This window comes from Nocardia sp. NPDC004415, from assembly GCF_053602435.1.
The window spans coordinates 56864-113197 of record NZ_JBSGDP010000013.1 but is presented as its reverse complement, the minus strand read 5'-3'; the positions used below and the strand labels follow the sequence as shown (position 1 = coordinate 113197).

Annotated in this window: 54 protein-coding genes and 3 tRNA genes (2 of these 57 only partly in view); 29 read left to right on the top strand and 28 right to left on the bottom strand. The window is 69.6% G+C overall.

What is annotated here, in order from left to right; all coding sequences use genetic code 11:
• The 5 genes from ACWEMY_RS09330 to ACWEMY_RS09310 form a co-directional block, all read right to left on the bottom strand.
• Positions 1-2215 carry part of the coding region annotated (locus ACWEMY_RS09330) for an NAD-glutamate dehydrogenase domain-containing protein (protein WP_452389588.1) on the bottom strand (this coding region is incomplete at its 3' end). Its footprint begins 603 nt before the window's first position, so 2215 of the 2818 annotated nt are shown.
• 302 nt (positions 2216-2517) lie between these two features.
• Positions 2518-4194: an energy-dependent translational throttle protein EttA gene (ettA, locus tag ACWEMY_RS09325; RefSeq protein ID WP_375936801.1), complete on the bottom strand. Its 1677-nt coding sequence runs from the start codon at positions 4192-4194 to the stop codon at positions 2518-2520.
• A 69-nt stretch (positions 4195-4263) separates the two neighbouring features.
• Positions 4264-4824, bottom strand: coding sequence for a single-stranded DNA-binding protein (locus tag ACWEMY_RS09320; protein WP_452389587.1), 561 nt, complete (start codon positions 4822-4824; stop codon positions 4264-4266).
• 119 nt (positions 4825-4943) lie between these two features.
• Positions 4944-5921: a serine/threonine dehydratase gene (locus ACWEMY_RS09315; RefSeq protein WP_452389586.1), complete on the bottom strand. Its 978-nt coding sequence runs from the start codon at positions 5919-5921 to the stop codon at positions 4944-4946.
• Positions 5918-7987, bottom strand: coding sequence for a cytochrome c oxidase assembly protein (locus ACWEMY_RS09310; protein ID WP_452389585.1), 2070 nt, complete (start codon positions 7985-7987; stop codon positions 5918-5920). The genes ACWEMY_RS09315 and ACWEMY_RS09310 overlap by 4 nt, the downstream gene beginning before the upstream one ends.
• 139 nt (positions 7988-8126) lie before the next feature.
• Between ACWEMY_RS09310 and ACWEMY_RS09305 the strand changes: the two genes are divergently transcribed.
• Both ACWEMY_RS09305 and ACWEMY_RS09300 read left to right on the top strand, forming a co-directional pair.
• A tRNA-Arg gene (locus ACWEMY_RS09305) sits at positions 8127-8200 on the top strand.
• 140 nt (positions 8201-8340) lie between these two features.
• Positions 8341-8685 (top strand): hypothetical protein, encoded by a 345-nt coding sequence (locus ACWEMY_RS09300; protein WP_452389584.1) that lies wholly within the window; start codon positions 8341-8343, stop codon positions 8683-8685.
• A 51-nt stretch (positions 8686-8736) separates the two neighbouring features.
• Here ACWEMY_RS09300 and ACWEMY_RS09295 read toward each other — a convergent pair whose 3' ends face one another.
• Positions 8737-9627 carry a hypothetical protein gene (locus ACWEMY_RS09295; protein ID WP_452389583.1) on the bottom strand — a complete coding sequence of 297 codons (891 nt, stop codon included), beginning with the start codon at positions 9625-9627 and terminating at the stop codon, positions 8737-8739.
• A 133-nt stretch (positions 9628-9760) separates the two neighbouring features.
• Between ACWEMY_RS09295 and ACWEMY_RS09290 the strand changes: the two genes are divergently transcribed.
• Entirely contained in the window at positions 9761-10396 is a 636-nt protein-coding gene (locus ACWEMY_RS09290; RefSeq protein WP_452389582.1) for a hypothetical protein, read from the top strand.
• A gap of 11 nt (positions 10397-10407) precedes the next feature.
• On the opposite strand, the gene ACWEMY_RS09285 is transcribed toward ACWEMY_RS09290, so the two are convergent.
• The 3 genes from ACWEMY_RS09285 to ACWEMY_RS09275 form a co-directional block, all read right to left on the bottom strand.
• Positions 10408-11160 carry an LppU/SCO3897 family protein gene (locus ACWEMY_RS09285; protein ID WP_452389581.1) on the bottom strand — a complete coding sequence of 251 codons (753 nt, stop codon included), beginning with the start codon at positions 11158-11160 and terminating at the stop codon, positions 10408-10410.
• Positions 11161-11305: 145 nt separating this feature from the next.
• Positions 11306-12103 carry an SGNH/GDSL hydrolase family protein gene (locus tag ACWEMY_RS09280; protein ID WP_452389580.1) on the bottom strand — a complete coding sequence of 266 codons (798 nt, stop codon included), beginning with the start codon at positions 12101-12103 and terminating at the stop codon, positions 11306-11308.
• Positions 12100-12516, bottom strand: a complete 417-nt coding sequence (locus ACWEMY_RS09275; protein ID WP_452389579.1) for a nuclear transport factor 2 family protein — start codon at positions 12514-12516, stop codon at positions 12100-12102. The genes ACWEMY_RS09280 and ACWEMY_RS09275 overlap by 4 nt, the downstream gene beginning before the upstream one ends.
• Before the next feature lie 120 nt (positions 12517-12636).
• On the opposite strand from ACWEMY_RS09275, the gene ACWEMY_RS09270 reads away from it, so the two are divergent.
• A complete protein-coding gene (locus ACWEMY_RS09270; protein ID WP_452389578.1) occupies positions 12637-13206 on the top strand; it encodes a PadR family transcriptional regulator in 570 nt (189 codons plus the stop codon).
• Here the strand turns inward: ACWEMY_RS09270 and ACWEMY_RS09265 are convergent, their stop codons facing one another.
• Both ACWEMY_RS09265 and ACWEMY_RS09260 read right to left on the bottom strand, forming a co-directional pair.
• Positions 13207-13827: a TetR/AcrR family transcriptional regulator gene (locus ACWEMY_RS09265; RefSeq protein ID WP_452389577.1), complete on the bottom strand. Its 621-nt coding sequence runs from the start codon at positions 13825-13827 to the stop codon at positions 13207-13209. It lies immediately after the preceding gene.
• Positions 13828-13897: 70 nt separating this feature from the next.
• Positions 13898-14791 (bottom strand): twin-arginine translocation signal domain-containing protein, encoded by an 894-nt coding sequence (locus ACWEMY_RS09260; RefSeq protein WP_452389576.1) that lies wholly within the window; start codon positions 14789-14791, stop codon positions 13898-13900.
• Between the two features lie 316 nt (positions 14792-15107).
• Between ACWEMY_RS09260 and ACWEMY_RS09255 the strand changes: the two genes are divergently transcribed.
• From ACWEMY_RS09255 to ACWEMY_RS09240, 4 genes are all read left to right on the top strand, one after another.
• A complete protein-coding gene (locus tag ACWEMY_RS09255) occupies positions 15108-16478 on the top strand; it encodes an ATP-binding protein (RefSeq protein ID WP_452389575.1) in 1371 nt (456 codons plus the stop codon).
• A gap of 63 nt (positions 16479-16541) precedes the next feature.
• Positions 16542-17417 (top strand): ABC transporter permease, encoded by an 876-nt coding sequence (locus ACWEMY_RS09250; protein WP_452389574.1) that lies wholly within the window; start codon positions 16542-16544, stop codon positions 17415-17417.
• On the top strand, positions 17410-18243 hold the full coding sequence (locus ACWEMY_RS09245) for an ABC transporter permease (protein WP_375936847.1): 834 nt from the start codon (positions 17410-17412) through the stop codon (positions 18241-18243). Before ACWEMY_RS09250 ends, ACWEMY_RS09245 begins: the two co-directional genes overlap by 8 nt.
• A 2-nt stretch (positions 18244-18245) precedes the next feature.
• Positions 18246-19238, top strand: coding sequence for an ABC transporter ATP-binding protein (locus ACWEMY_RS09240; RefSeq protein ID WP_452389573.1), 993 nt, complete (start codon positions 18246-18248; stop codon positions 19236-19238).
• Positions 19239-19244: 6 nt separating this feature from the next.
• Here the strand turns inward: ACWEMY_RS09240 and ACWEMY_RS09235 are convergent, their stop codons facing one another.
• The gene (locus tag ACWEMY_RS09235) at positions 19245-19565 is read right to left on the bottom strand and encodes a hypothetical protein (RefSeq protein WP_278262960.1); all 321 of its coding nucleotides are present in this window, start codon (positions 19563-19565) and stop codon (positions 19245-19247) included.
• A 356-nt stretch (positions 19566-19921) separates the two neighbouring features.
• Between ACWEMY_RS09235 and ACWEMY_RS09230 the strand changes: the two genes are divergently transcribed.
• Complete coding sequence (locus ACWEMY_RS09230; protein WP_452389572.1) at positions 19922-20416, top strand: DUF4254 domain-containing protein; 495 nt, start codon at positions 19922-19924, stop codon at positions 20414-20416.
• On the opposite strand, the gene ACWEMY_RS09225 is transcribed toward ACWEMY_RS09230, so the two are convergent.
• The 3 genes from ACWEMY_RS09225 to ACWEMY_RS09215 are packed head-to-tail and all read right to left on the bottom strand — an operon-like array spanning position 20417 to position 23037.
• Positions 20417-20752, bottom strand: coding sequence for a hypothetical protein (locus tag ACWEMY_RS09225; protein ID WP_375936856.1), 336 nt, complete (start codon positions 20750-20752; stop codon positions 20417-20419).
• Positions 20753-21901: a fatty acid desaturase family protein gene (locus tag ACWEMY_RS09220; protein WP_452389571.1), complete on the bottom strand. Its 1149-nt coding sequence runs from the start codon at positions 21899-21901 to the stop codon at positions 20753-20755.
• A gap of 44 nt (positions 21902-21945) precedes the next feature.
• A complete protein-coding gene (locus ACWEMY_RS09215; RefSeq protein WP_452389570.1) occupies positions 21946-23037 on the bottom strand; it encodes a ferredoxin reductase in 1092 nt (363 codons plus the stop codon).
• A 143-nt stretch (positions 23038-23180) separates the two neighbouring features.
• On the opposite strand from ACWEMY_RS09215, the gene ACWEMY_RS09210 reads away from it, so the two are divergent.
• Positions 23181-23828 carry a TetR family transcriptional regulator gene (locus ACWEMY_RS09210; protein WP_452389569.1) on the top strand — a complete coding sequence of 216 codons (648 nt, stop codon included), beginning with the start codon at positions 23181-23183 and terminating at the stop codon, positions 23826-23828.
• 46 nt (positions 23829-23874) lie between these two features.
• On the opposite strand, the gene ACWEMY_RS09205 is transcribed toward ACWEMY_RS09210, so the two are convergent.
• The gene (locus ACWEMY_RS09205; protein ID WP_452389568.1) at positions 23875-25200 is read right to left on the bottom strand and encodes an MFS transporter; all 1326 of its coding nucleotides are present in this window, start codon (positions 25198-25200) and stop codon (positions 23875-23877) included.
• 114 nt (positions 25201-25314) lie between these two features.
• On the opposite strand from ACWEMY_RS09205, the gene ACWEMY_RS09200 reads away from it, so the two are divergent.
• Positions 25315-25869, top strand: a complete 555-nt coding sequence (locus tag ACWEMY_RS09200) for a PadR family transcriptional regulator (RefSeq protein WP_375936871.1) — start codon at positions 25315-25317, stop codon at positions 25867-25869.
• The gene (locus tag ACWEMY_RS09195; RefSeq protein WP_452389567.1) at positions 25866-27893 is read left to right on the top strand and encodes an FAD-dependent oxidoreductase; all 2028 of its coding nucleotides are present in this window, start codon (positions 25866-25868) and stop codon (positions 27891-27893) included. Before ACWEMY_RS09200 ends, ACWEMY_RS09195 begins: the two co-directional genes overlap by 4 nt.
• 87 nt (positions 27894-27980) lie before the next feature.
• Here ACWEMY_RS09195 and ACWEMY_RS09190 read toward each other — a convergent pair whose 3' ends face one another.
• A complete protein-coding gene (locus ACWEMY_RS09190; protein WP_452389566.1) occupies positions 27981-29120 on the bottom strand; it encodes a phosphotransferase enzyme family protein in 1140 nt (379 codons plus the stop codon).
• A gap of 67 nt (positions 29121-29187) precedes the next feature.
• On the opposite strand from ACWEMY_RS09190, the gene cmrA reads away from it, so the two are divergent.
• Complete coding sequence (cmrA, locus tag ACWEMY_RS09185) at positions 29188-29991, top strand: mycolate reductase (protein ID WP_452389565.1); 804 nt, start codon at positions 29188-29190, stop codon at positions 29989-29991.
• Here cmrA and ACWEMY_RS09180 read toward each other — a convergent pair whose 3' ends face one another.
• Positions 29992-31650 carry a helicase HerA-like domain-containing protein gene (locus ACWEMY_RS09180; protein ID WP_452389564.1) on the bottom strand — a complete coding sequence of 553 codons (1659 nt, stop codon included), beginning with the start codon at positions 31648-31650 and terminating at the stop codon, positions 29992-29994. It lies immediately after the preceding gene.
• Between the two features lie 170 nt (positions 31651-31820).
• Between ACWEMY_RS09180 and orn the strand changes: the two genes are divergently transcribed.
• Together orn and ACWEMY_RS09170 are read left to right on the top strand one after the other, a co-directional pair.
• Entirely contained in the window at positions 31821-32459 is a 639-nt protein-coding gene (orn, locus tag ACWEMY_RS09175) for an oligoribonuclease (RefSeq protein ID WP_375936886.1), read from the top strand.
• A gap of 55 nt (positions 32460-32514) precedes the next feature.
• Positions 32515-32587: transfer RNA gene (locus ACWEMY_RS09170), tRNA-His, on the top strand.
• Between the two features lie 43 nt (positions 32588-32630).
• On the opposite strand, the gene ACWEMY_RS09165 is transcribed toward ACWEMY_RS09170, so the two are convergent.
• Entirely contained in the window at positions 32631-33158 is a 528-nt protein-coding gene (locus ACWEMY_RS09165; protein ID WP_452389563.1) for a CGNR zinc finger domain-containing protein, read from the bottom strand.
• Positions 33159-33183: 25 nt separating this feature from the next.
• Here ACWEMY_RS09165 and ACWEMY_RS09160 point away from each other — a divergent pair, with 25 nt between their 5' ends.
• Entirely contained in the window at positions 33184-33351 is a 168-nt protein-coding gene (locus ACWEMY_RS09160) for a hypothetical protein (RefSeq protein ID WP_452389562.1), read from the top strand.
• 110 nt (positions 33352-33461) lie between these two features.
• Positions 33462-33812: a hypothetical protein gene (locus ACWEMY_RS09155; protein WP_452389561.1), complete on the top strand. Its 351-nt coding sequence runs from the start codon at positions 33462-33464 to the stop codon at positions 33810-33812.
• Between the two features lie 68 nt (positions 33813-33880).
• Here the strand turns inward: ACWEMY_RS09155 and ACWEMY_RS09150 are convergent, their stop codons facing one another.
• Positions 33881-35089, bottom strand: a complete 1209-nt coding sequence (locus ACWEMY_RS09150) for a L,D-transpeptidase (protein ID WP_375936896.1) — start codon at positions 35087-35089, stop codon at positions 33881-33883.
• A 338-nt stretch (positions 35090-35427) separates the two neighbouring features.
• On the opposite strand from ACWEMY_RS09150, the gene ACWEMY_RS09145 reads away from it, so the two are divergent.
• From ACWEMY_RS09145 to ACWEMY_RS09135, 3 genes are all read left to right on the top strand, one after another.
• Positions 35428-35500: transfer RNA gene (locus ACWEMY_RS09145), tRNA-Lys, on the top strand.
• A gap of 618 nt (positions 35501-36118) precedes the next feature.
• Positions 36119-36733 (top strand): transglycosylase SLT domain-containing protein, encoded by a 615-nt coding sequence (locus tag ACWEMY_RS09140; protein WP_375936899.1) that lies wholly within the window; start codon positions 36119-36121, stop codon positions 36731-36733.
• 77 nt (positions 36734-36810) lie between these two features.
• Entirely contained in the window at positions 36811-37155 is a 345-nt protein-coding gene (locus ACWEMY_RS09135) for a hypothetical protein (RefSeq protein WP_452389560.1), read from the top strand.
• Here ACWEMY_RS09135 and ACWEMY_RS09130 read toward each other — a convergent pair.
• Complete coding sequence (locus tag ACWEMY_RS09130; protein WP_452389559.1) at positions 37152-37949, bottom strand: alpha/beta fold hydrolase; 798 nt, start codon at positions 37947-37949, stop codon at positions 37152-37154. The two genes, ACWEMY_RS09135 and ACWEMY_RS09130, sit on opposite strands and share 4 nt — an antisense overlap.
• A 102-nt stretch (positions 37950-38051) precedes the next feature.
• Between ACWEMY_RS09130 and ACWEMY_RS09125 the strand changes: the two genes are divergently transcribed.
• The 3 genes from ACWEMY_RS09125 (at position 38052) to ACWEMY_RS09115 (ending at position 41919) form a co-directional block, all read left to right on the top strand.
• Positions 38052-38366, top strand: a complete 315-nt coding sequence (locus ACWEMY_RS09125) for an ArsR/SmtB family transcription factor (RefSeq protein WP_375937327.1) — start codon at positions 38052-38054, stop codon at positions 38364-38366.
• 89 nt (positions 38367-38455) lie between these two features.
• Complete coding sequence (locus ACWEMY_RS09120) at positions 38456-40279, top strand: phosphoenolpyruvate carboxykinase (GTP) (RefSeq protein WP_452389558.1); 1824 nt, start codon at positions 38456-38458, stop codon at positions 40277-40279.
• 2 nt (positions 40280-40281) lie between these two features.
• Positions 40282-41919, top strand: coding sequence for a SulP family inorganic anion transporter (locus ACWEMY_RS09115; RefSeq protein WP_452389557.1), 1638 nt, complete (start codon positions 40282-40284; stop codon positions 41917-41919).
• A 209-nt stretch (positions 41920-42128) separates the two neighbouring features.
• Here ACWEMY_RS09115 and ACWEMY_RS09110 read toward each other — a convergent pair whose 3' ends face one another.
• Both ACWEMY_RS09110 and ACWEMY_RS09105 read right to left on the bottom strand, forming a co-directional pair.
• The gene (locus tag ACWEMY_RS09110) at positions 42129-42992 is read right to left on the bottom strand and encodes a hypothetical protein (protein WP_452389556.1); all 864 of its coding nucleotides are present in this window, start codon (positions 42990-42992) and stop codon (positions 42129-42131) included.
• 64 nt (positions 42993-43056) lie between these two features.
• Entirely contained in the window at positions 43057-43518 is a 462-nt protein-coding gene (locus ACWEMY_RS09105) for a MarR family winged helix-turn-helix transcriptional regulator (RefSeq protein ID WP_452389555.1), read from the bottom strand.
• A 73-nt stretch (positions 43519-43591) separates the two neighbouring features.
• On the opposite strand from ACWEMY_RS09105, the gene ACWEMY_RS09100 reads away from it, so the two are divergent.
• Together ACWEMY_RS09100 and ACWEMY_RS09095 are read left to right on the top strand one after the other, a co-directional pair.
• Positions 43592-44569 carry a pirin family protein gene (locus ACWEMY_RS09100; RefSeq protein ID WP_452389554.1) on the top strand — a complete coding sequence of 326 codons (978 nt, stop codon included), beginning with the start codon at positions 43592-43594 and terminating at the stop codon, positions 44567-44569.
• Positions 44570-44704: 135 nt separating this feature from the next.
• Positions 44705-45001, top strand: coding sequence for an excalibur calcium-binding domain-containing protein (locus ACWEMY_RS09095; RefSeq protein WP_452389553.1), 297 nt, complete (start codon positions 44705-44707; stop codon positions 44999-45001).
• 65 nt (positions 45002-45066) lie between these two features.
• Here ACWEMY_RS09095 and ACWEMY_RS09090 read toward each other — a convergent pair whose 3' ends face one another.
• Positions 45067-45300: a DUF3618 domain-containing protein gene (locus tag ACWEMY_RS09090; protein ID WP_375936923.1), complete on the bottom strand. Its 234-nt coding sequence runs from the start codon at positions 45298-45300 to the stop codon at positions 45067-45069.
• A gap of 75 nt (positions 45301-45375) precedes the next feature.
• Between ACWEMY_RS09090 and bcp the strand changes: the two genes are divergently transcribed.
• The gene (bcp, locus tag ACWEMY_RS09085; protein ID WP_452389552.1) at positions 45376-45849 is read left to right on the top strand and encodes a thioredoxin-dependent thiol peroxidase; all 474 of its coding nucleotides are present in this window, start codon (positions 45376-45378) and stop codon (positions 45847-45849) included.
• Here the strand turns inward: bcp and ACWEMY_RS09080 are convergent, their stop codons facing one another.
• Positions 45850-46578, bottom strand: a complete 729-nt coding sequence (locus tag ACWEMY_RS09080) for a TetR/AcrR family transcriptional regulator (RefSeq protein WP_452389551.1) — start codon at positions 46576-46578, stop codon at positions 45850-45852.
• A 116-nt stretch (positions 46579-46694) separates the two neighbouring features.
• Between ACWEMY_RS09080 and ACWEMY_RS09075 the strand changes: the two genes are divergently transcribed.
• Both ACWEMY_RS09075 and ACWEMY_RS09070 read left to right on the top strand, forming a co-directional pair.
• Positions 46695-47645 carry an ATP-binding cassette domain-containing protein gene (locus ACWEMY_RS09075; RefSeq protein WP_452389550.1) on the top strand — a complete coding sequence of 317 codons (951 nt, stop codon included), beginning with the start codon at positions 46695-46697 and terminating at the stop codon, positions 47643-47645.
• A 23-nt stretch (positions 47646-47668) separates the two neighbouring features.
• Positions 47669-48400, top strand: coding sequence for an ABC transporter permease (locus tag ACWEMY_RS09070; protein ID WP_452389591.1), 732 nt, complete (start codon positions 47669-47671; stop codon positions 48398-48400).
• Between the two features lie 42 nt (positions 48401-48442).
• Here ACWEMY_RS09070 and ACWEMY_RS09065 read toward each other — a convergent pair whose 3' ends face one another.
• On the bottom strand, positions 48443-49645 hold the full coding sequence (locus ACWEMY_RS09065; protein WP_452389549.1) for a hypothetical protein: 1203 nt from the start codon (positions 49643-49645) through the stop codon (positions 48443-48445).
• A gap of 285 nt (positions 49646-49930) precedes the next feature.
• Between ACWEMY_RS09065 and ACWEMY_RS09060 the strand changes: the two genes are divergently transcribed.
• Complete coding sequence (locus ACWEMY_RS09060; protein WP_375937330.1) at positions 49931-50548, top strand: TetR family transcriptional regulator; 618 nt, start codon at positions 49931-49933, stop codon at positions 50546-50548.
• A 13-nt stretch (positions 50549-50561) separates the two neighbouring features.
• Here ACWEMY_RS09060 and acpS read toward each other — a convergent pair whose 3' ends face one another.
• Both acpS and ACWEMY_RS09050 read right to left on the bottom strand, forming a co-directional pair.
• Positions 50562-50999, bottom strand: coding sequence for a holo-ACP synthase AcpS (gene acpS, locus ACWEMY_RS09055; protein ID WP_110039378.1), 438 nt, complete (start codon positions 50997-50999; stop codon positions 50562-50564).
• Between the two features lie 11 nt (positions 51000-51010).
• On the bottom strand, positions 51011-56334 hold the 3' portion of the coding sequence (locus ACWEMY_RS09050) for a fatty acid synthase subunit beta domain-containing protein (RefSeq protein WP_452389548.1). It continues 4030 nt past the right edge of the window; 5324 of the gene's 9354 nt are visible here — the last part of the coding sequence; the start codon falls outside the window, past its right edge — the gene reads right to left on this strand; the stop codon is at positions 51011-51013.

Sequence of the window (56334 nt, the reverse complement as noted above, 5' to 3'; positions counted from 1 at the left end):
CCATGCTGACCACCTCGTCGATACCCGCGCGCACCCTGGTCTCCAGTTCCGCGGCGGTCTCGGCCGAGACGGTGTCGGGGTCGAAACGCGCGGCGAACAGCGCCACGAACTGGCGTGCCACCTCCGGATGGGCCAGCAGCACGCGCGCGATATTGGCCTGGCTGTACGGGAAACCGGCCTGCTGCAGGTATTTCGCGTAGGCGCGCAGGATGGTGACCTCGCGCCAGCCGAGCCCGGCGCGCAGCACCAGCTCGTTGAGACCGTCGGCCTCGGCCCGGTCGTACCAGACCGCCTCGACGGCGTCGGTGACCCGCGACCGCAGGGCGTCGGCCTCGGTGCTCGGGGTGAGCAGGCCCGCGTCGAGTTCGGCGACGAGCGGGTTGCGCAGCAGATCGGGGCGGGCCTGCAGCCCGAAGTCGTAGATCCAGCGCTCGGCGGCGTGCTCGAGCCGGTAGGGCCGCTCGTCGACGACCTCGACACCCAGGCTCTGCAACACCGGCAGCACCTGGCTCAGCGACACCCCGCTGCCTGCGATGTAGAGGCTGAACCGCCAGGTGCCCGGCGCGGAATCGGCGGTGCGGTAGAGGAGCTGGCCGATGCCGCCCTCGGGCAGCCGGGCCAGCCTGCCCAGATCGTCGAGACCGCGGGCGGGGGTGAAGTCCTCCTTGTAGCCCTCGGGGAAGGTCTCGGCGGCACGGGCGACGGCGGCCGGGTCGTGTTCGGCCGAGGTGGCGGCCTCGCCCTCGATGCGGTCGTCCCAGCTGTGACTGGCCGCGTCGAGCAGCGCCTGGATCCGCAGCCGGTTCTCCTCGGAGGTGTCCGGGATCGGCGCGTGTGGCTCGGTGGACAGCATGACCGTGAAATAGACACTGGCCAGCTCGCTTTCGCTGACCCGCGCCGAATAGTCGATATCGGTGCCGCCGAGCTCGCGGACCAGGATGTCCTGCATCTCCAGACGCACCGCGGTGGTGTAGCGATCCCGCGGCAGGTACACCATGCACGCGACGAACCGGCCGTAGGAATCCGAGCGCAGGAACAGCCGCACCTGCCTGCGCAGGCCGACGCCGAGCACCGCGACCGCGGTGCGCCGCAGCGTCTCGGTGTCGGCGGAGAACAGTTCGGTACGCGGGAACGACTCGATCACCTCGAGCATGGCCTGCCCGGAGAAGGACTCCAGGTCGAAGCCCGCCGCCTCGATCGCGCTGCGCACCCGCCGGTTGATCACCGGGATGTCGAGCACGTTCTCGTGCACGGCGCTCACGGTGAACACCCCGATGAACAGGTGCACCCCGGCCACGACACCCGCTTCGTCCACATCGGCGACACCGATGAAGTACGGGTAGACCGAGCGATGCACGGTGGCCCGCACCAACCCCTGGGTCAGCAGCAGCAGCGGCCGGTCGCCCCCGTTGATCGGGACCTGGAAATCGGTGCCGATACCCGGGCGCAGCACGCCCAGCGAGCTGGCGTCCACCGCGCTGGAGACGGTGTGCCCGCTCACGGTGTCGCGCCGGTAGCGCGCGTAACCGAGCAGGGTGAAATTGCCGTCGGCCAGCCAGCGCAGCAGATCGGCGCACGCGCCGAGGTCGGCGGCGGGGAACGGTGCCGGTGACCGGCCCGCGGCCCGGTCCAGCCGGTCGGCCAGGCCGGACTGCACGCGGACCATGTCCTCGGTGTCGTCGATGACCTGGCGCACGTCGGCGATCACCTTGGGCAGCGTGGCGGTGAGCTCGTCGAGCGCCGCCCGGCTGGTGGAGGGGTGCAGTTGCAGGTGCATCCACGATTCGGCCAGCCCGACCGCGCCGTTGCCGTCCACCTCGTGTGGGGCGGCCGAGACCAGTTTGCCCTCGGCGTCCCGGATGACCTCGAAGATCGGGTGGATGACCTCGGTGACGCTGACCTGCGCGCGATTGAGCGCCGCGGTGATCGACTCGACCAGCAGCGGCATGTCGTCGGTGACGAGCTGCACCGCGACCCCCACGCCCGCGCCGTCGTCGGGATGATGGACCCGCATCAGCGCCTTGCCGCGGGGACGTTCGGTGGCCAGCTCGAGGTGACGGCGGAAGATCTGGGTGATGCCGGTGATCGTGCAGTCGACGTCGCCGGCGTCGACGTGTCGGAAGTACGCCTCCTCCAAGGTGGCGAGCTCCCCACGCAGAGGCTGGGGCAGACCCGCTGCCCACGCTGCGCTGGACAATTCCGACGAGACCGTCATTTTCCGTCCACTCCCAAGGATTCGGTTCCGCTTCGGTTCCGCATACAGGTGACGCCGAATCGAGACTAGCCCGAGGTCAGGGGCCGCGCCGAGAGACAATCCGATTACCCCACGGGTAACTTCGCCGATGACGCGACAGCGATGCCGAACCCGCCGTGCCGCAACGGATTCCGCTCGCAGCGAACACCCCCCATCTCCCCGGATCCGCGCCCGCGACGGGCCGGTCGGACCGCCGCCGGAGACACCACGGGCAGGGTGCGACACTCGCTACCCTGCCCGTGGTCCGGCTCGGTGTGATCCGCTCAGTCGCGGGTCAGCTTCCGGTGGGTGACCCGGTGCGGCCGGGCCGCCTCGGCACCCAGCCGGTCGATCTTGTTCGCCTCGTAGGCCTCGAAGTTGCCCTCGAACCAGAACCACTTGGCCTCGTTGTCGCTGTCGCCCTCCCACGCGAGGATGTGGGTGCAGGTGCGGTCCAGGAACCAGCGGTCGTGGGAGATCACGACGGCGCAGCCCGGGAACTGCTCGAGTGCGTTCTCCAGCGAGCTCAGGGTCTCCACGTCGAGGTCGTTGGTCGGCTCGTCGAGCAGGATCAGGTTGCCGCCCTGCTTGAGCGTCAGCGCCAGGTTCAGGCGGTTGCGCTCACCACCGGAGAGCACCCCGGCCGGCTTCTGCTGGTCCGGGCCCTTGAAGCCGAACGCGCTGACATAGGCACGCGAGGGCATCTCCTGGTTGCCGACCTCGATGAAGTCCAGCCCGTCGGAGACGACCTGCCAGACGTTCTTGTTCGGGTCGATGCCGGCGCGGTTCTGGTCGACGTAGCTGAGCTTGACCGTCTCGCCGACCTTGACCTCGCCGCTGTCGGGCTCCTCCAGACCGACGATGGTCTTGAACAGCGTGGTCTTACCGACACCGTTGGGGCCGATCACGCCGACGATGCCGTTGCGCGGCAGCGTGAAGGACAGGTCCTTGATCAGCTGCCGGTCGCCGAAGCCCTTGTCCAGGTTCGACACGTTGACCACGATGTCGCCCAGGCGCGGACCCGCGGGAATCTGGATCTCCTCGAAGTCCAGCTTGCGGTGCTTCTCGGCCTCCGCGGCCATCTCCTCGTAGCGGCCGAGGCGGGCCTTGTTCTTGGCCTGCCGGGCCTTGGCACCCGAGCGCACCCAGGCCAGCTCCTCCTTGAGGCGCTTCTGCAGCTTCTGGTCCTTCTTGCCCTGGACCTCGAGCCGCTGGGCCTTCTTCTCCAGGTAGGTGGAGTAGTTGCCCTCGTAGGGGTACGCGCGGCCGCGGTCGAGTTCGAGGATCCACTCGGCGACGTTGTCGAGGAAGTACCGGTCGTGGGTGACGGCCAGCACAGCGCCCGGGTAGGAGGCCAGGTGCTGTTCGAGCCACAGCACCGACTCGGCGTCGAGGTGGTTGGTTGGCTCGTCGAGCAGCAGCAGATCCGGCTTGCTCAGCAGCAGCTTGCACAGCGCGACACGGCGGCGCTCACCACCGGAGAGCTTGGTGACCGGCTCGTCCGGCGGCGGGCAGCGCAGCGCGTCCATGGCCTGTTCGAGCTGGGAGTCGACATCCCACGCGTCGGCGTGGTCGAGGAACTCCTGCAGCTTGCCCATCTCGTCCATGAGCTCGTCGGAGTACTCGGTGGCCATCAGCTCGGCGATCTCGTTGAAGCGGTCCAGCTTCACCTTGACCTCGCCGAGGCCCTCCTCCACGTTGCCGCGGACGGTCTTCTCCTCGTTGAGCGGCGGCTCCTGCTGCAGGATCCCCACCGTCGCGCCGGGCGCGAGGAACGCCTCACCGTTGTTCGGCCGGTCCAGCCCCGCCATGATCTTCAGCACGCTGGACTTACCCGCGCCGTTGGGTCCGACGACACCGATCTTGGCGCCGGGCAGGAAGTTCAGCGTCACGTCGTCGAGAATGACCTTGTCGCCGTGCGCCTTGCGAACCTTGATCATCTGATAAATGAACTCAGCCATATATGGAAGCCTATCGGTGCGGGTAACGGGGATGAGATGCGGAGCGGGCCGGGTGCCGCGGACAGCGCCTCAGGCGTCGACCTGCTCGGGGATGCCCGCCGGGGGCACCGCGTCCGGCGATCGCGCCGGGAGGGAATCCGCCGCGGTCGTAGAGGCTACGGCAGTGGGGGCGGTGGGCGCATACTCGGCCACGTCCTCGGCGCCCGGGAGTACAGCGCCGGTGTGACCGGAGATATTCCGCGCCGGATGCGACATCGCGCGCGCTGCGTCCGACCGGCGCACCACCGAGGCACCGCACCGGCCCAGATCCGGCCCCACTGCGGCCGCGCGCATCTCCAGATCACGCCGCTCGGTGCCGTCTTTTGCCCGGTACTCGTGTGAGCGCAACTGCCCGCAGGCGATCACCGGATCACCCCGGTGCAGCGACCGCCCCACCCCGATCGCCAGCCTGCGCCAGCACGAGACCGTGAGGTAGAGGTTGCCGTTGTCCACCCATTCCCCCGTGGCCGGGTCGAGCCGCCGCGCATTGCTGGCCATCCGGAAGGTGACCACCTGGTCGCCGTTGCCGAGATCGCGTCGTACCGGATGGGTGATCACGGTGCCGACCACCGTCGTGTTCGCCTCGTACATCGAATCCGCCCCCGCTCGTCGTGTTGTGCTGACGATTCAAGGATGACCGGCCACGGACCCGGCCGGGAGCCGCGAGGACGATTTGTGGACAACTTCCCCGGTTGTGGATATCCGCCGTGTCAGACGACGGGGAGTTCGGTGTTGGCCCCGCACAGCACCACGATCGGCCGCACTCCGGGCTCCGGGGTGTAGACCCCGCTCTGCACCGCGGCCAGCGCCGCGGCACCCTCGAGTTCCACCACCACCCGGAATTCCCGCCACAGGTACTCGCGGGCCGCGCTGATCGCGTCGTCGGCGACCGACAGCGCCGGCATCCGGTGCCGCTGGGCGATGTCGAAGGCGATGTCACCGACCCGGGTCGCGCACAGCAGCTCGGTGGCCGCGGACTGCGCGGTGATGTCGACCGGCCTGCCCGCCGCGAGCGCCGCCGACAGCGCCGGGGTGTGCTCGGACTCGACGCCGACGATCTGCCTGCGCCTACCCAGCGCCGCCCCCAGCCCCGCGATGAGGCCGCCCCCACCGATCGCGGCCAGCACCGGCGGGCGCCCGCGCACCTGTTCCTCCAGCTCCAGCCCGATGACACCAGCTCCCGCCACCACGGCGGGCATGTCGTAGGCGTGCAGATGTTCGGCGCCGCGTTCGGCGGCCAGCGACACCGCGCGCTGCTGCGCCTCGGCGTAGCTGGTGCCGTGCCAGAGCACTTCGGCACCGTGCGCCCACATCGCCGCGACCTTGGTGTGCGGCGCCGATTCGGGCACCACCACCGTGCAGTCGCGGCCCAGCTGGGCAGCGGCCAACGCCACCGCGATCCCGGCATTGCCGCCCGAGGCGACCACCACGTGGCCGGTCTGCTCGCGGGTGCTGAGCAGCGCGTTGAGCGCGCCCCGCACCTTGAAGGTGCCGCCGTGCTGGAGGAACTCCAGCTTCAGCGATACCGGCACCGGCCCGTCCGGCCCGTCGACGCTGGTGTGGAAGACCGGGGTCTTGCGGACCCGGCCGGTCAGCCTGCGCCGGGCCGCGCGCACCTCGGTGCGCAGGATCCGTGGCGGCTCGGCACGCTCGGCCGACTCGCTCACCGGCACCTCGCGTGCGCTCACCGGCGCACCTCGCCGTCGCGGCGCGCCAGCTCCGCGTACATCGCGTTGTAGGCGGTGAGATCGGCGTCGTTGTCCCGGTCGGCGGCGCGGTCGGTGCGTTTGGCCAGGCGCTGGTCGCTGCGCGACCACTGGATCAGCAGCGCCAGCATCACCACCACCAGCGGCACCTCACCGCTGGCCCAGGCGAAACTGCCGCCGTTGCGCTGGTCGGCGAGCAGGTCGATGTGCCAGCCCAGGCCGAGCGTGCGGTAGAACCAGCCGCCCAGCACGGTGGTCATGCTCATCAGCGCGATGCCGAAGAACGCGTGGAACGGCAGCGTGCCGAACACCATGGCGAGTTTGGTCAGCGGCGCCACCTCGCGCGGCTTGGGATCGATGCCGATCACCACCCAGTAGAACAGGTAGCCGCTGAGCAGGAAGTGCGCGTTCATCATCAGATGGGCGGCGTGCGAATCGACCGTGGTGTCGAAGATGCCGCCCAGGTAGAGCGCGTAGAACCCGGCCACGAAGATCACCGAGGCGACCACGGGCTGGGTCAGGAACCGCGAGACCGGGTTGTGCACGGCGGCCAGGATCCACTCGCGCGGCCCCGGCACCCCGCCACGACCGGCGGGCGGCAGCGCGCGCAGCGCCAGCGTCACCGCGCCGCCGAGGGCGAGCAGGATCGGCGCCAGCATCGACAACGCCATGTGCGCACCCATGTGCACGCTGAACATGGCCGGTGAATACCGGCCGACCCCCGAAGACGTCGCCAGCAGCAACACCAGGCAGCCGCTGCACCAGGCGATCGTCCGGCCCAGCGGCCACGCGTCTCCGCGCTTGCGCAGGCGGTAGACCCCGATCAGATAGAGCGCCGCGAGCACGATGGCCAGCGTCCCGAAGATCAGGTCGAAGCGCCAGTCGAACAGCAGCCTGGCCACCGTCGGCGGCCCGTCGATGACGTACCCGAGTTCGACCTCCATCGGCGTCGGAATCGAGGTGGGGGGCGGAGGCGGCGTGCGGCCGAGGCCGACGGCCAGCCCGATCGTGGCCGCGAAGATCAGCATCTCCACCCCGGCGAAGCGGATCAGGGCCGAGCGGTCGCGCGGGTCGGCGGCCAGCGCCGGCAGCGCGGCACGACGCTGCAGATAGCCGATGGCGGCGAGCACGAGCAGCGCGGCGGTCTTGGCCAGCACCAGCCTGCCGTAGGTGGTGGTGAAAAGATCCGCGGCGGGCACCCGCACCCAGGCGTTGATCACGCCGCTGACCGCGATCACCGCGATCGACACCGTGGCCGCCAGCGAGAACCGCCGCGCCGCCACATCGGTGCCCGCGCCGCCGCGCATCGCGTGCGCGAGCACCGCGATCAGCCCACCGACCCACACCGCCGCCGCCACCATGTGCAGCAGCAGCGAGTTGGTCGCCACATCGTGCGACCCGCCCGAGGACGAATGCCCGGTCAGCGCCAGCGGCATCATCGTCACCAGCGCGCCACCCAGCAGCACCGGCGTCCAGCCCCAGCGCAACGCCAGCCGGCAGCCGATCGCCACGATCAGCGCCAGCAGCGCCGTCGTGCGCCAGGCCCCCGCCACCTCGACCTGGGCGATCACCGGCCACAACTTCTCGGGCCGCCAGATGCTCGTCACCGGCTGACCGGTCGTGTCCGACACCGTCAACGGCACCAGCAGCGCCGCCGCCCCCGCCCACACCAGCGCCGCCGCCGAAGCCCGCCGCACCGCCCGATAGCCCCCCGCTTCCAGCAACCCGCTGTCGCGCGGGGGCAGCAGGAACGCCGCGAACAGCAGCGAGCCGACGGTCACCGCGGCGGCCAGATCGGCCACCGCCCGCAGCGCGGGCAATCCGTATGTTGTCAACGGCCCCGGATCGGGTATACCCAGCAGACTCAACGCCTGCGCCGCCGACAACCCGACCACCATCGCCGCGACCACCGCGGCAACAGCCCCCGCGACAGCACTCAGCACGCCGAAGGACGCAGCGTTGCCCACCGGCACGGACCGCCCCGACTCCGCCGCCGGTGGTCCACCGTCGACGGCGGGTCCAGCGGAGGGGTCCTGCGATAACGACATGACAACGAGGGTAGTTCGGCGTACCCGGCACCGCCCCGATGGGGCTCTCGCTCCCGCCGTCACCCCCACCCGATCTGGTCGGTCGCTATACTTTTCGAGCTGGACAGCGCGGCCCAGATCCGCCAAGGTGTATGCGACTGCCTCCGTAGCTCAGTTGGATAGAGCAAGAGCCTTCTAATCTCTAGGTCGCAGGTTCGATTCCTGCCGGGGGCGCAGAATTGCCTCTGACCTGCAACGATCGCGGGTCAGAGGCACCAGTGCCGCTGAGCTCGGTTCTTCAGCAGGTAGATATGTCACAGATACCGGCGTATGCGCAGGTCCGCTGTGGATCGTCGGATCGATACGCTGCTGCGGTGAAGGAAATGCTGGCCAAGGGTGATCGCTGTGAACTTCCCGCAATCGCCGTCTGTTGGATCGGCGATGATCCGCAACCGGGCATGGTCCTGGTCGAGTTGGTAGACATCCACGGCCGACCTCACCAACTGGTCGCCAAGACCGCCTACTTCGGCGGGGATTTGCTTCCCACATCGGCCTACCCGTGTCCCACCACGATCCAGTGCACCATCGAAGATATCGACGACGACAGAGCTACCGTCAGCACCTGGTGGCTGTCCGGTGGACCGGACGATGTTCCGTTCGTCTTCGACGTGCGGCTGGACGCCCTCGGCACGGCTGACCGCGATGTTCTGATCGAGTGACAGAGGGTCGGCCATGACCGGCTGTCGCCAACTGGCATGTGGGTCTACGTGTCAGAAGCCGCCGCCGCAGGAGGAGAAGCTGTTGTGGCCGCCGTAGCTGGAGTGGCCGCCGATGGTGGGGTTGGGGCGGGGCGCTGGGCGGGGTGGGATCGTCAGGGGGTCGGGCCAGTGGCGGGGAGCTATGACGGTCCACCAAGTGGTGAAACGGGCGTCGATGGCTTGCTCGATTTCGGTGCGGGCGGCGGGGGCCCAGTGGACGGTGTAGCCGGTGAGGTGGTGGGTGGGGCGTTGGAGGGTGTCGATCAGGTCGGGGGTGGTCAGGGGGGAGTCGTCGTCGCGGGAGATGTGGACGGTTCGGTCGGGTTCGGTGACGTGGTAGCTCCAGTGGGTTCGGGCGGCCACCTCGGTGAAGTGGGCGTCGCGTTGTTCCCGTTCGCGCTGGATGCGCCAGCGTATTTCCTGTAGTTCCTGTTCGCGGGCTTCGGCCTCGTGCACGCGGGCGTCGATCTGCTCGCGGACGGGGCGATAGTGCTCGGTGATGTCGTGTAGCCGGGCTTCGAGTTCGTCGAATGCCTGTCGGGAGGCCGCGCGGCGGCGCGATGCCGACCAGCCGTGCGCGCGGCGTAGTCCGGGGTAGAAGCCGCGCTCGATCCGCAGGCCGAGATCGTGGACGACCTGCTGTTCGGCGGTCGACAGCGCGTCCAGGGCGACGGTCCTGGCGCTGATCCACGCTGCGGATTCTTCGTCGGTGGCGTCGATCTCGACACTCGGCTTGACCCGCCTCGATTCGAGGCAGGTCCACCCACGCTCTTCCCGGCCTGCGGGTGTGGGGACGGAGTAGATCTCGACGAATGCCCGACTCGGGTCGAACAGCGTCTTCTGCCGGTCGTTCAGGGCGTAGCGGAAATCGAACGAAAAGCGGTCCAGTATCACCGAAACCATCGTGTTCCTCCCCACGGGTATCTCCACGGTAGCGCCGGTGTGGTCGCTACGGGTCGGGCTTCGCGCCGAAGTCGGGCAGGATGACGTGTGGGCCCGGGGACGGTCGGTGCCGTCGGATCGTTGAGGAGCCGTTGTGTCGGACACGTTTGTCGTCGCCGCTCGAATTCCCCTGGGGCGGGAGTCCTTCGAGGACTGGCTGGAGACACCGGCGCCGGGCCCGGAGGTCATCGAGAACAGCGAGGCGATGTTCGACGGGTGGTTCTGGGACGGGAAGGCTCCGGACTGGGGACAAGCCGAGCAAGGGGTGACGCCTCGGGTGTATTTCGGGGACTGCTTCGGGGAGAACACCGGTGGGCTCACCTATGTGCTGCGGTATCGGGAGGGCGCGCTCGAGGCGTATCTGATGCACTTCGGGTTCTGTGAGTCGAACGTCTACACCGCGCTGGTGATGCTCGCCGCGGCGGGACGACGGAGTTCCGCGACGACACCGAGCACGGTGCTGTTCTGGGCCGAGACCAGCGGGTCGATGTTCGCCGCCGACTCCGATGCCTGGCTGGCGACGCTGCTGGTCGGCACCGGCGGGGCGCGGTTCACCTGTGGCACCGATCTCACGGCGACGATCGCGGCGTTGCGGGCGGCGGAATCGGACTACTTCGATCTGCTCGTCCGGCTGGCCGGGGTGGAGGAGTCGGTCGACGGAATGTCGGGGTTCGCGGCGATCGCTCGCGATCCGCGGTTCGTGGATCCCGCTGTCCTCACCGGGAGTTGAGCCACAGCCGGTCAGCCGAAGACGCGCAGGCAGAGGATGCGCCCGTCGATTCCGTCGTACTCGTCGAGCTTCACCGCGTCCTCGAATTGCCCGCACGGGGAAATCTTCCCGGTGTCGGGGACGTCCGCGATGACCTTCGCCTGCACCGCCGGGTCCGAACATTCCACCGTCAGCAGCTCGGTATAGGAGGACCGGACGTCACTGCCGTCCGTGCCGCCCACGCAGTCGCCGACCGCCGGGGTGCCGACGGTGTTCCGATCGCCGAGAACCCACCAGACCCCGACCCCGCCCCCGAGAACAGCGACGACGGCGACCAGCGCTCCCACGAGGACGGACAGCCGCACCCGACGCCCGGCCGCCACATCGGGGCCGCGATGCGCGGAGGCGATGCCGGGACCCGCGAACCAGGTTCGAGCCGAGGGCCGATTCAGCAGAACGAGCACGGCGATCACCGCGAGCACACCGATCGGTCCGGGCGAGATCCGGACCAGCGCGACCTCCGCGTCCGGGTCGACGGCAGCGGCGGACCCGAGCGCGACGAACCCTTCGAGCACCGCGAACACGGTCGCGGTGATCCGCACCGACCGCCGCCTGCGCCCGAAGAAGCAGGCGGTGACGGCCAGCGCCCAGAAGAACAGGTAGCCCTGGGTGTTCGCGCCCGCGGCGATCGGGTGACCCAGCCCGATCAGCACGACGGTGCCGATGACCCCGATCCCGACCATGAGAAAGACGACGACCTGCGCCGACCGCACACCGACCGGCATCCGGAGGTTCTGCGCAACACCCGGATTCGTTGACTGCTGGTCCAAAACTGCGTTCTCCCTGAACTCGTCGTTCCGCAGCGAACATAGCCGCCGACGGACGCCGAGCGCGCGGAGAGGGCTGCCTCGAGGTAGGCGGCCCGCGCTGTCAGGTGACGGGCGAAACCGCCACCGAACCGACCGGCAGCAGCTGCGGTCGTTTGGCGACCCGTCCGTCACCGGAGGACTTCCCGGTGAGCCTGCGCAGCAGCCACGGACCGAGAAAGCCACTCGCCCAGCGCACTTCGGTCACGCCGGTGGCCAGGATGCCGGGCGTGGGCAGCGGCGGCAGCGGTTCGGCCCAGCTGCCGTCGGCCCCGGGTAGCGACAACGTCTGCGCCAGGGCGTCGGCGATGCGCTGGTGGCCGAGTGGGCTGCAGTGCAGGCGATCCCACGACCACATGCGCGGATCGGTGACCACCGGAAGGTGGGCGAAGTCGGCCACCAGGACCCCGTGATCGGCCGCCACGGCGCGGACCATCTCATTGAGCGCGACCAGGCGCCCACCCAGTGGCCGGGTGAGGGGCATGACCGCGGTGAGGTCGGGGAAGGTCACCGTCGCCACCACCGCGCCCTGCCCGGTGAGGGCGGCGAACATCGCGGCGAGGTGCTCCCCCACCGCGTCGGCGTCGAAGCTCGGACGCAGCATGTCGTTCACCCCGGCGATGACCGTGGCCACATCGGGCCGCAGCGCCAGTGCCGCGTCGAGCTGGTCGGCGCGGACCTGGCCCGCGAGTTTGCCGCGCACGGCCAGGTTCGCGTAGTGCAGGTCGGGGGCGGCCACGGCCATCCTCGCGGCGAGGCGGTCGGCCAGGCCGATCAGCCCGGTGCTGTCGTCGCCGTCGCCGACGCCTTCGCTCTGGCTGTCGCCGAGTGCGACATAGCGCGAGAACCCCGGCGTGCTCACGCGGTGGCCTTGCCCTCGATCGCCTCTCGCGCTTCTTGCTGGATGCGCGGGTACTGCTCGGCCATCCGCGCGGCCAGCGCCTTGGCGGCCGAGAGCGGGCGCACCATCACCGTGAACTCGTCGATGCGGCCTTCCTCGTCGTAGTGCAGGAAGTCGCAGCCCGACAGCCGCAGCCCGTCGACGGTGGCCTCGAACACCAGCGCGTGATCACGTCCGTCGGCGCCGCCGATCTCGCGCACGTAGCGGAAGTCCTCGAACACCCGCAGCACCGCCCGCAGGATGGCCGCCGTGACCGGCTTACCCGGATACGGCGCGAACGCCACCGGGCTGGTGAACACCACGTCGTCGGCGAGCAGCGCTTCGAGGGCGTCGTGATCCCTCGCCTCCACCGCGGTCCGGAACGGATGACCCATGGCAGCCTCCTAGGCAAATAATTGAATAATTCACCAGAGGCTAACCGCAGCTCTCCACCGATGTCCAGTGCGCTGTCGATTTATCGATTTGAATAATCGCACTGCTGCTACGCTGGGCGGATGGCGTTACGACACGCGGTACTGGCCGCCCTGATGGAAGGCGAGGCCTCCGGCTACGACCTGGCCAAACTGTTCGACGCGGCGGTGGCCAACTACTGGATGGCGACCCCGCAGCAGCTCTACAAGGAGCTCGAACGGATGACCGCCGACGGACTGATCGCCGCCCGCGTCGTCGAACAGGAGAAGCGCCCCAACAAGCGGCTGCACTCGCTCACCGACACCGGCAGGCAGGTGCTGCGCGACTTCATCGCCGAGGCGCCCAAGCCCACCGTCATCCGCGACGACATGCTGGTCAAGATCCAGGGCATGACGACCGGTGACGCCCCCGCGGTCGAGGCCATGCTGATCGAGCGCCGGGGCTGGGCGCAGGCCAAGCTCGCCCGCTACGAACGCCGCCGCGCCCGCCTGCTCGACGGCCGCAGCGAGCCGGCCTACCTGAGCGAATCCACCCACATCGGCCCCTACCTCACCCTGCTGCGCGGCATCGCCTTCGAGCAGGAGAACATCCGCTGGGCAGAATTCGCCCTCGGCGCCGTCCGCGGGCGTGCCGAAGCGACCAGCCGGGACTGATCATGCCTGGCGCGGGGGTTCCCCGTGCACGGTCAGGGTGTTGTCGATACAGCGGGTGATGAAGGCGTCGTCGATGGGCTCCGACCCCACAAGGACCCGGAAATACAGTGGTGCCGAGAGAGTTTCGATGAGCTCGCGGGGGTCGGTCGTGTCGGCGAGTTCGCCGCGCTCGATCGCCCTGGTGACGACGTGGGAGCTGCGTTCGAAGCGGTCGTCCCAGAAGCGGCGGCGCGCGGCCTCGACCTCCGGGTCGACGGACAGGGCGATGACGGTGCCGACCAGTCGCGCGATGCCGGGACGGGCGATCAGGTGCGCGACCTGTTCGGCGAGTACCCGCAGGTCGGTGCGCAGCGAACCGGTGTCGGGGACGGGGTTGCCCACGGCGGCCAGTTCGGTGACGGCGTCGGCGATCAGGGCCGTGCGGGTGCCCCAGCGGCGGTAGATGGTGGTCTCCGCGACACCGGCGCGGGCGGCGACGTCACCGATGGTCAGGCCCTCGACGCCGAACTCGGTGATCTGCTCGAGCGTGGCGGTGAGCACCGCCGCGCGCACCCGGGCCGAACGGCCGCCGGTGCGCTTGCGCGGGGCCGCGTCGGCTTTCCCGGCGTCGTCGAGATCCATGGTCCAGTTCTACTCGACAGACCTTCCGCGTGCCGAATGCGCGGCGACGCACAGTTATCGCAGCGCCTCGCTAGACGGTGCGCAGGTAGGCCGTGATCCAGTTGCCGAACTCGCAGGCCAGATGCCACCGGTGTTCGGCGATGTAGAGGCCCGGCAGCGCTGCGGGGAAGGCGACCTTGAGCTGGGCACGGAAGCCACCGCCCGGTTCATCGCGGAACTGGTGGCGGACCCCGCCGATGACGAAACCGTCGGCCAGCGACGCGACACCGGCGGCGGTGAGCGGATACGCGGGGTCCGAGGGCACCATCACCCCGGCGACATCGGTGTAATCGACGAAGAACTGGCTGGGCAGCATCGCGCCACCGGTCACCTCGATGACCTCTTGGCGGCCGTCGGGCAGCGTGGCGATGAGGTAGTGGTCCGGGCAGGCGTCGGTCCACACCGGCCGGTCGTCGGTGACGCGGGCGCGGTCGAACCAGTCCAGGAAGCCCTGGGCGGTCCCGCGATCGCTGGAAACCTCGGTGATCGCGTATTGCCAACGCCCGTCCGATGCGGCGATTCCGGCCCGCGCGGCGGATTCGGAGGCGACGAGTTCGGCGGCCAGCAGCTCGCGAATCCCCGCCTCGCCGATGCTCAGCCGTGCCAGCGCCAAGGCCACGCGCGCGGCCGACACATCATCGACGGCGTTCTCGAGCCGGGCCAGCAACGAGTCCAGCTCACCGGTCAGCACCCCGACATAATCCTGGCGCAGCCGCGCCGCGACCACCGAGAACCGCCGCTTCTCCCACTCGACGACCGCAGCCTGGTCGACCAGGGCGCCGTCGATGAAGGTGCGCAGCCCGGCCTGCGCCGACTGCCCCAGCGGGGACGCGAAGGCCGGCCCGGAGCCGAGGTAGGCCGCGGCCAGACCTGCGGCGGCCGTGGTCCCGGCGGCGCGAGTGATGAAACTTCTCCTGGTCAGCATCGACCGATTCCTCTCGGGAACGAATAAAAGCAAGACTTACTTGCGTTAAGACAGCATCGGCCATGACCATGGCTACGTCAATGGCCTAACGCAAGTTCTGATGGCTTTAATTGGCCGACCGGACGCGATGCGGGCAATGGACCGACGGACCGGTACCCTTCCCACTCATGTGGATCATTCTCGCTATCTCCGTGGTCAGCTCCGTGGCCATCGCCATCCTGTTCGCGACCGGCTTCCCGGAGCACTGATCGAACACCAGATAGCGACTCGGTAGCTATCCGCACGTCCGCGGCCTGTTCGGTGCGATGATCGGCGGGTGCCGAACAATAGCCAGACCTTCGCCAGGTCCGAGGACGGTCGTTCGTTCTTCGTCGCCGACGCCACCGGATGCACGCTTGTCGCCGGTTCGCTGGCGGTGATCGTCAGTGAGCGGGGCCGCCAGCTCGCGCTGGTGGAGGAACGCTCGCAGACCACCCCGGTCTCCTTGCGCGGCAGGATGATGGGCGAGGTGCGCGTCGACGGCATCGATGTGCGCGCGGGCCATCCGTTCACCGACGCCACGGTGGAGATGGCCGACGCGGCCACGGTGCAGACCCTGCACGACACCACCGGCGCGCAACTCGACATCGGTGTCGATCTCACCCCGCCCGGCGGTCCGGCCCGGCTGCTACCCACCCGGTTCAACCGGCACACCTTCTGGTGCGGGCAGAGCGGCTCGGGCAAGACCTACGCCCTCGGTGTCGTGCTCGAACAGCTGATCGCGCACACCGCCCTGCCGGTGGTGGTCTTCGACCCCAACTCCGATTTCGTGCACCTGGGCGAGCTCGATCCCCAGGCGAGCGGCCCGACCGCCGAGGCCCTGCGCCGCCGCGACATCCGGGTGTTGCGCCCGCACAAGGGTGCCCTGCTGCGGGCCCGCTTCACCGAACTCCCGCTGCCGTCCAAGGCCGCGATCCTGCGGATCGACCCGATCGCCGATCGCGAGGAGTTCAACGAGCTCATGCACCTGTCCACGGTGCTCTCGGCCACCGAACTCGACGACACCCTGCCGCACCTGCGCAGCTCGGAATCACCGGCGCAGCAGCGGCTCGGCATGCGCATCGAGAACCTGGGCCTGCTCGACTGGGAGGTGTGGGCACGCAATCAGCGCGCGGTCACCGAGGTGGTCGCCGAGCGACCCGACGCCACCGTGCTCGATCTGGGCGGATTCTCCACCGCCGAACAGCAACTCGTGGTAGCTCTGGCGCTGCTCGACGAGCTGTGGTCGCGCCGGGAGGAACGCCGCCCGATCCTGCTGGTGATCGACGAGGCGCACAATCTGGCCTCGCCCCAGCTGGATTCGCCGATCGCGGTCGCAGTCAGGGAGCGGCTGATCCAGATCGCCGCCGAGGGCCGCAAATTCGGGCTGTGGCTGCTGCTGTCGACGCAGCGGCCGTCGAAGGTCCACCCCAACATCCTGTCCCAGTGCGACAACCTCGCGCTGATGAAGATGTCCTCCCCGGTCGACCTCGCCGAACTGGGCACCCACTTCGGTTACGCGCCCGCCGCGCTGCTGGAACGCTCACCGTGGTTCCGCCAGGGCGAGGCGCTGTTCGCGGGCGGCTTCACCCCCGCCCCCGCCCTGGTCGCGATGAACGCGCGGATCACCAGGGAGGGCGGCACCGACGTCAAGGTCCCGCTGCGCTGAACCACGGTCGATCCGTGCCGTTTTCGTGCTGATCTGTCCGGATCGGCCTAGAGTTGACTGATTGTGCGGGGCAATGCGGAGGGGGACGGGCAACTCGCCATCGCGACGCGCCGGTGTCCGGTCCGCCGCGGCAGGCCGAGCCTGGTCGCCGTGTATTGGACCTTCGCCAGGGCAGGCTTCAAACGCCAGGCCCAGTACAAATTGGCGATGTTCGCCGGGCTGTTCACCAACTGTGTCTTCGGTTTCGTGCGGGCCGCGGTCCTGGTGGCCGCGGTGCGCGCCGCCGGTGGGTTCGGCGGTTACGACGAGGGCACGATCGCCGCGTATGTGTGGCTGTCGCAGGGGCTGCTCGGTGCCACCCAGTTCATGGGCCCGCAGATCGATCTGGTCGACCGCATCAAATCCGGTGACGTCGCCATCGATTTCCTGCGCCCGGTGGACGTGCAGCTGAGCTATCTGGCCGGCGACATGGGCCGCGCCGCCTGCACGTTCCTGCCGCGCGGCGTCCCGAGCATCGTGGTCGGCGCGGCCACCTTCGGCCTGTCCATGCCGACCTCGCCGATGGCCTATGTGCTCGGCGTGATCAGTGTGCTGCTGGCGGTGGCGCTGTCGTTCCTGTGCCTGTTCGCGGTGGCGCTGATCGGGTTCTGGGTGGTGGAGATACGCGGGATCCGTGTGCTCTACCAGATCGTCGGCACGTTCCTCGCAGGGCTTTTCGTTCCGGTCCACATGTTCCCCGACTGGCTGCGCGCCATCGCCAGAGCGACACCGTTCCCCTCGATCCTGCAGGCGCCGATCGATACGCTGTCCGGGCGGGCAGAAGGTCTGGATGCGGTGTTCACTGTTGCGGCACAAGGGTTTTGGGTGCTGGCGATCGGGTTGCTCGGGCGGGTGATGCTGCGGGCGGGTCAACGCAGACTGGAGGTACAGGGTGGGTGAACCGGAGACCGCGCGCATTGTGGCCGGGACCTGGTTCACCCCCTATCTCGCAGTATTGCGTTCGCGTGTGAAAGCACAGCAGGTGTACCGCCTCTCCTTCGCCACCGAGGTGTTCAGCGCGTTCCTGATCGGGCTGGTGGAATTCGCCGAGGTGTGGGTGATCTTCCACAATGTCGGCACGCTCGGCGGGCTGGACGTGAACGCGGCGCTGTTGCTGTTCGGCCTGTCCAATACCTCCTTCGCGCTGGCGCAAGTGCTGGTGGGACACCTGGATTCGCTGCCGACCATGATCAGGATGGGCACCCTCGACGCCTACCACCTGCGCCCGCAGCCGCTGCTGCTGCAACTGGTCACCAGCGACATCTCGCTGCGCAGGCTCGCCAGGGCGGCCGTCGCGGTAATCGTGCTGACGATCGGGCTGTGGCGCAACGACATCGACTGGGGCATCGCCCCGGTTACCTTGATCGTGATCACCCTGCTGAGTGGAATTGCGCTGTTCTGTGGCCTTTTCGTATGCGCGGCGGGGCTACAGTTCTTCTTGATAGACGGTGCCGAGCTCACCAACAGCTTCACCTACGGCGGCTCGTTCGCCGCGATGCAGCCTGCCTCGGTGTTCCCCACACCGCTGAAACTGTTGTTCGGGTTCGCGATTCCCGTCGCGTTCACGGCGTACGTGCCGACCATCGCCCTGCTCGGCCTGCCCGGCCCGCCGCTGCTGCCCGCGTGGTCGGCCTGGCTGACCCCGGTCGCCGCGGTCTGGGTGTGGTTGCTGGCGTTGTCGGCATGGCGGATCGGTACCAGGCACTACCAGGGAGGAGGTGGCTAGCGATGCACGAGCGGATCGACGCCGAACCCATCATCGACATCGATGACCTCACCCGGCAATTCACCGTCTACCGCAAGAACGGGAGCCGATGGCGCCGTCATCGCGACACCATCACCGCCGTCGACGCGATGAGCTTCCGCGTCGAACGCGGCTCCGCGGTCGGCTACATCGGCGCCAACGGCGCGGGCAAGTCGACCACCATCAAGATGCTCACCGGCATCCTGGTGCCCACCTCGGGCAGTGTGCGCACCTGCGGGCTGGAACCGGTGCGCCAGCGCAGGGAGCTGGCCTCGCGCATCGGCGTGGTCTTCGGGCAGCGCTCGCAGCTGTGGTGGGATCTGCCGCTGCACGAGTCGTTCTCGATCCTGGCCGCGATCCACCGCCTCGACCCCGACATCGCCGACAAGCGCACCCACGAACTGGTCGAACAGCTCGAGATGGCCGAGACCCTCGACACCCCGGTACGCCAGCTGTCGCTCGGCCAGCGCATGCGCGCGGAAGTGGCCGCCGCGCTGCTGCATTCGCCGGAGCTGGTGATCCTGGACGAGCCGACGATCGGGCTCGACGTGCTGTCCAAACAGCGCTTGCGCGAGTTCCTGCGCGCCGAGCGCATCGAGCGCGGCACCACCCTGCTGCTCACCACCCACGACATGGGCGATATCGAGCGGCTCTGCGACCGGGTGCTGGTGGTCGATCACGGCAAGCTGGTGTACGACGGTTCACTGACCGGGCTGGGCGCCACCGTGGGCGCGCGCCGGGTGCTGGTGGTCGATCTGGCCGCTCCCACACCGGATCTCGATGATCTGCCGTGTGGGGCGCAACTGCTGTCCAGCGAGGCGGGCGGCATGCGCCAGCGGCTGGCCTTCGACGCCGAGCACACCACCGCGGCGGCATTGCTGGCCGCGGTGTCGGACCGGGCGCAGGTGCGCGATCTGTCCATCGAGGAACCGGGTATCGAGGACGTGGTGCGCCGCATCTACGAGTCGGCGCGCTGAGCGGATTCAGCTCGGCGCGTGCGGATTCCCGGAGTACAGGCTCACCTCGCCGCCCTCACCGAGAAAGGCGTTGACCAGCATGATCCGCTGGGCCCGCAATTCGGCTTCCTCCGGGGCGGCGGTGGTGATGGAGATCTGCGGAATGGCCGCCCAGTTCACCACATACCGTTCGGGCGGGCCGTCGTCGTCGGACAGGCGCGCGATCCGGAACACCGAGACCGCGTGGCGCTCCATCAGATCGCGCACGACGTCGGCGATTCGCTGCGGGTCTTCCAGCGCGAACAGGAACCCGAAGGTCAGTTCGGGCGAGGACACATAGGCAGGCACATTGTCCGAGGCTAGTGCATTCGACGGCCGTGCCGGGGTGCTCCGCAACAATGATTGCCGGAAATGCGCCGGGTGGTTACACCGGGGAAGCGTGCCGGTGACCCGGCCGTAATCGTCGATAACGATTGTCGCCGCCTGCCCGATTTGTACTCCGTACTATTGCGTGGCGGCGCCGGATCGCGCTTTCCTGGAGTAGTCCCGATTTTCCCCGGGTCGTCTTCCCTGCCGCAGCGTCGCGGACAATTCGTCGACGCCCGGGCGGGGCTACGCCGGTGCCGGGGAGTGCACCTGTCCCGCGTCCTCCTCGGCCCTGGCGTATCCAGTCCCGATTTCCGCGTATCTCAAGGGCGTGCACCATGCCGAACGAATCCGGCCATCGTGTGGATGCCACGCAACTCCCGTCGCCGACGGCGTTGTTGCGTGCCTTTCGCCACTCCACCGCCCAGGACCATCCGGTACTCGACGCGGCCGCGGGGCTGGCGCACTGCCACGCCCGCAGGCGCGCCACCCTCGACGCGGCCCGCGACGCCGAGGCGGCGGGCACGGTCTTCGCGGCCTGCGGACGGCTGCTCGACGACATCGACGACACCCGCGCGGGCCTGATCTCCCGCATCGACGACTGGGTCACGGGTCATGTGGCGCACCGCGGCGGCGCCTCCCTGCACACCGAGACCCTCGGCGCGGTGATCGACCGGATGGCCGAAAAATGGATCGCCGCCCAGCAGGCGCTGGGCGGCGATCCGGTGGCACGCACGCACGTGCACTGGTGCAGATTGGCCGAGCTGACCGACGGCTACCGGGATCTGATCACCGATGTCACCGAACGGCGCAGGCGGCTGCCGGTGTGGTGATCAGGCCTTGCCCGGCTCGCGCGGAGCGGGCTCGGCCTCGGTGACCACCGGTTCCGGCTCGGTGAGCCAGGCCGCGGAATCCGAGCCGGTCTCGTCCGGGGTGTCGAGATCCTCGGCGGCCTCGCGACGCTGTTCGGCGCGCTCCACCGCGGCGTCGCGGCGAGCTGCCGCGGCCGCCTCGTTCATCTCGATCGCGTCGGTGAGGAATTCACCGATTTCCCGGGCGACCTCGGCGACGGTTCCGGTGATGAGGGCGGCGATATTGCCGACCCGGCGCGCACCGGAGGACGTCAATTCCTGGACGAGGTCTTTGTTGGTCTCGAATTTCCCGATCATCTACACGCCCACTTCGGTTGCCTTCCGATTACGCATAACGATAACACCGGGCTTGGGGGCCCTCTTCACGAAGCGATCGGGCAGCGCGAGCAGGAAGATCTTGGCCCACACCGAGCCGATCTGCTTGGAGAAACGGCCGGTGTTGTAGGGCAGGCCGTACTTCTCGGCCAGCGCCTTCACCTCGGGCGCCATCTCCGGGTACCGGTTGGCCGGGATGTCCGGGAACAGGTGGTGCTCGATCTGGTGCGACAGGTTGCCCGACATGATGTGGAACAGCTTGGAGCCCTTGATGTTCGCCGAACCGAGCATCTGGCGCACGTACCACTCGCCGCGGGTCTCGACCTCGGTCTCCTCCTTGGTGAACGTCTGTACACCAGCCGGGAAGTGGCCGCAGAAGATGATCGAGAAGGTCCACAGGTTGCGCACGATGTTGGCGGCGGCGTTGCCGGCCAGCGTGTGCAGGAACAGCGGGCCGGTCAGCGCCGGGAACACCACGTAGTCCTTGAGCACCTGCTTGCCGGACTTGCGCAGACCGCCCTTGATCAGCGGGATGTTGTCGCGCAGCTTGCGCTTGCCCTGGATGATGTTCTCGACCTCGTGGTCGTGCAGCATCACGCCCCACTCGAACAGCACCATCAGCAGGAAGGCGTAGACCGGGTTGCCCAGGTAGTACGGGTGCCACTTCTGGCCCTCGTCGATGCGCAGGATGCCGTAACCGATGTCGCGGTCCATGTCGTGGACATTGGTGTAGGTGTGGTGCATGAAGTTGTGCGAGTGCTTCCACTGATCGGCCGGGCACACGGTGTCCCAGTCGAATTCGCGGGAGTTGATGCCGCGCTCACGCATCCAGTCGTACTGACCGTGCATGACGTTGTGGCCGATCTCCATGTTGTCGAGGATCTTCGACACACCGAGCGCGGCGACACCGGCCAGCCAGAACGGGGGCAGGAAGCCCAGGTACATCAGGCCGCGGCCGGCGACCTCGAGCCCGCGCTGGGCCTTGATGATCTTGTAGATGTAGTCGCGGTCGCGCTCGCCGAGGTCGGCCTCGATGCGGGCGCGCAGCTCGTCGAGTGCCTTGCCGAGCTCTTCGACCTGGTCGGGGGTCAGGATGACCGGACCGTCTTTGCCTTCGGTGAGGATCGTCATAGCGGTATCTCCCCTTGGTTGGTGAATCGGGCTGTGGTTGTCGTCTAGAGCGCGATGTCGACGTCGCCGACCGCGGTGTTCACGCAGATCTGGATCTGCTTGTCCGGATCGGCGTCGAGCTCGCCGGTGCGCAGGTTGCGGGTGCAGCCGGAGACCTTGGTCGCGGTGCAGGAGAAGCAGATCCCCATGCGGCAGCCGTATTCCGGGGTGAGCCCGGCGGCCTCGGCCTGGTCGAGCAGCGGCGCACCGGAGTTCTCGGTGGTGACGGCGCTGCCGGAGAAGGTCACGGTGCCGGTGGCCTCGGCCGGGTCGGTGGGCACGGTGGTGAGGGTGAACTCCTCGCTGTGCACCCGATCGCCCAGACCCTCGGCCTCGAACAGGGTCCGCACCGCGTTCATCAGCGGCGGCGGCCCGCAGACGAAGGTCTGCGAGTCGGCGAACCAGGGCGCCACCCGCTCGAGCTCGTCGTAGTCGAAGAACCCGCTGCCGGTGGAGGTCTCGCCGTTCACCACGGTGCCCGGCTCGACCGGGAAGCGGTACTCGACGCGGAAGTTGGGCCGCCGGTTGGCGATCGCGGTCAGTTCGGCCTTGTGCGGCACCATCTCCGGCTGACGCGCGTAGTGCAGGAAGGTCACCGGACCGGTGAAACCCTCGGCGTCGAGGGTCCGCAACATCGACAGTACCGGCGTGATCCCCGAGCCGCCGCTGACCAGCAGCACCTTGCCGGGCCGCTGCTCGGGCAGCGCGAAGACGCCGGAGGCGGGCGCCAGGTCGACGATCATGCCCGGCTTCGCGTTGTCGTGCAGGTAGTTCGAGACCAGCCCGCCGGGATGCGCCTTGACCGTGAGCTGCAGGTATCGGTCCCCTCGGCTCTCCGGATCGATCGGCGAATAGCACCGGGTGTGGCGCACGCCGTTGATCGAGACGCCGATCTGCACGTACTGGCCCGCGGTGTGACCGCGCCATTGGCGGGTAGCCCGCAGAGTGAGGGTCACCGAACCCGGGGTGGCGTGCGAGACATGGGTGATCTCGGCACGCAGTTCCCGTGCGGTGAGCCCGGGGCGGACGAGCTCCAGGTACCGGTCCAGCGGGTGCGGCGTCGTCAACGTCTGCACCAGATCGATCAGTCCCACCATTGCTTGAACCCCTTCATGGAAGTCACTCGGCATGCGGTCCACATTTCAGTGCACGCCTGTACACTCACCAGTGTGCCGGATGGACCCATCCCGCTGTCAACCGGCAATAATGTGAGGCGGGCAACATCTAGAGGGATTCGACTATGGTGAACGGATGTATGCTCACCGATGTGACTGAGCAGGCAGGAACCCGTAACGAGCGCAAAGCGCACACCCGGGCCGCCCTTCTCGACGGCACGCTCGCGCTGGCCGCCGACCGCGGCTTCGCGGCGCTGAGCCTGCGCGAGATCGCGCGCTCGGCAGGCATCGTACCCACGGCGTTCTACCGGCACTTCGCCTCGCTCGACGACCTCGGCGCGACCCTGGTCGACGAGGGCGTCACCGCGCTACGACTGGCATTGCGCGAGGTCAGGCGCAAGCCGGACGCGCATCTGGCCGATACCGTGCGCTTCGTGTTCGACCAGGTGCGCACCAAGCGCGCGCTGTTCGGCTTCCTCATCCGCGAGCGCCACGGTGGGCCCGCCCCGCTGCGTCAGGCGATCGCGATGGAGATGCAGCTGATCGTGCGCGAGATCGTCGCCGACCTGTCCCGGCTACGCGCGCTGGACTCCTGGAGCACCACCGAACTCGAGATCGCCGCGGACCTGCTGGTCACCACGGTCACCGACGGCATCGCCGGCTTCGTGGCCTCCACCCCGCGCGAGGAGGCCGCCATCGTCGAGCGCACGGTCATGCAGATGCGGCTGATCGCGCTGGGTATCGCGGGCTGGCAGCCCAAGAACGCCGGGTGAACCACAGGGTGAACATTCGTTCACTGTGAGATCGCCCAGATCTGGTTTATCTCGTCTGCGCGGGCGCCCGGACCGGGAGCAGCACCAGCAGGCCGGCCACCAGCACCACCAGCAGGCCGGCGATCCCGGCCCGGTCGCTGCCGAAGACCCAGACGAACAGGCCGAACAGGGCGGGCGCGAGGAACGAGACCGCCCGCCCGGTGGTGGTGTAGAGCCCGAAGAGCTGGCCTTCGCGTCCCGGCGGGGCCAGCCGGGCCAGGAACGACCGGGCCGAGGCCTGCGCGGGCCCGACGAACACCGTCAGCGCGAGGCCGAAGATCCAGAACATCAGCGTGCCCGAGACCACCAGCAGCACCAGCCCGCAGGCGATCATCCCCACCAGCGAGGCCACGATCACGCGTTTCGGGCCGAGCCGGTCGTCGAAGCGGCCCGCCGCGATGGCGGCCGCCCCGGCCACGACATTGGCCGCGATGCCGAACAGCAGCACGTCGGCGTCGGCGAAGCCGTACACCTGCACCGCCAGCACCGCGCCGAAGGTGAACACCCCGGCCAGGCCATCCCGGAAGACCGCGCTGGCCAGCAGGAACCACACCGTGTGCCGGTCCTGTCCCCACAGTTCCCGCACATCCCGCCACAGCACCCGGTAGGACCCGAGGAACCCGGCCCGCGACGCCCCCGGATCGGCGCCGGTGCGCGGCATCTCCGGCACCGCGAACAGCACCGGCAACGCGAACACGGTGAACCAGACCGCCGCCAGCACGATCACCAGCCGGACATTGAGCCCCTGGTCGGTGGGCATGCCGAGCACGCCACGGGAATCACCGTCACCGGCCAGGAACCCCACGTAGCAGATGAGCAGCAGCACAATGCCGCCGAAATAGCCCATCGCCCAGCCGAATCCGGAGACCCGCCCGACCGTGGCCGGGGTGGACACCTGGCGCATCATGGCGTTGTAGGGCACCCCGGCCAGCTCGAAGGTGGCCGAGGCGAAGGCCAGCAGCGCCAGGCCCAGCCACAGATCGTGGTAGTCGTCGCGCACGAAGAACATCAGCGACATGGCGCCGACGGTGAGCGTGGTGAGCGTGGCCAGCGCGCGTTTGCGGGAGCCGACGGCGTCGAAGTACTGCCCGCAGACCGGCGCGGTCACCGCGACCACGAGCCCGGCGGCGGCCAGTGCCCAGCCCAGCCACGCGCTCGCCGAGACACCACCGGGCAGGTCGTCGCCCACCTTGTCGGTGAGATACACCGAGAACACGAAGGTCAGCGTCACGGCCTGGAACGCCGAGGACCCCCAATCCCACAGTCCCCACGCCAGCACCTGCCCGCGTCCGGCCGCCTCACCGACGGTCTCGGCCGCGCTCACCTCGGTCATGGGCGAAGCGTAATGGCGATCGCGGCGCCCGGCAGGGCACATCAGTGTTTCGGCAGGTCGCCGTCAATATGAACCTGATTGCATAGTACCGCCCGTTCCGGATATCCTCGTCACATGGCACTGGAGCACGCGCTGCTGGTCTCGCTCAGCGAACGGTCCGGCTCGGGATACGAGCTCGCCCATCGATTCGACAAGTCGATCGGCTACTTCTGGAGTGCCTCACATCAGCAGATCTACCGGGTCCTCAAGCGTATGGAGGAGTCCGGCTGGGTGACCGTGGAATCGGTGACCCAGCACGGAAAACCCGACAAGAAGGTGTACTCGGTGGCCGAGGCCGGACGCACCGAGCTGGCCCGCTGGCTCGCCGAACCCACCCAGTCCACCCCCGCGCGCGACGAGCTCGGCGTGAAGATCCGCGGCGCCGCGCACGGCGACATCACGGCGGTGTGCGCCGAGGTCGAGCGTCATCGCGCCGACCACGCCCGCCGCCTCGACGAGTACCGCCTCAGCGAGAAGAAATTCTTCCCGGTGCCGGACCAGCTCTCCGGCACCGCCCTGCACCAGTATCTGGTGCTGCGCGCGGGCATCCGCGCGGAGTCCGGCTACGTCGAATGGTGCGACGAAGTACTGCAGGCCCTGCGACCGCGAAAAGGTGAACCCAGCCCATGAGTTTTCCGCACCTGTTCGAACCCCTCGACCTCGGCCATACCACCCTGCGCAACCGGGTGGTCATGGGTTCCATGCACACCGGTCTGGAAGACCGCGCCTGGGACACCAACAAACTGGCCGCCTACTTCGCCGAACGCGCCCGCGGCGGGGTCGGCCTGATCATCACCGGCGGCTACGCGCCCAACCGGACCGGCTGGCTGCTGCCCTTCGGCGGCAAGCTCACCACCAAGACCGAGGCCTACCGGCACCGCGCCATCACCAAGGCGGTGCACGCCGAGGGCGGCAAGATCGCCATCCAGATCCTGCACGCCGGGCGCTACTCCTACATGCCGACCAGCGTGTCGGCCTCGGCGATCAAGTCCGCGATCAACCCGTTCAAGCCGCGTGCGCTGTCGAGCAAGGGCGTGGAGTCCACCATCGACGACTACGCCCGCTGCGCGTCGCTGGCGAAGCTGGCCGGCTACGACGGCTGCGAGATCATGGGCGGTGAGGGCTATTTCATCAACCAGTTCCTCGCTCCGCGGGTGAACAAGCGCACCGACAAGTGGGGCGGCACCCCGGAGAACCGGCGCAGGCTGCCGGTGGAGATCGCCCGGCGCATCCGCGCGGCGGTCGGGCCCGATTTCATCATCGTGTTCCGCCTGTCGATGGCCGAGCTGGTGGAGAAGGGGCAGACCTTCGAGGAGATCGTCGCGCTGGCCAAGGAACTCGAGGCCGTCGGCGTCGACATCCTCAACACCGATATCGGCTGGCACGAGGCCAGGGTGCCCACCATCGTCACCTCGGTGCCACGCGCGGCGTTCGTGGAGTTCACCGCCAAGATCGCCCGCCAGGTGAACATCCCGGTCTGCGCGTCGAACCGGATCAACATGCCCGAGATCGCCGAGGAGATCCTCACCCGCGGCGACGCGGCGCTGATCTCGCTGGCCAGGCCGCTGCTGGCCGACCCGGAATGGGCCAACAAGGCCGAGGGCGACCGGGCCGACGAGATCAACACCTGCATCGCCTGCAACCAGGCCTGCCTCGACCACGCCTTCGGCAACAAGAAGGTGTCGTGCCTGGTCAACCCGCGCGCGGGCAGCGAGACCACGCTGAACCTGCTGCCCACGCGGCGCGCCAAGCGCTTCGCGGTGGTCGGCGCGGGCCCGGCGGGGCTCTCGGCGGCGGTCAGCCTGGCCGAGCGCGGGCACCGGGTCGACCTGTTCGAGGCCGACGACAAGATCGGCGGACAGTTCGACATCGCCCGCCGCATCCCCGGCAAGGAGGAGTTCGACGAGTCGATCCGCTACTTCAACCGCAAGATCGAGCTCACCGGCGTGGCTCTGCACCTCGACAAGCGGGTCACCGCCGAGGAACTGATCGCGGGCGGCTACGACTCGGTGGTGCTGGCCACCGGCGTGCGGCCACGCATCCCGAACATCCCCGGCATCGACCACCCGATGGTGCTGTCCTACGCCGAGCTGGTGAAGCAGGAGAAGCCGGTCGGCAAGAAGGTCGCGGTGATCGGCGCGGGCGGGATCGGCTACGACGTGAGCGAATACCTCACCGTGGAGGGTCATCCCACGCTCAAGCTCGACGAGTGGAAGGAGGAGTGGGGTGTCGACGCCGACGACGAGAAGGTGCCCGGTCAGCTCAGGCAGCCGCGTCCCGCTCCCGCCGCCCGCGATGTGGTGCTGCTGCAACGCAAGTCGACCCCGTTCGGCAAGGACCTGGGCAAGACGTCGGGCTGGGTGCATCGCGCGGCGATCAAGGCCAAGGGCGTCGAGCAGGTCGGTGGCGTGAACTACGAGCGCATCGACGACGCCGGGCTGCACATCTCCTTCGGTGAGAAGCGCGAGAACCCGCGCGTCATCGAGGTCGACAATGTGATCGTCTGCGCCGGACAGGAATCCGTGCGCGAACTCGAGGAACCGCTGCGCGCCGCGGGCGTCGACCTGCACCTGATCGGCGGCGCCGACGTGGCCGCCGAACTCGACGCCAAGCGCGCCATCGCCCAGGGCACCCGCCTGGCGGCGAGCCTGTAGTCCCCCCGACCCGGCCGTCCGACGCGACGGACGGCCGCCCGCACCGCCCCATCCACCGAACTCGCATCCGGTGGGTGGGGCGGTGTTCTATGTCAGGTCGCGCAGCGCGTCGGCGAGCTCGCGCCCGTCGGGGCCGGCGTACCAGCGCAGATGCCCGAGCAGCCAGTCGTGGTAGGCGATCTCGGCCGCGCGGTGATCGTGGGCGACGGTGCGGAAGTAGTCGATCTCGGAGAGTTCGTAGCCGAGGTGGATCAGCGGCAGCAGGTCCGGCAGCAGCGCCCGCTCGGCGGCCGACAGTGGCCGCTCGGACCGGTATCCCGTCAGCAGCGCGGCGATCTGGTCGTAGCGCACCGACGCCGCTCCCCCGTCGCGCAGGGCGACCCAGTCGACGGCCGTGCGCTCGATCGCGGTGGCGAGATCGAAGACCGCCGTGGTGCGATCGGCCAGCCCGAAGTCGATGACGGCGGTGACCTCGTGGTCGTGCCAGAGCAGGTTGGTCGGATGCCAGTCACCGTGCGTCCACAGGGGTGCGACGCCCCCGAGATCGGCCCGGAAGTCGACGATCTCGTTCCGCCAGTCGCGCTCGGCGAGGAAACGAGCCACCGCCGGACGACGCGCGAGATGCCACTCGAACGCCGCGCGCACCCCGGCGTGCATGGTCGCCACCAGCGGCCGGGCCGGTCGCGTGGGCGCCTCGAAACCCGCCGCGGCCCGGTGCAACCTGCCCAGCATCGCCCCGGCGCCCGCGGCATCGGCGCGATCCCGGTACGGCGACCAGGAGAAGTCGGCCCGATACCGGTCCGCACCGACCCCCACCTGCTGCACCTCGTAGACGAACCACCCGGAGTCGCGCGGCGAGCTGGAGCCCGGCGGGCCTGCGGGCAGCGGCCGTCGGTCGCGGGTACCGGCCTCCCCCGCCGTGGCACGGGCCTCGGGCACCGGAATCCCCCGGTCGCGCAGATGTGCGGTGAATCGGTGCTCCTCGCCGAGGGCGGCCAGGTCGCGCAGCTGCCGCGGCAGACGCTTCACCACCAGGTCGGTCCCGTCCACGCACCGCACACCGACCGTCGAGGACAGGGGGCGTGGGCTGCGCCAGCGGATCTCCCGCGGCCGCGCGTCGGGCCAGGTGGCAGCGACGACCCGGGCGACCTCGTCCTCGCCCAATGGCGGTCCGAGCGGCGCCGCGAGCGGATCGTCACCCATCCCGAACACCTGGTCCTCGCTCATCGCAGCCATGCTAGGTCCGCCGGGCCTCCCGAGGTGCCCGCCGCCGCCGATCCCCTAAGCTCCCGGTGTGAGCTTGCCCTCCCCCACTGCAGACAATCGTGCCGTCGTCACCGGCGCCTCCTCCGGCATCGGCACCGCGCTGGCCGCCGAGCTGGCCGGGCGCGGCTACTCGCTGATCCTGGTCGCGCGACGCGGCGAGGTGCTGACCGAACTCGCCCAGCGGCTGACGCTGGCACACGGCATCACCGCCGAGGTGCGCGCGGTGGACCTGGCCGACCGCACGCAGCGCGCCGGCCTGGTCGACGAGCTCGCCGTGCGCGATATCGCGATCCTGTGCAACAACGCGGGCATCGCGACCTTCGGCCCGGTCGCCGAACTGGACTTCGCCTACGAGCGCGCGCAGATGGAACTCAACGCCACCGCCGTGCACGATCTCACCCTGGCCGTGCTGCCCGGCATGATCGAGCGCAAGGCCGGCGGCATCCTGATCAGCGGCTCGGCCGCGGGCAACATGCCCATCCCGAACAACGCCACCTATGCGGCCTCCAAGGCCTTCGCCAACACCTTCTCCGAGTCGCTGCGCGGCGAGCTCAAGGGCAGCGGCGTCAATGTCACCCTGCTGGCGCCCGGCCCGGTGCGCACCGAGATCCCCGCACCCGAGGACGAGTCGATCGTCGACAAGATGGTCCCCGATTTCCTCTGGGTCTCCTCCGAGTACACCGCCAAGGTGTCCATCGACGCGCTGGCGCGCAACAAGATGCGCATCGTGCCCGGCCTGATCAGCAAGGGCATGAGCGTGGCGGGCAACTACGGCCCGCGCTCGTTCACCGCCCCGATCGCGGGCGCCTTCTACAAGAAGCTGGGCGGCTGATCAGCGCCGTCGCCGCGTCCCGAACAGGCTGCGGCTGATCTCGCGCCCCGCCGCGCTGGCCGCCGACCGCAGGAAGCTCTTGACCGCCGGGTTGTTCATGATCCGGTCGGCGGCCGAGTCGTCCGGCTCGGCGCGGCCGGGCGCGGGCGTGGCCTCCGGGGCCGGGTCGGCGGCGGCCACGCTGGCCAGCAGCATCTCGTAGGCCGACTCCCGGTCGACGGTCTGCCCGTACCTGCCCTGCAGGGCGCTGGCCAGTGCCTTGGCCTTGATGGCGTCCTCGCCGATGGTGTCCATCAGCGAGCGCGGGGGCGCGATCTTGGTCCACGCCACCGGTGTCGGCGCGCCCTTCTCCGAGAGCACCGTGACGATCGCCTCACCGGTGCCCAGCGAGGTCAGCGCCGATTCCAGGTCGTACACCGCCGATTTCGGATAGGTGCGCACGGTCTTGGCCAGTGCCTTCTGATCGTCGGGGGTGAAGGCGCGCAGCGCGTGCTGCACGCGCGCGCCGAGCTGCGACAGCACCGGATTCGGGATGTCGGTGGGCAGCTGGGTGCAGAAGAACACCCCGACGCCCTTGGACCGGATGAGTTTCACCGTCTGCTCGACCTGCTGCAGGAACGCCTTGGACGCCTCGGCGAAGAGCAGATGCGCCTCGTCGAAGATGAACACCAGCTTGGGCTGGTCCAGATCGCCCTCTTCGGGCAGCACCTGGAACAGATCGGCCAGCACCCACATCAGGAACGTCGAGAACAGCACCGGCCGCGCGGCCTGCTGACCCAGCTCGAACAGCGTGATCACGCCCTGCCCGCCCGCGGTGCGCAGCAGATCGGCCGGATCGAGTTCGGGTTCACCGAAGAACGTGTCGCCGCCCTCGGCCTCCAGATTCACCAGCGCGCGCAGGATCACCCCGGCCGTCTGCGCCGACACCCCGCCGATGCCCTCGAGGTCGGCCTTGCCCTCCGCGCTGGTCAGATGGGTGATCACCGCGCGCAGGTCCTTGAGATCGAGCAGGGCCAGGCCGCGCTGATCGGCCCAGTGGAAGATCAGCCCCAGCGTCGATTCCTGGGTGTTGTTGAGGCCGAGCACCTTGCTGAGCAGGATCGGGCCGAAGGAACTGATCGTCGCGCGGATCGGCACCCCGATCCCGCCGGTGCCGAGCGAGACGAACTCGGTGGGGAACGAACTCGGCGCCCAGCCGGTGGCGCCGGTCTCGGCGGCGCGGGCCCGGATCTTGTCGTTGTCGGCGCCCGGTTCGCTGAGCCCCGACAGATCGCCCTTGATATCGGCCATCACCACCGGAACCCCGGCGCGGGACAGCTGTTCGGCGATGCCCTGCAGGGTCTTGGTCTTGCCGGTTCCGGTCGCGCCGGCGACCAGCCCGTGCCGGTTCATCATGCGCAGCGGAATACGCACGCGCGCAGCCGGATCGGCGACCCCGTCGACCATCACCGTGCCGAGTTCCAGCGCGACACCGTCGAGGGCATACCCCGCCGCGATCTCCGCCGCGGCCCCCGATCGCGCGGGCGCGGTGGACGTTTCGGTACTCGCGGCGGCCTCCCGCTCGGCGGCCTCGGCGGCCTGCGCCGCCTCCGCGGCCACCCGGGCCGCCTCCTCGGCCGCCTTGCGAGCCGCCGCTGCCTTCTCCTGAGGGGTGGTCATTCGCGCGTCCTCCGTCTGGTCACCGAGCCGTACGCAAGTCCAGGGCAAACTGTATCCCCGCCGGTCACCTCGATGCCGGTCATCCGGGGATGTCGCGGGCAACCGCGCCGCCTCGCCCACGCGACGCACCTAGCGATCCGGGCGGGGACCGCACCGTTAGGGTGACTCAGGTGTCCGACAAACTCTTGGTCTGGATGGATTGCGAGATGACGGGGCTCCGTCTCGACAGCGACAAGCTGATCGAGATCGCCGCGCTCGTGACCGACAGCGACCTGAACATCCTCGGTGACGGTGTCGACATCGTCATCCACGCCGACGACGCCGCCCTGGCCTGCATGCCCCCGGTCGTCGCCGAGATGCACGCCAAGTCCGGTCTCACCGAGGAGGTCCGCGCCTCCACCGTGACCCTCGAGCAGGCCCAGGCCGAGGTCCTCGACTACATCCGCCAGTACGCGCCCGCCGCGCGCACGGTGCCGCTGTGCGGCAACTCCATCGCCACCGACCGCGGGTTCATCGCCCGCGACATGCCGGAACTGGACGCGCACCTGCACTACCGGATGGTCGATGTGAGCTCGATCAAGGAGCTGTGCCGCCGCTGGTACCCGCGCATCTACTTCGGTCAGCCGGACAAGGGCCTGGCCCACCGCGCGCTGGCCGACATCAAGGAGTCCATCCGCGAGCTCGAGTACTACCGCCGCACCGCGTTCGTCCCGCTGCCCGGGCCGTCGACCACCGAGATCACCGCCGCCGCGGCGGCCGCCACCGAGGCCGTGGATGTCACCGGATCGAGCCCCCGACCAGCGGATTAGGGCATACGCCCCCTGGCACGCTACTATTTACCGCGCCGGTGAATAACCGGTGATGGTGACTGTAGTTCAGTTGGTAGAGCACCAGGTTGTGATCCTGGCTGTCGCGGGTTCGAGTCCCGTCAGTCACCCGAGCGAGAAAGCCCGGTCCCCACGGACCGGGCTTTCTCCGTCTCAGCGCCCGGTCCCGCGCCGCGCACGATGCCTGCGCACCGCCGACCGATTCGCGCACGCCGGACTACAGAAGCGTTGCGTGCCGTTGCGGGAGTTGTCGGCGAAAACCCGTTCGCAGCCCTCGGCCGCGCAGCCACCGAGGCGATCCATGCCGAGCCCGGTCAGATGCAGTGCGGTGCCCACGGTGATGAGCGCGGCGATCTGACGGTCGGTGGCCACCCCGGGGTCACGGAAGTGCAGATGCCAGCCGTCCCCGGCGTGGTCGGTCAGCCGCGGTGCCGCGGCGTACTCGCCCAGCAGCACATTGAGCAGGGCGGCGCGTTCCCCCCGCTCCGCGGCCACCACCACCTGCCGCCAGCGGGCCAGGAACTCCGTCACCGAGGCGCGATCGGCCTCGGTGGGCGCACACGACAGCACCAGCCCCGCGGCGGCACAGCGCTCCCCCAGCTCCGCCGCGCTCGCGCACGGCTCGTTGAGCAGCTCGATGCCGAGCAGCACCGGCTCCCGGCCGTAATGGTTGTAATGCACAATGCCATTACAACAGACTCGAAGCATGAGCACCCACCACGCACACACCTGGCGGATCGAGTCCTGGCACCGCACCAGCGACGGTCTGGTCACCTATCAGCGCTGCCGGTGCGGAGTACGTCGCATCGCCGTCGGCGAGACGGCCGGGATCACCGCCGAACTGCATGGCGAGGATCACCGCGCCACCGCCTGAGCGATCACATGACGGATTCATGACGAACCTCACGTCCGGCCCGCTACACTCTGGACCGCCGCCCAGGTGTGTGGCATCTCTCGTCAGCGTTCGACCGGAAAGACCACTTGATGAAGCGTTCCACCGTCGTCGTGGCCCTCGCGGCCGCCACCGTGCTCGGTCCCGTCGCGGGCACCGCGGCGGCGTCCCCCGGCCTGCCCCTCACCGAGTTCACCGCCGAGGTCCCCGGCGCCCCCGTCGGCGCGGGCCTGCCCAGCGAGCTGCCCGAATCCGGCTCGGCGCAGAGCGGATCGACGACCGGCCTGGAGACCACCGGCTCCTCGGGCACCGGCTCGGCCGGGCTGCCCAACCTGGACCGCCTGCTGTTCGGCGGCCGCATCCTGTGCGGCGCCCTCGGCAGCGCGCTGGCCGTGGCGGGCGAGGCCATGATGGACTGCGCCGACCTGCCGACCCCGGCCTGAACCACCCCGATCACGACGAAGGGCCACCGGAGATCTCCGGTGGCCCTTCGTTTTTCGCTGACCGCGGCTCAGGCGACGTCGGCGTTGCCCGCCTTCCACTCCGGCCACGGGATGTTCCAGTCACCGAGTCCGTCGACACCGGACAGGGTGCCGCCGACGGTGTTCTTGACGATGGTGATGTCACCGCGCTTGGCGTTCTCGTAGACCCAGCGCGCGTTGGCCGGGCTCAGGTTCAGGCAGCCGTGGCTGGCGTTGGAGTAGCCCTGCTGCCCCACCGACCAGGGCGCCGAGTGGAAGAAGATGCCGCTGTAGGAGATCCGGGTGGCGAAGTCGACCGGGGTGCGGTAGCCGGCCGCCGAGTCCACCGCGACACCGTAGGTCGAGGAGTCCATGATGATGTGCTCGAACTTGTCGCCGACGATGTAGACGCCGTTGTCGGTGGGCGTGCTGTCCTTGCCCATCGAGGTCGGCATGGTCATCACGACCTGGCCGTTGCGTTCGACCACCACCTGCTTGGTGTTGTCGTCGGCGGTGAAGATCTGCGCGTCACCGACGGTGAAGAACGAGGTGATGTTGTCCTGGCCGTACAGACCCTTGCCCAGGTCCTTGCCGTAGACGTTCACCTCGATGGACACCTTGGTACCCGGTGCCCAGAAGTTCTCCGGCCGCCAGCGCACCTCGCGGTTGTTCACCCAGTAGAAGGCGCCCTCGACGGCGGGTTCGGTGGTGATCTTGATGGCGTCCTGCGCGGCGCGACGGTCGGGGATGTTCTCGTCGAACTGGATCGCCACCGGCTGGCCGATGCCCACGACCTCACCCTCACCGGGCAGCAGGTACGGCTTGGTCTGGTTGTCCGGGGAGCTGGTGGTGAACGAGAGCCGGGTGGAGTTGGCCCCGCCCAGGCCGATCGCCGACGCGGTCAGCGTGTAGGTCTTGCCGTAGCCGAGGACCTCGGTGGTCTCCCAGGAGCGGCCGTCGGCGGCGAGCTTGCCCGCGACCGCGCTGCCCTGCGGGTTGGTCAGCTTCACGTCGGTGAAGGTGCCGTCCTCGACCTGGAAGCCCAGCGGCATCCCCGGCGAGACACCCACCTGACCGTCCTTGATCGCCGAGACCAGCTTCGGCTTGATCAGCTCGGTGATGGGGTTGCGATCGATCGCCGCCTCCACCCCCGTGCCCTCCGCCGACGAGCAGGCCGAGACGCCCAGTGCGAGCACCGCGACGAGCACGACCGGAACGAACGTCCGTAGCGACCGAGGTCGCCCCCGCTTCTTACCCATGTCAACCCCGTTTCCGTACCGGCGCAATAACCAGTGCGCCGCAGATCCCACCGACTGAATCGTTCATGCCAACCGCGCCGGCGGGGCGTTCGAGATCGTCGTCCCGTCATTCTGCCAGCCCGCCCGGCCCGCACCAACGGGAAAGCCCCCGCGACACGACCAGTTCACAATCGTTAGATACGTCCGGGGGCCGCCGCCGTTAACAACGCGAACAGCATTGCGTTCCCGCTGGTCAGAGCCCGATTTCACGTTTCGCCCCCGAGCCTGTTAATGTTTGTTCCGCACCGGAGAGCGGGGCCGGACAGAGAGTCCAGGAGCCGCGATCCACAGCAAACCAAGCGCCATTAGCTCAATTGGCAGAGCAGCTGACTCTTAATCAGCGGGTTCGGGGTTCGAGTCCCTGATGGCGCACAACAGACCGCATCCCGGCAGTTATCACAACTGCCGGGATGCGGTCTTTCTGCGTCCGGTGCCGTCGTCGGGCAACGGTCACGGTCTCGTTATCGAACGGCCATGGACTTCGGCACTGATGTCACTCGGACACCGATTCGGACAGCTTCGAGCTGCGCAAACGCCCGCGAAACCCGATTCGGGCAATCTTTTTCTGTGACGCCCGCCACTGCGGTAACGGGAGCAAACCCCCTGCATACATAACGATTCCGCAACCCCCGCGGGAACCGACCAAGATCGGCATCGTTTGCCGTTCAGGTCTCGTTCACCTTGCGTTCACTTACCGTGACCATTCTGCAATCAGGTCACAAACGGACCTGCGGTTTGGTTAGAGCGGGAGTACCCAACTTCCGGAAGTTCCAAACAGCGCGTGGTCTCCCCGCAGCCAGCTGTGGAGCACCGTGCGACGCGATGGACAGCCCTCGAGCGTCCCACTCCCTGACAGCGTCGCACCTTCCCCATACAGACAGAAACAACACATCGCCTGACCGGCGTGCGCCGCTGCGTGCGCTGCCGCGATCCACCGTACTCCACACCGGGCCGGTGCTCGCCAGACAGAGATGAAGGAACAGAACAGCAATGCTCAACAAAGACAAGCTCAGCACCGTTATCGGCCGTCGTTCGCGTCGTGAGGCGTTCACCGTGGCGGTCGCCGCGGTCGGCCTGGTCGCCGTGGCCGCGTCCTCCGCCGTCTCCTTCGCCGACGACAGCGTTCCCGAGCGTGCTGCGATGGTCGTCGAGCAGGCGGAGAACATCCCCGCCGCCGCGGCCCCGGCCGTGCAGGCCGCCCCCGCCCCGGCTCCCGAGGCCGCTCCGGCGCCCGCCCCCGAGGCCGCTCCGGCCCCGATGCCGGAACCGGCGCCCAAGACCTACGAGAACAACCTCGACGGCTGGATCCGTGAGGCCCTCGACATCATGGCCGCCAAGGGCATCCCCGGCAGCTACGAGGGCATCCACCGCAACATCATGCGCGAGTCGACGGGTAACCCCCAGGCGATCAACCTGTGGGACATCAACGCGATCAACGGCATCCCCTCCAAGGGCCTGCTCCAGGTGATCGACCCCACCTTCGCCGCGTACCACGTCGAGGGCACCCCGTTCGATGTCTGGAACCCGGTCTCCAACATCGTCGCGGCCTGCAACTACGCGGCCTCGCGCTACGGCTCGATGGACAACGTCAACAGCGCGTACTGACAGCTGCTGACGCACACAACGCCCGTGCCCCGGTCATCGTCGACCGGGGCACGGGCGTTCGTCGTAGAATCGCCGACGTGCCAGACAGCGCCGATCAGGCACCCGATCACGCGCATTCCGACGCGGCCAACGCCGGCCGCGTCGCCAAGGCCCGCCGACTGGCCGCCTATCTGTGGTCGCGCGATATCCGCAGCGCCGAACTGACAACCCTCGACGCCGCCACCCTGCGCAAGCTCGCCCGCGCCGCGCAGACCAACCCGCCGAGCACCGGCGAGACCTGGCGGGTGGTCGCCGACCTGCTCGACCAGAAGGACGCCTGGGCCGCCCGCAACCCCGGCCACCCGGCGGCGGTGCGCGCGCACGCCGACGAGAAGCTGCTGTGGGTCAAACCGCCCATGCGGCCCTGGTCGGCCGGGGACTAGGCCAGGAAGTCGATCAGGACGCGGTTCACCTCGTCCGGGCGCTCGAGGTAGCCGTAGTGCCCGCACCGCTCGATCTCGGTGTAGGTGGCCCCCGGGATGACCTCGGCGACCTCGCGACCGAAGCGCGGCGGCACCATCTGATCGTCGGCGAACCCGACCACCAGGCTCGGCACGGTGATCGCACGGTAGGCCGCGCGACGGTCCTGCGAGCGGTCCATACCCGCCTGCGCGCGGGTGCCCGCGGTGGCCTTGCCCGCGGTGAACTCGAAGATGTCGAGCCACTCCTGGGCCTTGGCCGGGTCGGCCAGGGTGTGCGGGGACAGGTTCAGCATGGCCTTGACCGCGGCCGCGTACTCCGGCGGCAGCTGGATGCCCTTGTCGTAGAGCGCCTGCTCGCCCCGGCTCAGCGTGCTGGTCACCGGATGCGGGCGGGCGGTGGCGGCGAAGAGCACCGCCTTGCCCAGCAGCTCGGGCCGCGCCAGCGCGAGTTCGGCGACCACGCGCGAGCCCATCGAGGTGCCCACGACGTGCGCGGGCGCGCCGAGGTGCTCGATGAGCGCGGCGGTGTCGCCGACGAGATCGGCCATGGTGATGCCCGACGCCGATTCGGTGGACGGCGCGATCCCGCGGTTGTCCATGGTCGCCACCCGGAATCCGGCCGCGACCAGGGCGGGGACCTGGTAACTGCGCCAGACGCGACCGGGGCTGCCGCTGCCCATCACGAGCAGGACCAGCGGGCCCGACCCGGTGACGTCGTAGTTGAGCTGGATGCCGTTGAGCGAGGCGATGGGCATATCTCTCCTGTTAGCCTGTTTGCTAAAGTTAGAAAACACCTTACCTCCGACGGCAGGACGGGACTCAGCACGGTGCCAGGACTGAGCAGGCCGCTCTATCAGATGAAGGCCGACTTCTTCAAAACCCTCGGCCATCCGGTGCGGATCCGGGTGCTGGAGCTGCTCAGCGAGCGCGAGCACGCCGTCTCGGAGATGCTGCCCGAAGTCGGCGTCGAGGCGGCGAACCTGTCTCAACAGCTGGCGATCCTGCGCCGCGCGGGGCTGGTGACCGCCCGCCGCGAGGGCCTGTCGGTGACCTACGAGCTCACCTCGCCCCGGGTCAAAGAGCTGCTGACCGTGGCTCGCGCCATCCTCACCGGTGTCGTCGCCGGTCAGGCCGAACTACTCGACAATCCCCCCGAGACCACCGTCGCCTGATCCGGCATCCACCGAACCGGATCGACCCGTTCCCACTGATTGCGTATTTTCTAAACTAGACACCTAGCAAGGTGAGAAGGGGAACAATCGTGACCGCGAGCTCCGTGCCTGCGACGGTCCCCACCGCGCATCCGGCCGTCCTGCGCTGGGTCGACGAGATCGCCGCGCTGACCACGCCCGACCGTGTGGTCTGGTGCGACGGGTCCCCCGCCGAGTGGGATCGCCTGACCACCGAACTCGTCGACAAGGGCACCTTCGTGCGCCTCGACGCCAAGCCCGACTCCTTCTGGTGCGTGTCCGATCCCGAGGACGTCGCCCGCGTCGAGGACCGCACCTTCATCTGCTCCGAAGACCCCGCCGACGCGGGCCCCACGAACAACTGGGTCGACCCCGTCGACATGCGCACCGTGCTCACCGAGCACTACCGCGGCGCCATGACCGGCCGCACCATGTACGTGATCGCGTTCTGCATGGGCCCGCTCGACGCCGCCGAACCGAAGTTCGGCGTGCAGATCACCGACTCGGCGTACGTGGCCGTCTCGATGCGGATCATGACCCGCTCGGGCACGCCGGTCTGGGAAAAGCTCGGCGGCGACACCGAATTCGTGCGGTGCCTGCACTCGGTCGGCGCTCCGCTGGCCGCGGGGCAGGCCGATGTGCCGTGGCCGTGCGACCACACCAAATACATCGCGCACTTCCCCGAATCGCGCACCATCTGGAGCTACGGGTCCGGCTACGGCGGCAACGCGCTGCTGGGCAAGAAGTGCTTCGCGCTGCGCATCGCCTCGGTTCTCGGCCGCGACGAGGGCTGGCTGGCCGAGCACATGCTCATCCTGAAACTGACCTCGCCACAGGGCAGGACGCACTATGTGGCGGCGGCGTTCCCGTCCTCGTGCGGCAAGACCAACCTGGCCATGCTGGAACCGGCGCTGCCCGGCTGGCGGGCCGAGACCATCGGTGACGACATCGCCTGGCTGCGTTTCGGCGCCGACGGCAGGCTCTACGCGGTGAACCCGGAGGCCGGTTTCTTCGGCGTCGCGCCGGGCACCGGCGAGCGCACCAACCCCAACGCGATCGCCACCATCGACCGCGGCAATTCGATCTTCACCAACACCGCGCTCACCGACCAGGGCGACGTCTGGTGGGAGGGCCTGACGAAGCAGCCGCCCGCACATCTCACCGACTGGCGCGGCAAAGACTGGACCCCCGCATCGGAAACACCTGCGGCGCATCCGAATTCGCGCTACTGCACCCCGATCGAGCAGTGCCCCTCGGTGGCGCCGGAGTGGAACGACCCGACCGGCGTGCCGATCTCGGCGATCTTCTTCGGCGGTCGCCGGGCGAGCACGGTGCCGCTGGTCGCCGAGACCTTCGACTGGGCACACGGGGTGTTCACGGCCTCGGTGCTGTCCTCGGAGACCACCGCCGCGGCGGCGGGCGCGGTCGGGGTGGTGCGCCGCGACCCGATGGCCATGCTGCCGTTCCTCGGCTATCACGTCGGCGACTACTTCGCGCACTGGCTGCAGCTGGGCGCGACCGCCGATCCGGCGAAGCTGCCGAAGATCTTCCAGGTCAACTGGTTCCGGCGCGATGCCGAGGGCACCTTCCTGTGGCCCGGCTTCGGTGACAACGTCCGCGTGCTGAAATGGGCGCTCGAACGCCTCGACGGCGGCGCCGAGGCGCGGTGGACACCGATCGGCTACGTTCCCACCGCCGACGCACTGGACCTGTCCGGGCTGAGCGAGACCGATCGTGCCCTGGTCGAGCGGGCCCTGGCCGTGGACACCGAGGAGTGGGTCGCCGAGACCCGCTCCATCGACGAATGGTTCGCCGGTATCGGCGGCAACCGGCTACCCGACCAGCTGCGCGAGCAGCTCGCCGCGCTGAAGTCGCGTCTGCTCGGCAACCGCTGACCATGCGGGCCCTGCTGCCGACCTGGTCGGCATGGCAGCCCGCCTTCCGGGCACCGGGTCCGGATCTGTTGTCGGGGCTGATCGTGGCACTGGTGGCCTTGCCGCTGGCGCTGGGATTCGGCATCAGTTCCGGGCTCGGCGCCGCCGCCGGGCTGGCGACGGCGATCGTGGCCGGTGCGCTTGCCGCGGTCTTCGGTGGCTCGCGCTTCCAGGTCTCCGGACCGACCGGCGCGATGACCGTGGTGCTGGTGCCGATCGTGGCCGAGCACGGCGCGTCCGGCGTGCTGACCGTGGGGTTGATGGCCGGAGTGCTGCTGGTCGGGCTGGCCTTCGCCGGGGTCGGCCGGGCGGTGCGGTTCATGCCAGCCCCGGTGATCGAGGGGTTCACCGCGGGGATCGCGGTGGTGATCGCGTTGCAGCAGTTCCCCGGCGCGCTGGGAGTGTCCGGGGCCGAGGGCGAGAAGGTCTGGCAGTCGGCCTTCGACGCGGTACGCCGCTTCCTCGCCGACCCGCACGCCACCGCGCCGGTGACCGCGCTCGCGGTGGCCGTGGTGATCCTGGTCGGCGGCCGATACCTGCCGAAGCTGCCGTTCGCCCTGGTCACGGTGGTCCTCGCGACGGTGTGCGCGGGCGTGTTCCACCTGGATCTCGCCCGGATCGGCGCGATCCCGGCCGGGTTGCCCGCGCCCTCACTGGAATTCCTGCGCCTCGACGAACTGACCGCGCTGCTGCTGCCCGCGCTCGCCGTCGCCGCGCTGGCCGCGCTGGAGTCGCTGCTCTCGGCGACCGCCGCCGACGCCATGGCGGTGGGCACCCGTCACGATCCCGATCGCGAATTGTTCGGGCAGGGCCTGGCCAATATCGCGGCGCCGCTGTTCGGTGGCGTGCCCGCGACCGGTGCCATCGCCCGGACCGCGGTGAATGTGCGCTCCGGTGCGCGCACGCCGCTGGCGGCACTCACCCACGCGGCGATCCTGGCCGGGATCGTCTACGGCGCGGCGGGCCTGGTGGCCGACATCCCGATCGCGGCACTGGCCGGTGTCCTGCTCGCAACCGCCGTGCGCATGGTGGAGGCCGCGTCCCTGGCGGCCATCGCGCGGGCCTCGCGCGGGGACGCGGTGGTCATGGCGATCACCTTCGTGGTCACCGTGGGCTTCGACCTGGTCACCGCCGTGGTGATCGGGATCGGGTTCGCGCTGGTTCTCGCGGTGCGCGCGGTCGCGAAAGAGGCCCGGCTGCACCAGGTCCCGCTCGACGAGTCCGATCATCTCGGCGAGGAACACGCGCTGCTGCGCGACCACATCGTCGCCTACCGCATCGACGGCCCGCTGTTCTTCGCCGCCGCCCACCGCTTCCTGCTGGAGCTGGCCGAGGTCACCGACGTGCGGGTGGTGATCCTGCGGATGTCGCGCATCACCGCGCTGGACACCACCGGCGCCCTGGTCCTCACCGACGCCGTCCGCAAACTCGAACACCGCCACATCACGGTCCTGTTCTCCGGCCTGCGCCCGGACCACCACCGCCGCCTGACCGCGATGGGCGCGCTGCCCTCGGGCGGCGAGGACAGCGTCTTCCCCGACACCGGCGCCGCGATCGCCTACGCGCGTCAGCTCATCCCCGCGAGCCGCAAGCACCATTGAGCCGTATCGCAGTGTCTCCCAGCACCGTCGGCCTGGCGGCACCAGCCGACCTTCGCGGCTCTCATTCCGCCGGGCTTGCGGGGCACCACAGGCGACGAGCTCCGCAGCCCCGGAGTGGGCTACACAGCCCCTGGGCGGGCCTGGCGGCGAGCGCCGGATCCTCGGCCGAGGGTGATCAGCACTGCGTGAGACAGGTCGCCCCCGGTCGTTCAGCTCGCGGCGGCGAAGTAGGCGGTGCGGACCTCGATGTTCGCCGGGGGCGGGAAGTCGGGGTTGCCCGAGCCGAGGGGGCCGACCGCTACTTTCCAGGTGGGCGAGGAGGTGTCGATGGCGGTGTCGGCGTTCGACGGTTGCAGGACGACATCGTGACCGCCGGAGCAGGAGTAGGCGCCGACCAGTCCGTCGGAGCGGCCGCCCCAGGCGCCGCCGACGCGGATGCGGCACTGGCGGCCGTCGGCGAGTTCGAGTGCCCAGGGTTCGGGGGATTCGGTGCGGCCTATCGGGGACAGTGGCGGGTCGACCGTGTACTTGCGCAGCGTGCGCTCCCAGGGGTCCGAACCGCAGAGCAGGGCGGCCTTGTCCGGGGTCGGCCAGCAGACATCGGCCGACGCCGCGGACGGGCCGCAGTGGTAGATACCCGCGGTGGTCGCCGACCGGCTGGGGACGGCATCGACGCAGCTCAGAGAGCTCACCGGATCGGGACTGGACAGCGTGAAGCCGTCGCGCGGCTGACCGGCGGCATCGACGGCGACCAGCGTGACGACCACTGTGGCGGGCCCCGGGGCCGGCGTGCCGCCACCGGTCGGCCCCGTCGCGGGGGCGGGCGTGCCGCCGCCGGTCGGTGCGGGTGCAGCAGGGGTACCGCCACCGGTGACCGCCGGGGCCGGAGTACCCCCACCGGTCGGCGCCGTGATGTCCGGGGCGGGTGTGCCGCCACCGGTCGGCCCCGCAGCCGGTGACGTGCTCGGCAGGAAGGTCGACCCCGGATAGTCCAGCGGTTTCGATTCCGCGCACCCGGTCAGCACCAGGGCACACGCCGCGCCGATCAAGACCTGTGTTCCGCCGATCCGCATGGCCGCCCCTTCGTCCGAACGCTCGAACCCCGACCTCTGTGCATCGCCGGCGCGCCCGGACTCGTTAACCCGGCGAACAGGTCCGGTCCGCCGCGGCGATCACCTTCGCCGACAACGAGCGCAGCGCGGCGCCTTCCTGCTCGGTCAGCTTGTCCACGAACAGGTCCCGCACCAGCTCCACGTGCTCGGGCGCGGCCCGGCGCAGCACCTCCCGGCCGTGTTCGGTCAGCGAGACGACCACGCCGCGCGCGTCGTCGGCGGCGGGCACCCGGTCGACCAGCCCGCGCGCGGCCATCCTGGCCAGCTGCTTGGACAGCCGGGACTTGTCCCAGCGCACCTCGGCCACCAGTTCCTTGGCGCGCAGGCAGCCGTTCGGCGCGGCCGACAGCGCCACCATGAGTTCGTAATCGGCCATCGACAGGCCGTGTTCGCTCAGTCCCGCGCTGAGCGCCCCGTCCAGGCGCTGGCGCATCTTGATGAACGCCTGCCAGGTCTGTTGCTCCGCCTCGGAGAGCCATCTCGTCACGGGAATTATCCTAGAGTGCGTAAGGTTGACATGGAAACCAAGCTACGTGGATTCACTTCAGGAGGCGTTCCCCATGCCAGCTGTCACCGTCGACGACATCATGGTGCTGCCCCGGCTCCCCCGCCCGGACGTCACCGAGACCCAGCGGCCCGTGCGCCGCATCACCAGCGCGCACCGCCAGCAGGAAGGCGCGGGCTTCGAGGTCACCCGCCCGTTCCCGAGTGTGGATCTGCGCTCGGCCGACCCGTTCATCCTGCTCGACCAGATGGGCCCGGTCGCCTACGAGCCCTACGAGGCCAAGGGCGCGCCCTGGCATCCGCACCGCGGCTTCGAGACGGTGACCTACATGCTCGACGGCATCATGGTCCACCACGACTCGCAGGGCGGCGGTGGCGTCATCGGCGAGGGCGACACCCAGTGGATGACCGCCGGTTCCGGCATGCTGCACGACGAACTGCCCGACGAGAAACTCGTCATCTCCGGCGGCACCTTCCACGGCATCCAGCTGTGGGTGAACCTGCCCCGCGCCAAGAAGTTCGCCACCCCGCGCTACCAGGACCTGCGCGCCGGCGAACTCACCCTGGTGAGCTCGCACGACGGCGGCGCCCTGGTCCGCATCATCGCGGGCGAGCTGGGCGGCTTCACCGGCCCCGGCTCCACCCAGACCCCCATCGCCTACGCGCACGCCTCGATCAGCCCCGGCGCCCAACTGGAAACCCCATGGCCGCAACACTTCACGGCCATGGCGTACGTGCTCGCGGGCAGCGGCACGGTCGGCACCGACCGCAGGCCGATCGGCCCCGGACAGCTCGTGGTCTTCGGCGCCGGTGACGTGATCAGCCTCACCGCCGACACCGAACAGCACACCGCCACCGGCGATCTGGAAGTACTGCTGCTGGGCGGAACCCCGCTGCGCGAACCGGTGGTCCAGTACGGCCCGTTCGTCATGAACACCAAGGAAGAGATCATCCAGGCCATGGAGGACTTCCAGGCCGGTCGCATGGGCACCGTCCCGGCCGAACATCTCACCGGTCGGCGCTTGGGCGAATAGCCGACCGCGGGTCGCGGCGATCGGGTGCGGCGGCGCGGTTGACAACGGGCGGCCCCGTCACAATTGTGGACGGGGCCGCCCGCCATTCCACGTGTCCGGGCCCACATCCGAACCGCAGCAGACATAGAGGAATTCATGAACGTCAGTCGGCTCACCGTCAGCCTCGCCGCCGTAGGCCTCGGCCTGCTCGTCACCCCCGTCGCCAACGCCGACGTGGTGTCGGGCTCCGCGGGCACCGGCTCTTCCAGCTTCGACTCCCTGCTCGGTGCCACCGGCTCGGCCAACCTGGTCCAGTCCGGCTCGGCCGGCGGCGCCTTCCGCAGCTGCGACGACGCCATCGCCGCCGGCCGCGCCCCCCTGTTCCGCGGCGAAGCGGGCTACTCCCCCCACCTGGACCCGGACGGCGACGGACTGGCCTGCCCCACGCAGTAAGAGAACGCAAAAAACACCCGATGTGGCTGCTGCCGCATCGGGTGTTTTCGTTTACCGCCGGAGTATCAGCGGCGGAAGATCTTGATCAGGAGCAGGCCCGCCACGAGGGCGCCCGCGCCGATCACTGTGTATTTGACCTTGGGCTCGTTGAACTTGGCGACCACCATCGCTTTGGTGTCGTCCGCGATCCGCTGCGGATCGGCGCGCACCGCCAGTTCGTCGAGTGTGGTCGCCAACCGGGCGCGCGCGATCTCGATCTCGCGCTCGATCCGGTCGGTGTCGTCCTTGGCCACCGTCACCTCCAGGTAAATGTCTGCTGCTCGCCGACGAGTCTATCCATGCCCCCGACCGGGCCGGTCGGATACCGTGCGGTGGTGACCGACAACCATCGCCTCTCCCCCGGAGACCCCGCCCCCGATTTCACGCTGCCCGACGCCGACGGCAAGGACGTGTCGCTGTCGGACTATCGCGGCCGCAAGGTGATCGTCTACTTCTACCCGGCCGCCAGCACTCCGGGCTGCACCAAGCAGGCCTGCGACTTCCGCGACAACCTCGCCGAGCTCGGCGGCGCGGGCATCGACGTCGTCGGCATCTCCCCCGACAAGCCCGCCAAGCTGGCCAAGTTCCGCGACGCCGAGGGCCTCACCTTCCCGCTGCTGTCCGATCCCGAGCGCGACGTGCTGAAGGAATGGGGCGCGTTCGGCGAGAAGATGATGTACGGCAAGACCGTCACCGGCGTCATCCGCTCGACCTTCCTGATCGACGAGAAGGGCGTCGTGGAGGTGGCTCAGTACAACGTGCGCGCCACCGGCCACGTCGCCAAGCTGCGCCGCGACCTGTCGGTGTAGTCAGTCGCCGAATCCGGCGATGTACACCTCGTAACCATCGAGCAAGCGGGCCAGACCGAATTCGAAATCGGCCCGCTCCCAGTCGATGTCGTCATCGTCATCGAACGCGGCGGTGGCGAGGGCGGCCGTGACCGACGGGAAACGCTGGGGGTCGAGGACCCTGGCCATCACCGTGGCGTAGTCGTCGCCCTCGTCCACCTCCAGGTCGCGCAGGAACCGCCGCTTGCTGACCACGAACATCGACACGTTCATCACCAGCTGCAACTTCACCGGCATCGGCACCGCCGCCCCGGCCAGCACGCCGAGCGCGGTCTCGAGCCAGGCCATATTGTTCGGGCCCATCGGCGGCCGGTACATCGGGATGTCCATCCACCACGGATGCCGCCCGATCCGGTCGAACTCGGCCAGCGCCCACTGCTCGAGCCCCGCCCGCCACGATGTCCCCGGCGCGATGACGGGCGGCTGCCCGACCATCCGGTCCATCAGCAGATCGATCAGCGTGTTCTTGCTGTCGACATAGCGATACAGCGACATGGCGGTGAAGCCGAGTTGCTTGGCGACCCGGCCCATCGACAGTGCCGCGAACCCCTCCGCGTCGGCCACCTCGACGGCCGCGTCCAGGATCTGATCGAGGGTGAGGCCGCGGCGGGGGCCGCGCGCGCCGGACTGCCCGAGCCCCCACATCAGCTCGACCGCCTTGGGTAATGCCGTGTCGCCGGACGTCGTCATCGACTCCTACCTCCTCCGCTCGCCTCGACTCTAGCGGTGGCCACCCTTGCGCTCATCAACTGCTTACTCTATAAACTATGTTTATCATATAAACAGTTTCTCGATCGGAGAACCTCATGCACTCCCCTCCCGTCCCCGCCCTCACCATCCGCGGGTTGCGCAAGTCCTACGGTGATCACGTCGTCCTCGACGATCTGGACCTGACCGTCGCCGCGGGCACCGTCTTCTCCCTGCTGGGCCCGAACGGCGCGGGCAAGACGACCCTGGTCCGCATCCTGGCCACCCTGATCCAGCCCGGCAGCGGGCAGATCGACGTCTTCGGCCACGACGCGGTCACCGAGGCCGACGAGGTCCGGCGGCTGATCGGCGTCACCGGCCAGTACGCCGCCGTCGACGGTGTTCTCACCGGCACCGAGAACCTGCGGCTCGTCGGCAGGCTCCTGCACCTGGACAGGTCCGAGATCCGCCGCCGCACCGCCGAGCTGCTCGACCGCTTCGACCTCGTCGACGCCGCGGACCGGCCCGTCAACACCTATTCCGGCGGAATGCGCCGCCGCCTCGATCTCGCGATGAGTCTGCTGGGCCGCCCGCGCATGGTCTTCCTGGACGAGCCGACCACCGGACTCGATCCGCGCAGCCGCCGCGACCTGTGGACCTCGATCCGCGAACTCGCCGCGAGCGGCACGACGATCTTCCTCACCACCCAGTACCTGGAGGAGGCCGACCAGCTCGCCGACCGGATCGCCGTGCTCGACGGCGGACGCATCGTCGCCGACGGCACCGCCGAGGAACTCAAACGGCTGGTCCCCGGCGGACACCTGCGCCTGCGCTTCGCCGACCCGCGGCTGCTCACCGCCGCGGCGTCGGTCGCGGTGGGCGGCCACGCCGACCCCGACCAGCTGACCCTCCAGGTGCCCTCCGACGGCAGCGCCGCGCAGATGAAACACCTGCTCGACCGCTTCGCCGAACTCGACATCGCCGTCGAACAGCTGACCGTGCACACCCCCGACCTCGACGACGTCTTCTTCGCCCTGACCGGTCAGCCCCGATCGGCGGTCGCCGCGTGAACGCCCTGCACGACTCCGCCACGATGCTCGACCGCAATATCCGGCACACCCTGCGCAGCCCCGACATGATGATCATGACCGTCGCGCTGCCGGTGATCATCCTGCTCATGTTCATCTACGTCTTCGGCGGTGCGATGAGCATGGGCCGCGGCGCCTACGTCGACTACGTGGTGCCCGGAATCATCCTGCTGTGTGCGGGTTTCGGCGCGTCCACCACCGCCGTGGCGCTGTCCACCGATCTCGCCGAAGGCATCATCGACCGGTTCCGGGCCATGGCCATCGCCCGCTCGGCGGTGCTCACCGGGCACGTCGTCGAGAGCGTGCTGCGCAATCTGATCACCTCGGGGCTCGTGATCGGGGTGGCGATGCTGATCGGCTTCCGGCCGACCGCCGATCCGCTGCGCTGGCTCGGGGTCGTCGGGCTGCTCGCCCTGTTCATCTTCGCGCTGTCCTGGCTCGCGGCCGCGCTCGGCCTGCTCGCGCGGAATCCGGAGGCGGCCAACGGTTTCACCTTCGTGTTCATGTTCCTGCCCTACGTGAGCAGCGCGTTCGTACCCACCGAGTCGATGCCGACCTGGCTGCACGGGTTCGCCGAGAACCAGCCGGTGACGCCGGTGATCGAGACGATGCGCGGGCTGCTCATGGGCACGCCGATCGGCGACAGCGCCCTGCTCGCCGTGCTCTGGTGCGCGGGCATCGCCCTGGCCGGATATCTCGGCGCCGGCGCGCTGTTCCGCCGCCGCACCCGGGCCTGACACAAGCGAGGGCCCGCGATCGTCGCGGGCCCTCACCTGTGTTCAGTCGGCGGACTGGGACTGTGGTCCCTCCGGGGTGACGGCCTGGGCGGGCTGCATGCTCATCGGGATACCGGTACCGGGCACGGTCGGCGCGGCCGCCGGGACCTGCGGCACCAGCGGCGCCGCGGGCTCGAGCGGCAGCGGGTCCTCCTGCGGCGCGTCACCGTAGAGCTGGGTCGGATAGTCGAGTGGAAACTCGGCGGGGTCGACCAGCTGCGGGTTCGGCGACACCGTCTCGTACTGCGAGGTGTCGGACAGCTCCGGAGCCTGCGGTACCGCGCCGGTCTCCGCCGATCCGGCGTCGACGGTCTGCTGGATGTCGGCGGCCTTCGGCGCTACCGGACCCGCCGGGGCGGCGCCGGGCTCCGAGGACACCGCGGTGTTGTCCACCGCGGTCGGCCCGGTGTTCATCACCGCGTAGGACCCGCCCGCGACGAGTCCACCGGCCAGCACGCTCGCGGCCGCCGCGACCAGCGCGGTCCCCCGCTTGGACCGCGGCGCGACCGCGACCGGCACCTCGGTGGCGTCACCGAGCGCCACCAGCGCGGCGCCCGCGGCGGGTGCGAACGGCGCCAGCCGGCACGGCAGCACCGGCACCCCGAACCCGGCGACCGCCTCGCGCACCGCCGGCGCGTCGGCCGAGGAGCCGACCAGCACCACCGCGCCGGGCTTCACCGAGGCGGCGTCGAACTGGTCCCAGGCCGCGGACACGCCCGCGCGCAAGGCATCGGGCGTGGGCGCGCCGGTCTGCGCGTAGGCGGCGAGCACCCGGTGGCGGCCGGGGTCGACCAGGGTCATGGCCTGGTAGCCGGGCACCGCCTCGTAGACCAGCAGATTGTCGAACTCGTCGAGCCAGGTCATCGCGCCCGCCACGAACAGGTGCGCCGATTTCGCCGAGACCAGCGAGGCGGTGTTCCAGTCGCTGGTCGCCAGCCGGGTGACGATCGCGCGCCGCTCGGCCGCGTCGCGGTAACTCACTGCCGCTCCGGCGATCTCGCAGTCGTCGTCGAGTTCGGCGGCGAGCGCGTCGAGCGCGGTGTGCACCGCCGCGGCCACCTCCGCCTTGCCGTCGCCACCGGCACGCATGGTGCGGCGCAACACCATCCGATCGGTGAGGGTGCCACCGGATTCCGCGAACGCGACCGCGTGCACGGCTCCTCGCTCGGTGCTGACGCCGAGGGTTACCACAGATCCTGCTGCCACAAGTCTTGCCTTCCCCTGCGAAACTGTGTGAATCGGTGCGGACCGGGGCCGCACAGGGCCCGCGCGGATGCACGCACGCTCATCTGATGATTCGTCACCGGTCACGGGCCGGATGGGTGGAATATCACCCGATCGCCGACCCGTTGTTGACACGCTGTCGGTATGCGCGTGTCGGGAACGTCGAGGTACCGCTAGCCTGGATGAGTGGAAGTACACGCGCGGGCCCGGTCCAAGCAGAGCCGTCCGGACCCTGCGCTGGAATTGCAGGACGACCCCCAGGAGCTGATGCCGCGCAAGCGGCCGACCCAGGAGCGCAGCAAGCGCAAGTTCGACGCGCTGTTGCAGTCCTCACGGGAACTGCTGGTCGAGGTGGGTTTCGAGTCGTTCACCTGTGAAGAGGTCGCCCAGCGCGCCGAGGTGCCGATCGGCACCCTCTACCAGTTCTTCGCCAACAAGTACGTGATCGTCTGCGAGCTCAACCGCCAGGACCTGGTCGCGGTGTCGCGGGAGCTGGCCGACTTCCACGGCGAGGTGCCCTCGCTGGACTGGCTGCGCCACATGAACCAGTTCGTCGACCACCTGGCCAACCTGTGGACCACCGATCCCTCGCGGCGCGAGGTGTGGCTGGCGATGCAGTCGACCCCGTCGACCCGGGCCACCGGCGCGCTGCACGAGAAGGAATTCGCCGAGGTGGTCTCGCAGATGCTGCGGCCGCTGACCCCGCGCACCCCGCGCGCCCGGCGCACCATGATGGCCGAGGTGCTGGTGCACGTCGTCTACTCGATGCTGAACTTCTCGGTCCAGGACGAACAGTCCAATGCCGACGCCGTCGCCGAACTCAAGCGGCTCATGGTCGCGTATCTGCTGGTAGCGGAAAAGGAATCGCGCACCGCCACGGAGTGACGGTGCGCGAGGTCTAGCGGGTCGTTTCCCTGCCCTCGATCAGATCGGCGAGTTCGCCCGGGTCTTCCAGGACCACCATGGCCGCGGCGGTGTCGCCGTCGTGGGTCAGCGACAGGTGCACCCGCACGCGGGGCAGGAATTCCGCGGCCAGGCCGTGCAGTTTGATGCTCGGCCTGCCCCAGGCGTCGTTGACGACCTCGATCAGCGGATACGGGTTGTCCCCGATCTGCGGGCTGCGCGCGAAGCGAGACGATGCCCAGGCTTTGAGCACCGCCTCCTTCGCGGCCCAGCGTGCGGCGAAGCTGCGGGCCGGGTCGGTCTGTTTGCTCTGGCAGTAGCGGCGTTCACCGGCGGTGAAGCTCTCCCTGAGCATCGTCGTGCCCGACCGTTGCAGCTGCTCGGCGAACTCGGAGATGGTCACCAAGTCCAAACCGATTCCGAGAATCGTCACGAAGCGGCAGCCTACGGCGCTTCGCTGGGCTGCGGAGCCGAACCGACCCGGTACACACCTTCCTCGTCGAGACGGGCCTGCGCCGCGAGCAGCATGTCGGCCTCGCGCTGCCGGATCTGCTGGGCCGGAGTGCCTTCCGCGCCGAGACGGCGATCCGCCGGACGCTCGTAGAGCGCCGCGCCACCGCACATCGCCTCGGCGAAGCGCTGCCGCCCGGCGAGCTGACGCGCCTGCGCCCGCTCCTGGTACTCCGCCCGCGCCGCCGGGGCGATGGCGCCCAGGAACGCCTGCGGATGCACCACCGCGAGCAGCCCGGAGACGTGCCCGAAGCCCAGCGAGGTCACCAGACCGGCCTTGAGCGCGAACTTCTCGCCGAAGCGCAGCGGCTCGCGCGCCCACACCAGGTGCGGGTAGGCCTGCATCTTCTCGTCGACGCAGTCCAGGCTCCGGTTCGGCGGCACCACACCGTTTTCCAGCACCTGGCACAGGCCGATGAGCTGGAAGGCCGCCGCGCCGCCCTTGGCGTGCCCGGTGAGGCTCTTCTGCGAGACCACGAACAGCGGCGCGCCCTCGCTGCGGCCCAGCGCGCCCGCGAGCCGTTCGTGCAGCTCGGACTCGTTGGGATCGTTGGCGGCGGTGGAGGTGTCGTGCTTGGAGATCACCGCGATGTCGTCGGGGCTCACCCCGAGCTTGCGCAGTTCCGCCGCCAGCCGCGATTCCCGGCCGCCGCGACCCGCGCCCAGCGCGCCCAGTCCCGGTGCCGGGATGGAGGTGTGCACGCCGTCGGCGAAGGACTGCGCGAAGGCGAGCACGCCGAGCACCGGCAGACCCATCTCCACCGCCACGTCACCGCGGGCCAGCAGCACGGTGCCGCCACCCTGTGATTCCACGAACCCGCCGCGGCGGCGGTCGTTGGCGCGGGAGAAGTACCGGTCGCTGATGCCCTTGGCGCGCATGGCCGCCGAGTCGGCGGTGGCCGACATGTCACCGAAGCCGACGATGCCCTCGATGCCCAGATCGTCGTACCCACCGGCGACCACGACCTCGGCCTTGCCGAGCCGGATCTTGTCGACGGCTTCCTCCACCGACACCGCCGCCGTGGCGCACGCCGCGACCGGGTGCACCATGGCGCCATAGCTGCCCACGTAGGACTGCACCACGTGCGCCAGCGCCACGTTGGGCAGCGCCTCCTGCAGGATGTCGTTCGGGCGCGGCTCGCCGAGCAGGTTGTCGACGTAGAGCGAGCGCATCGAGGACATGCCACCCATGCCGGTGCCCTGGGTATTGGCCACCAGGCTGGGGTGCACCCAGCTCATCAGTTCCTCGGGGCTGAATCCGGCGCCGACGAACGCGTCCACGGTGCAGACGATGTTCCACAGCGCGACCCGGTCCACCGAGGCGGCCATATCGGCCGAGACACCCCAGATGGTCGGGTCCCAGCCGGTCGGGATCTGCCCGCCGACCACCCGCGACAGCTTCGCCTTGCGCGGCACGCGGATCTCGGTGCCCGCCTTGCGCGTCACGGTCCAGTCGCCGGAATCGGCCACGGGGGTGATCACGGTGTGCTCGGGGTCGGCGCTGTGGAAGGCGCGGGCCTCGGCCTCGTTGGCGACGGTGAAGCTCAGGTCCTGATCGAGGAACACCGAGGTGAGCAGCGGGGCCGCGTTGTCGAGCATGGCGCCGTCGTCTTCGTAGCGGCGCACACCGCAGCGTTCGACGACGGTGTCGTGGTAGCGCTCGGCCAGCTCGGCCTCGGGCACGAGATCACCGGATTCGGTGTCGTACCAGCCCGGCTTCGGGTCGTTCTCCCAGCGGATCAGCCCGGTGGTCCAGGCCAGTTCGAGCACACCGGCGGCCGAGAGCTGGTCCTCGACCTCCATCTCGAAGCGGGTCCGCGAGGAGCCGTACGGGCCGAGTTCGGCCGCGCCGACGATGACGACCATCTCGCTCAGCTCGGCGGTCACCGCACCCCATTCCGGCACCGGCAGTGCCGAACTCAGGGTCGGCGGCGCGGGCAGCGCGGCGATGGTGGCGGCGGTGACCGCCTCCTCCTCGCTCGCCGCCGCGGCCTCCTGGGCCTGCTTGGCCAGCGCGGGCAGGTCCAGCTTGACCCGGGCCAGCCCACCGGTGAGGTCGATCTGCTGCGGGCCGGCGGCGGTCACCTGACGGGCCCGCGAGGTGCACCACTTGAGCAGTTCGGCGGCCATCTCGGTGGTCGACCAGGTGTGCACCCCGGCCTTCTCCACGGCTTCGACCATGGGGTCGTTGTGGCCCATCAGCCCGGTGCCGCGCACCCAGCCGATCAGCGCGTGCACCAGGGTCACCCGGTCGGCCCAGGACTTCTCGGCCCGCCACTTGGTGACCACCGCGTCGAGCGCGGCCTTGGACTCGCCGTAGGCGCCGTCGCCGCCGAACAGGCCGCGGTTGGGCGAACCCGGCAGCACCACATGCAGTTTCGCGTCCACGTCGTGGTCGGCGCCGAGGGCCGAGAGGCCACCGATCAGCCGTTCCACCGACCAGAGCAGCACGCGCATCTCCATCTCGGCGCGGGCGCCCGCGTCGTTGAGGTCACCGGCGACGCGCGGTGCCGCGAACGGCAGCAGCAGCGTCGGGGTCATCGCGTCCTTGGTCTTGATCTTGGCGCCGCCCGCGGTGTCGACCTGCTCGGTGCCGATCCAGTCGATCAGCGCGTCGAGGTCGGCGTAGGAGGCCATGTTCGCCGGGACCACCCACAGCGCCGCACCGTGGCGGGCGTTGCCGCGGTAGAGCGAGCGGTAGAAGCGCAGGCGCTCGTCGTCCAGGCGTGAGGTGGTGACCACCACGGTCGCGCCGCCGGCGAGCAGCTTGCCGGTGACCGCGGCCGCGATGGAACCCTTGCTGGCTCCGGTGATCACGGCGACATCGCCGGACCACAGGCCCGGCTCGGAGGTGTCGAGCGCGGCCTCGGCGATCTGGCCGTAGACCCCGGCCAGCACCGAGCGGGCCTCGTGCATCGCCCGCTGACGCCACCAGCCCGCCTGCGCGGCCACGGCTTCGCCCGCGCCGACGTAACCGGTGATCGGCAGTTCGGCGGTGGTGGCGTCGTCACCGAGCCACAGGTTCGCCAGGTCCTCGCGCGCGGTGGCCCAGCGGTCGTCGATGAGCACGGCCTTGCGGGCGTCGAACGCGGGCGCGACCAGTCGTGGCCAGTCGGTGCCGAGTTCGGCCGAGACCAGGTCGACGAGGGTGTCGGGGGTCGCCTCCGGCGCGCTGACCTGCTCGCTGAGCCCGAGCTGTTCGAGCACGACCCTGGCCGCGGTGGCGAGCACGCCGTCGCGTCCGGTGATCTGCTCGGTGAACTCGCCGAGCGCGGCCGCGTCGACGGTGCCACCGGCACCACCACCGGCGGCGGGCAGCGAGACCGCGACCCCGCGCCGGGCGGCCACGGCCTGCACGGCCGCGTCGATGGCGGCGTCGACGGAAGCGGCGTCGCTCAGCGCGCCACCGGCGAGTCCGCCCAGGTCACCACCGCGCACGCTGGCGCCCTCGCGGGTGCCGAGCGAGACCTCGGCGGTGACGTGGCTGGCCCAGCCGTCGCCCAGTTCCCAGGTCTTCTTGACCCGGTCGGCGATGGCGGCGGGCCGCTTGCCGGAGGGTCCGAAGACCTTGCGCAGGTGATCGCCGATCGCGTCGGTGAGCACGGTGCCGAAGGGCTTGTAGGTGCGGGCCAGGCGTTCGACGGTGCCCGCGAGCGCGCCCATGTCGGCGTCGGCGGCACCGTCGATGGCACCCAGCGACAGCTCCGCGCCGAGGTCGACGAGCAGCTGGTTGCGCCGCGAGGACACACCGTCGCAGAGACCCTCGATGGTGTCGACCGGGCCGATCTGGTCCAGCCGCAGCTTGGTCCACAGCGCGATGAGCACGCGGGTGGCGTCGGCGGCGGTGAAGGCGATGTCGTCGGGACGCGGCCCGCCGGTGGCGATCGGGGCGGCCGCGGCGACCGGAGCCGCGGCAGGCGCCGCCTCGGCGGCCGGTGTCTCCTCGATCTCCTCGACCGGCGCGGGATCGGTGTCGGTGGCGTAGACGACCGCGGCGTCGCGCTCGACATTGACCACCTCGACCGTCGCCGCCCCGAACGCGGGCAGCTTCAGCGTCTGCGAGGCCAGGTTCGCCACGGTCGGGGTGGCGCCCAGACCGATCTCGACGAACCGCTCCACGCCGAGCCCGCCGTGCGCGGGGTCGCCGAAGAGCAGGTCCTGGGTCTCGATCCAGCGCACCGGGCTGGCGAACTGCCAGGCCAGCAGCTCGATCAGCACCACCCGGCACAGTTCGGCGCCGCGCCCGGCCCAGCTGTCGAAGTCGGCCAGCACGGCGGCCAGCGGCTCCGAGGGCACGAGTTCGGCGATCTCGGTGAGGAATTCGCGGGTCAGCGAGAACGGGCGCGGCACCAGGTTCGGGATGTAACGCCCGACCAGCACCTGCGGGTCGATCTCGGTCGGCAGCAGCTGCTCGAGCTTGTGCCGGAACTCCGGGACACCGTCGCGCAGCACCGAGGAGTGGAACGGCACGTCGATGCCGGGCACCAGGATGAACGCGCGCTTGCCACCGAATTCCTCGCGGCGCCGGTCGATCTCGGCTTCCAGCGCCTCGAGCCCGGCGACCGTGCCCGCGATGGCGTACTGCGAGCCGCGCAGGTTCAGGTTGACCACCTCGAGGAACTCCCCGGCGGTCCGCCCGACCTCGGCGACGAAGTCGATCACCTCGGCGTCGGGCAGCCCGATCTGCGAGGGCCGGATGGCGGCCATCCGGTAGTCGCTGCGGCCCTGCGCGTCGCGCGGGACCAGCTCGTGCATGGCCGAACCACGCTGGAACACCACCTCGAGCACGGCCTCTAGCGGCAGCACCCCGGCCACGGCGGCCAGCGCGTTGTACTCACCGACCGAGTGCCCGGCCAGCATGGCGCCCTCGACGAAGGCACCCGCCTCGCGCAGCTCGGCGACCTGGGCGACACCGAGGGTCGCCATGGCGACCTGGGTGAACTGGGTCAGGTGCAGCACGCCGTCCGGGTGCCGGTGCTCGACGCCACGGGCCTTGAGGTAGGTCGGGTTGTCGCGCACCACCGCCAGGATCGAGAACCCGAGGGCCGCGCGGGTGTGCGCGTCGGCGCGCTCCCAGACCTTCTTGGCCGCCTTCGAGCGGGTCAGCGCGTCCAGACCCATCCCCTTGCGCTGGATGCCCTGGCCCGGGAAGGCGTAGACGGTCTTCGGGGCGGCGGTGCGCCCGGTCGCGGTCATGACCAGGTCACCGTCGACGCGGCAGGAGACCTCCACGATCTCGCTGCCCGCGTCCACCGCGA

Bases quoted from the DNA above. Each gene is read 5' to 3' on its own strand.
- ACWEMY_RS09125 (WP_375937327.1), top strand. From the start codon at position 38,052: ATGAAGGCCGACTTCTTCAAAACCCTCGGCCATCCGGTGCGGATCCGG.
- ACWEMY_RS09230 (WP_452389572.1), top strand. From the start codon at position 19,922: ATGCCGAACGAATCCGGCCATCGTGTGGATGCCACGCAACTCCCGTCG.
- ACWEMY_RS09150 (WP_375936896.1), bottom strand. From the start codon at position 35,089: ATGGGTAAGAAGCGGGGGCGACCTCGGTCGCTACGGACGTTCGTTCCG.
- ACWEMY_RS09190 (WP_452389566.1), bottom strand. From the start codon at position 29,120: ATGAGCGAGGACCAGGTGTTCGGGATGGGTGACGATCCGCTCGCGGCG.
- ACWEMY_RS09140 (WP_375936899.1), top strand. From the start codon at position 36,119: ATGCTCAACAAAGACAAGCTCAGCACCGTTATCGGCCGTCGTTCGCGT.
- ACWEMY_RS09260 (WP_452389576.1), bottom strand. From the start codon at position 14,791: ATGCTGACCAGGAGAAGTTTCATCACTCGCGCCGCCGGGACCACGGCC.
- ACWEMY_RS09275 (WP_452389579.1), bottom strand. From the start codon at position 12,516: ATGGGTCATCCGTTCCGGACCGCGGTGGAGGCGAGGGATCACGACGCC.
- ACWEMY_RS09095 (WP_452389553.1), top strand. From the start codon at position 44,705: ATGAACGTCAGTCGGCTCACCGTCAGCCTCGCCGCCGTAGGCCTCGGC.
- ACWEMY_RS09240 (WP_452389573.1), top strand. From the start codon at position 18,246: ATGCACGAGCGGATCGACGCCGAACCCATCATCGACATCGATGACCTC.
- ACWEMY_RS09115 (WP_452389557.1), top strand. From the start codon at position 40,282: ATGCGGGCCCTGCTGCCGACCTGGTCGGCATGGCAGCCCGCCTTCCGG.
- ACWEMY_RS09195 (WP_452389567.1), top strand. From the start codon at position 25,866: ATGAGTTTTCCGCACCTGTTCGAACCCCTCGACCTCGGCCATACCACC.
- ACWEMY_RS09270 (WP_452389578.1), top strand. From the start codon at position 12,637: ATGGCGTTACGACACGCGGTACTGGCCGCCCTGATGGAAGGCGAGGCC.
- ACWEMY_RS09285 (WP_452389581.1), bottom strand. From the start codon at position 11,160: ATGCCGGTCGGTGTGCGGTCGGCGCAGGTCGTCGTCTTTCTCATGGTC.
- ACWEMY_RS09220 (WP_452389571.1), bottom strand. From the start codon at position 21,901: ATGACGATCCTCACCGAAGGCAAAGACGGTCCGGTCATCCTGACCCCC.
- ACWEMY_RS09130 (WP_452389559.1), bottom strand. From the start codon at position 37,949: ATGCCCATCGCCTCGCTCAACGGCATCCAGCTCAACTACGACGTCACC.
- ACWEMY_RS09155 (WP_452389561.1), top strand. From the start codon at position 33,462: ATGAAGCGTTCCACCGTCGTCGTGGCCCTCGCGGCCGCCACCGTGCTC.
- ACWEMY_RS09070 (WP_452389591.1), top strand. From the start codon at position 47,669: ATGCTCGACCGCAATATCCGGCACACCCTGCGCAGCCCCGACATGATG.
- ACWEMY_RS09100 (WP_452389554.1), top strand. From the start codon at position 43,592: ATGCCAGCTGTCACCGTCGACGACATCATGGTGCTGCCCCGGCTCCCC.
- ACWEMY_RS09225 (WP_375936856.1), bottom strand. From the start codon at position 20,752: ATGATCGGGAAATTCGAGACCAACAAAGACCTCGTCCAGGAATTGACG.
- ACWEMY_RS09210 (WP_452389569.1), top strand. From the start codon at position 23,181: ATGGTGAACGGATGTATGCTCACCGATGTGACTGAGCAGGCAGGAACC.
- ACWEMY_RS09075 (WP_452389550.1), top strand. From the start codon at position 46,695: ATGCACTCCCCTCCCGTCCCCGCCCTCACCATCCGCGGGTTGCGCAAG.
- ACWEMY_RS09200 (WP_375936871.1), top strand. From the start codon at position 25,315: ATGGCACTGGAGCACGCGCTGCTGGTCTCGCTCAGCGAACGGTCCGGC.
- ACWEMY_RS09320 (WP_452389587.1), bottom strand. From the start codon at position 4,824: ATGTACGAGGCGAACACGACGGTGGTCGGCACCGTGATCACCCATCCG.
- ACWEMY_RS09265 (WP_452389577.1), bottom strand. From the start codon at position 13,827: ATGGATCTCGACGACGCCGGGAAAGCCGACGCGGCCCCGCGCAAGCGC.
- ACWEMY_RS09060 (WP_375937330.1), top strand. From the start codon at position 49,931: ATGCCGCGCAAGCGGCCGACCCAGGAGCGCAGCAAGCGCAAGTTCGAC.
- ACWEMY_RS09310 (WP_452389585.1), bottom strand. From the start codon at position 7,987: ATGTCGTTATCGCAGGACCCCTCCGCTGGACCCGCCGTCGACGGTGGA.
- ACWEMY_RS09205 (WP_452389568.1), bottom strand. From the start codon at position 25,200: ATGACCGAGGTGAGCGCGGCCGAGACCGTCGGTGAGGCGGCCGGACGC.
- ACWEMY_RS09160 (WP_452389562.1), top strand. From the start codon at position 33,184: ATGAGCACCCACCACGCACACACCTGGCGGATCGAGTCCTGGCACCGC.
- ettA (WP_375936801.1), bottom strand. From the start codon at position 4,194: ATGGCTGAGTTCATTTATCAGATGATCAAGGTTCGCAAGGCGCACGGC.
- ACWEMY_RS09180 (WP_452389564.1), bottom strand. From the start codon at position 31,650: ATGACCACCCCTCAGGAGAAGGCAGCGGCGGCTCGCAAGGCGGCCGAG.
- ACWEMY_RS09110 (WP_452389556.1), bottom strand. From the start codon at position 42,992: ATGCGGATCGGCGGAACACAGGTCTTGATCGGCGCGGCGTGTGCCCTG.
- ACWEMY_RS09080 (WP_452389551.1), bottom strand. From the start codon at position 46,578: ATGACGACGTCCGGCGACACGGCATTACCCAAGGCGGTCGAGCTGATG.
- ACWEMY_RS09215 (WP_452389570.1), bottom strand. From the start codon at position 23,037: ATGGTGGGACTGATCGATCTGGTGCAGACGTTGACGACGCCGCACCCG.
- ACWEMY_RS09295 (WP_452389583.1), bottom strand. From the start codon at position 9,627: ATGGTTTCGGTGATACTGGACCGCTTTTCGTTCGATTTCCGCTACGCC.